This window comes from Acidovorax sp. SUPP3334 (assembly GCF_030159055.1).
Taxonomy (GTDB): Bacteria; Pseudomonadota; Gammaproteobacteria; order Burkholderiales; family Burkholderiaceae_C; genus Paracidovorax.
Window position 1 is genome coordinate 1 of the sequence record NZ_BQXQ01000029.1, and the last position, 54,456, is coordinate 54,456.

General features: G+C 68.4%; 53 protein-coding genes and 6 pseudogenes (1 of these 59 only partly in view). 29 read left to right on the forward strand and 30 right to left on the reverse strand.

Annotated features, from left to right (window positions below):
- Positions 1–94 precede the first annotated feature (94 nt).
- Positions 95–553, reverse strand: a complete 459-nt coding sequence (locus tag AVHM3334_RS23925; RefSeq protein WP_349816626.1) for an Arm DNA-binding domain-containing protein — start codon at positions 551–553, stop codon at positions 95–97.
- A gap of 550 nt (positions 554–1,103) precedes the next feature.
- On the opposite strand from AVHM3334_RS23925, the gene AVHM3334_RS16145 reads away from it, so the two are divergent.
- The gene (locus AVHM3334_RS16145) at positions 1,104–2,285 is read left to right on the forward strand and encodes an acetyltransferase domain-containing protein (RefSeq protein ID WP_284413928.1); all 1,182 of its coding nucleotides are present in this window, start codon (positions 1,104–1,106) and stop codon (positions 2,283–2,285) included.
- Between the two features lie 33 nt (positions 2,286–2,318).
- Here the strand turns inward: AVHM3334_RS16145 and dmeF are convergent.
- A pseudogene (gene dmeF / locus AVHM3334_RS16150) lies at positions 2,319–3,347 on the reverse strand (CDF family Co(II)/Ni(II) efflux transporter DmeF).
- 62 nt (positions 3,348–3,409) lie between these two features.
- On the opposite strand from dmeF, the gene AVHM3334_RS16155 reads away from it, so the two are divergent.
- The 3 genes from AVHM3334_RS16155 (at position 3,410) to AVHM3334_RS16165 (ending at position 6,445) form a co-directional block, all read left to right on the forward strand.
- Positions 3,410–3,685: a metal/formaldehyde-sensitive transcriptional repressor gene (locus AVHM3334_RS16155; RefSeq protein WP_284413930.1), complete on the forward strand. Its 276-nt coding sequence runs from the start codon at positions 3,410–3,412 to the stop codon at positions 3,683–3,685.
- Positions 3,686–3,776: 91 nt separating this feature from the next.
- The gene (locus AVHM3334_RS16160) at positions 3,777–4,988 is read left to right on the forward strand and encodes a multidrug effflux MFS transporter (protein ID WP_284413932.1); all 1,212 of its coding nucleotides are present in this window, start codon (positions 3,777–3,779) and stop codon (positions 4,986–4,988) included.
- Positions 4,989–5,092: 104 nt separating this feature from the next.
- Positions 5,093–6,445, forward strand: coding sequence for an MFS transporter (locus tag AVHM3334_RS16165; protein WP_284414037.1), 1,353 nt, complete (start codon positions 5,093–5,095; stop codon positions 6,443–6,445).
- An 88-nt stretch (positions 6,446–6,533) separates the two neighbouring features.
- Here AVHM3334_RS16165 and AVHM3334_RS16170 read toward each other — a convergent pair whose 3' ends face one another.
- The 8 genes from AVHM3334_RS16170 to AVHM3334_RS16205 form a co-directional block, all read right to left on the reverse strand.
- The gene (locus tag AVHM3334_RS16170; RefSeq protein WP_284413934.1) at positions 6,534–7,679 is read right to left on the reverse strand and encodes a DUF72 domain-containing protein; all 1,146 of its coding nucleotides are present in this window, start codon (positions 7,677–7,679) and stop codon (positions 6,534–6,536) included.
- 20 nt (positions 7,680–7,699) lie between these two features.
- On the reverse strand, positions 7,700–8,104 hold the full coding sequence (locus tag AVHM3334_RS16175; protein ID WP_284413936.1) for a hypothetical protein: 405 nt from the start codon (positions 8,102–8,104) through the stop codon (positions 7,700–7,702).
- A gap of 110 nt (positions 8,105–8,214) precedes the next feature.
- Positions 8,215–9,393 (reverse strand): hypothetical protein, encoded by a 1,179-nt coding sequence (locus AVHM3334_RS16180; protein ID WP_284413938.1) that lies wholly within the window; start codon positions 9,391–9,393, stop codon positions 8,215–8,217.
- 48 nt (positions 9,394–9,441) lie between these two features.
- Positions 9,442–10,179, reverse strand: coding sequence for an ABC transporter ATP-binding protein (locus tag AVHM3334_RS16185; protein WP_284413940.1), 738 nt, complete (start codon positions 10,177–10,179; stop codon positions 9,442–9,444).
- Complete coding sequence (locus tag AVHM3334_RS16190; RefSeq protein WP_284413942.1) at positions 10,176–10,949, reverse strand: ABC transporter ATP-binding protein; 774 nt, start codon at positions 10,947–10,949, stop codon at positions 10,176–10,178. Before AVHM3334_RS16190 ends, AVHM3334_RS16185 begins: the two co-directional genes overlap by 4 nt.
- Positions 10,946–11,938 (reverse strand): branched-chain amino acid ABC transporter permease, encoded by a 993-nt coding sequence (locus AVHM3334_RS16195; protein WP_284413944.1) that lies wholly within the window; start codon positions 11,936–11,938, stop codon positions 10,946–10,948. Before AVHM3334_RS16195 ends, AVHM3334_RS16190 begins: the two co-directional genes overlap by 4 nt.
- 5 nt (positions 11,939–11,943) lie before the next feature.
- Positions 11,944–12,864: a branched-chain amino acid ABC transporter permease gene (locus AVHM3334_RS16200; RefSeq protein WP_284413946.1), complete on the reverse strand. Its 921-nt coding sequence runs from the start codon at positions 12,862–12,864 to the stop codon at positions 11,944–11,946.
- Between the two features lie 235 nt (positions 12,865–13,099).
- Complete coding sequence (locus tag AVHM3334_RS16205; protein ID WP_284413948.1) at positions 13,100–14,305, reverse strand: ABC transporter substrate-binding protein; 1,206 nt, start codon at positions 14,303–14,305, stop codon at positions 13,100–13,102.
- Between the two features lie 442 nt (positions 14,306–14,747).
- Between AVHM3334_RS16205 and AVHM3334_RS16210 the strand changes: the two genes are divergently transcribed.
- The 3 genes from AVHM3334_RS16210 (at position 14,748) to AVHM3334_RS16220 (ending at position 19,237) form a co-directional block, all read left to right on the forward strand.
- Positions 14,748–17,114, forward strand: coding sequence for a Tex family protein (locus AVHM3334_RS16210; protein ID WP_284413950.1), 2,367 nt, complete (start codon positions 14,748–14,750; stop codon positions 17,112–17,114).
- A gap of 43 nt (positions 17,115–17,157) precedes the next feature.
- The gene (locus AVHM3334_RS16215; RefSeq protein WP_284413952.1) at positions 17,158–17,982 is read left to right on the forward strand and encodes an HDOD domain-containing protein; all 825 of its coding nucleotides are present in this window, start codon (positions 17,158–17,160) and stop codon (positions 17,980–17,982) included.
- 67 nt (positions 17,983–18,049) lie between these two features.
- On the forward strand, positions 18,050–19,237 hold the full coding sequence (locus tag AVHM3334_RS16220; protein ID WP_502869924.1) for a patatin-like phospholipase family protein: 1,188 nt from the start codon (positions 18,050–18,052) through the stop codon (positions 19,235–19,237).
- 9 nt (positions 19,238–19,246) lie between these two features.
- Here the strand turns inward: AVHM3334_RS16220 and gbd are convergent, their stop codons facing one another.
- Positions 19,247–20,383 carry a 4-hydroxybutyrate dehydrogenase gene (gene gbd, locus AVHM3334_RS16225; RefSeq protein WP_284413954.1) on the reverse strand — a complete coding sequence of 379 codons (1,137 nt, stop codon included), beginning with the start codon at positions 20,381–20,383 and terminating at the stop codon, positions 19,247–19,249.
- 77 nt (positions 20,384–20,460) lie between these two features.
- Between gbd and AVHM3334_RS16230 the strand changes: the two are divergent.
- Together AVHM3334_RS16230 and AVHM3334_RS16235 are read left to right on the forward strand one after the other, a co-directional pair.
- Positions 20,461–21,110, forward strand: a pseudogene (locus AVHM3334_RS16230) (hypothetical protein).
- Between the two features lie 194 nt (positions 21,111–21,304).
- Positions 21,305–22,225, forward strand: a complete 921-nt coding sequence (locus AVHM3334_RS16235) for an alpha/beta hydrolase (protein WP_284414040.1) — start codon at positions 21,305–21,307, stop codon at positions 22,223–22,225.
- Between the two features lie 60 nt (positions 22,226–22,285).
- Here AVHM3334_RS16235 and AVHM3334_RS16240 read toward each other — a convergent pair whose 3' ends face one another.
- Positions 22,286–22,711 carry a surface-adhesin E family protein gene (locus tag AVHM3334_RS16240; protein WP_284413956.1) on the reverse strand — a complete coding sequence of 142 codons (426 nt, stop codon included), beginning with the start codon at positions 22,709–22,711 and terminating at the stop codon, positions 22,286–22,288.
- Between the two features lie 197 nt (positions 22,712–22,908).
- Here AVHM3334_RS16240 and phaR point away from each other — a divergent pair, with 197 nt between their 5' ends.
- Positions 22,909–23,448 (forward strand): polyhydroxyalkanoate synthesis repressor PhaR, encoded by a 540-nt coding sequence (phaR, locus tag AVHM3334_RS16245; RefSeq protein WP_284413958.1) that lies wholly within the window; start codon positions 22,909–22,911, stop codon positions 23,446–23,448.
- 247 nt (positions 23,449–23,695) lie between these two features.
- Here the strand turns inward: phaR and AVHM3334_RS16250 are convergent, their stop codons facing one another.
- The 6 genes and pseudogenes from AVHM3334_RS16250 to AVHM3334_RS16275 all read right to left on the reverse strand — a co-directional run bounded on the left by AVHM3334_RS16250 (position 23,696) and on the right by AVHM3334_RS16275 (position 29,340).
- On the reverse strand, positions 23,696–24,703 hold the full coding sequence (locus AVHM3334_RS16250; RefSeq protein WP_284413960.1) for an NADP-dependent oxidoreductase: 1,008 nt from the start codon (positions 24,701–24,703) through the stop codon (positions 23,696–23,698).
- A 70-nt stretch (positions 24,704–24,773) separates the two neighbouring features.
- Positions 24,774–25,643, reverse strand: a pseudogene (locus AVHM3334_RS16255) (alpha/beta fold hydrolase); the annotation flags it as partial.
- On the reverse strand, positions 25,640–26,626 hold the full coding sequence (acuI, locus tag AVHM3334_RS16260; protein ID WP_284413962.1) for an acrylyl-CoA reductase (NADPH): 987 nt from the start codon (positions 26,624–26,626) through the stop codon (positions 25,640–25,642). The gene acuI and the pseudogene AVHM3334_RS16255, both read right to left, overlap by 4 nt.
- Positions 26,627–26,677: 51 nt before the next feature.
- Positions 26,678–27,658, reverse strand: coding sequence for a quinone oxidoreductase family protein (locus AVHM3334_RS16265; protein ID WP_284413964.1), 981 nt, complete (start codon positions 27,656–27,658; stop codon positions 26,678–26,680).
- Positions 27,659–27,716: 58 nt separating this feature from the next.
- Positions 27,717–28,535, reverse strand: a complete 819-nt coding sequence (locus AVHM3334_RS16270; protein ID WP_284413966.1) for an oxidoreductase — start codon at positions 28,533–28,535, stop codon at positions 27,717–27,719.
- A 16-nt stretch (positions 28,536–28,551) separates the two neighbouring features.
- Positions 28,552–29,340, reverse strand: coding sequence for an SDR family NAD(P)-dependent oxidoreductase (locus tag AVHM3334_RS16275; RefSeq protein ID WP_284413968.1), 789 nt, complete (start codon positions 29,338–29,340; stop codon positions 28,552–28,554).
- A 124-nt stretch (positions 29,341–29,464) separates the two neighbouring features.
- Here AVHM3334_RS16275 and AVHM3334_RS16280 point away from each other — a divergent pair, with 124 nt between their 5' ends.
- The 3 genes and pseudogenes from AVHM3334_RS16280 to AVHM3334_RS16290 all read left to right on the forward strand — a co-directional run.
- Complete coding sequence (locus tag AVHM3334_RS16280) at positions 29,465–30,043, forward strand: TetR/AcrR family transcriptional regulator (RefSeq protein ID WP_284413970.1); 579 nt, start codon at positions 29,465–29,467, stop codon at positions 30,041–30,043.
- A gap of 23 nt (positions 30,044–30,066) precedes the next feature.
- Positions 30,067–31,071, forward strand: coding sequence for an aldo/keto reductase (locus tag AVHM3334_RS16285; RefSeq protein WP_284413972.1), 1,005 nt, complete (start codon positions 30,067–30,069; stop codon positions 31,069–31,071).
- Between the two features lie 309 nt (positions 31,072–31,380).
- Positions 31,381–31,750 (forward strand): annotated as a pseudogene (locus AVHM3334_RS16290) (transposase); the annotation flags it as partial.
- 12 nt (positions 31,751–31,762) lie between these two features.
- Here AVHM3334_RS16290 and AVHM3334_RS16295 read toward each other — a convergent pair.
- Both AVHM3334_RS16295 and AVHM3334_RS16300 read right to left on the reverse strand, forming a co-directional pair.
- Positions 31,763–31,888 (reverse strand): hypothetical protein, encoded by a 126-nt coding sequence (locus AVHM3334_RS16295; protein WP_284413974.1) that lies wholly within the window; start codon positions 31,886–31,888, stop codon positions 31,763–31,765.
- A 58-nt stretch (positions 31,889–31,946) separates the two neighbouring features.
- Positions 31,947–32,147: a hypothetical protein gene (locus tag AVHM3334_RS16300; RefSeq protein WP_284414046.1), complete on the reverse strand. Its 201-nt coding sequence runs from the start codon at positions 32,145–32,147 to the stop codon at positions 31,947–31,949.
- Between AVHM3334_RS16300 and AVHM3334_RS16305 the strand changes: the two are divergent.
- The 5 genes and pseudogenes from AVHM3334_RS16305 to AVHM3334_RS16325 all read left to right on the forward strand — a co-directional run.
- Positions 32,080–32,316: pseudogene (locus AVHM3334_RS16305) on the forward strand (ABC transporter permease); the annotation flags it as partial. The gene AVHM3334_RS16300 and the pseudogene AVHM3334_RS16305 sit on opposite strands and share 68 nt — an antisense overlap.
- A gap of 123 nt (positions 32,317–32,439) precedes the next feature.
- Positions 32,440–32,739, forward strand: a complete 300-nt coding sequence (locus tag AVHM3334_RS16310) for a (2Fe-2S)-binding protein (protein ID WP_284413976.1) — start codon at positions 32,440–32,442, stop codon at positions 32,737–32,739.
- Positions 32,736–34,169 carry an FAD/NAD(P)-dependent oxidoreductase gene (locus tag AVHM3334_RS16315; protein WP_284413978.1) on the forward strand — a complete coding sequence of 478 codons (1,434 nt, stop codon included), beginning with the start codon at positions 32,736–32,738 and terminating at the stop codon, positions 34,167–34,169. The genes AVHM3334_RS16310 and AVHM3334_RS16315 overlap by 4 nt, the downstream gene beginning before the upstream one ends.
- A pseudogene (locus tag AVHM3334_RS16320) lies at positions 34,166–35,224 on the forward strand (NAD(P)/FAD-dependent oxidoreductase); the annotation flags it as partial. The gene AVHM3334_RS16315 and the pseudogene AVHM3334_RS16320, both read left to right, overlap by 4 nt.
- Positions 35,210–36,217, forward strand: coding sequence for an ABC transporter substrate-binding protein (locus AVHM3334_RS16325; RefSeq protein WP_284414042.1), 1,008 nt, complete (start codon positions 35,210–35,212; stop codon positions 36,215–36,217). The pseudogene AVHM3334_RS16320 and the gene AVHM3334_RS16325, both read left to right, overlap by 15 nt.
- A 54-nt stretch (positions 36,218–36,271) precedes the next feature.
- Here the strand turns inward: AVHM3334_RS16325 and AVHM3334_RS16330 are convergent, their stop codons facing one another.
- Complete coding sequence (locus tag AVHM3334_RS16330) at positions 36,272–36,544, reverse strand: oxidoreductase-like domain-containing protein (protein ID WP_284413980.1); 273 nt, start codon at positions 36,542–36,544, stop codon at positions 36,272–36,274.
- Between the two features lie 18 nt (positions 36,545–36,562).
- On the reverse strand, positions 36,563–36,808 hold the full coding sequence (locus tag AVHM3334_RS16335) for a hypothetical protein (protein WP_284413982.1): 246 nt from the start codon (positions 36,806–36,808) through the stop codon (positions 36,563–36,565).
- A 79-nt stretch (positions 36,809–36,887) separates the two neighbouring features.
- Here AVHM3334_RS16335 and ylqF point away from each other — a divergent pair, with 79 nt between their 5' ends.
- On the forward strand, positions 36,888–37,901 hold the full coding sequence (gene ylqF, locus AVHM3334_RS16340) for a ribosome biogenesis GTPase YlqF (protein WP_284413984.1): 1,014 nt from the start codon (positions 36,888–36,890) through the stop codon (positions 37,899–37,901).
- Between the two features lie 285 nt (positions 37,902–38,186).
- On the opposite strand, the gene AVHM3334_RS16345 is transcribed toward ylqF, so the two are convergent.
- Complete coding sequence (locus AVHM3334_RS16345) at positions 38,187–39,869, reverse strand: hypothetical protein (RefSeq protein WP_284413986.1); 1,683 nt, start codon at positions 39,867–39,869, stop codon at positions 38,187–38,189.
- A gap of 224 nt (positions 39,870–40,093) precedes the next feature.
- Here AVHM3334_RS16345 and AVHM3334_RS16350 point away from each other — a divergent pair, with 224 nt between their 5' ends.
- Complete coding sequence (locus AVHM3334_RS16350) at positions 40,094–41,026, forward strand: M14 family metallopeptidase (protein ID WP_284413988.1); 933 nt, start codon at positions 40,094–40,096, stop codon at positions 41,024–41,026.
- A gap of 127 nt (positions 41,027–41,153) precedes the next feature.
- Here the strand turns inward: AVHM3334_RS16350 and AVHM3334_RS16355 are convergent, their stop codons facing one another.
- From AVHM3334_RS16355 to AVHM3334_RS16365, 3 genes are all read right to left on the reverse strand, one after another.
- Complete coding sequence (locus AVHM3334_RS16355) at positions 41,154–41,408, reverse strand: hypothetical protein (RefSeq protein WP_284413990.1); 255 nt, start codon at positions 41,406–41,408, stop codon at positions 41,154–41,156.
- A 266-nt stretch (positions 41,409–41,674) separates the two neighbouring features.
- Entirely contained in the window at positions 41,675–42,904 is a 1,230-nt protein-coding gene (locus tag AVHM3334_RS16360) for an MFS transporter (protein WP_284413992.1), read from the reverse strand.
- A gap of 120 nt (positions 42,905–43,024) precedes the next feature.
- Positions 43,025–43,540, reverse strand: coding sequence for a RidA family protein (locus AVHM3334_RS16365; RefSeq protein WP_502869925.1), 516 nt, complete (start codon positions 43,538–43,540; stop codon positions 43,025–43,027).
- An 88-nt stretch (positions 43,541–43,628) separates the two neighbouring features.
- Here AVHM3334_RS16365 and soxR point away from each other — a divergent pair, with 88 nt between their 5' ends.
- Positions 43,629–44,186 (forward strand): redox-sensitive transcriptional activator SoxR, encoded by a 558-nt coding sequence (gene soxR, locus AVHM3334_RS16370; protein ID WP_284413994.1) that lies wholly within the window; start codon positions 43,629–43,631, stop codon positions 44,184–44,186.
- A 47-nt stretch (positions 44,187–44,233) separates the two neighbouring features.
- Here the strand turns inward: soxR and AVHM3334_RS16375 are convergent, their stop codons facing one another.
- From AVHM3334_RS16375 to pdxR, 4 genes are all read right to left on the reverse strand, one after another.
- The gene (locus AVHM3334_RS16375) at positions 44,234–44,377 is read right to left on the reverse strand and encodes a hypothetical protein (protein WP_284413996.1); all 144 of its coding nucleotides are present in this window, start codon (positions 44,375–44,377) and stop codon (positions 44,234–44,236) included.
- 62 nt (positions 44,378–44,439) lie between these two features.
- Entirely contained in the window at positions 44,440–44,940 is a 501-nt protein-coding gene (locus AVHM3334_RS16380; protein WP_284413998.1) for an MgtC/SapB family protein, read from the reverse strand.
- 210 nt (positions 44,941–45,150) lie between these two features.
- The gene (locus tag AVHM3334_RS16385) at positions 45,151–45,933 is read right to left on the reverse strand and encodes a pseudouridine synthase (protein ID WP_284414000.1); all 783 of its coding nucleotides are present in this window, start codon (positions 45,931–45,933) and stop codon (positions 45,151–45,153) included.
- Between the two features lie 135 nt (positions 45,934–46,068).
- Positions 46,069–47,571 (reverse strand): MocR-like pyridoxine biosynthesis transcription factor PdxR, encoded by a 1,503-nt coding sequence (pdxR, locus tag AVHM3334_RS16390; protein WP_284414002.1) that lies wholly within the window; start codon positions 47,569–47,571, stop codon positions 46,069–46,071.
- Positions 47,572–47,655: 84 nt separating this feature from the next.
- Here pdxR and AVHM3334_RS16395 point away from each other — a divergent pair, with 84 nt between their 5' ends.
- From AVHM3334_RS16395 to AVHM3334_RS16430, 8 genes are all read left to right on the forward strand, one after another.
- Positions 47,656–48,279, forward strand: a complete 624-nt coding sequence (locus tag AVHM3334_RS16395) for an FMN-binding negative transcriptional regulator (RefSeq protein ID WP_284414004.1) — start codon at positions 47,656–47,658, stop codon at positions 48,277–48,279.
- Between the two features lie 310 nt (positions 48,280–48,589).
- Positions 48,590–48,949, forward strand: a complete 360-nt coding sequence (locus AVHM3334_RS16400) for a DUF2946 family protein (protein ID WP_284414006.1) — start codon at positions 48,590–48,592, stop codon at positions 48,947–48,949.
- Positions 48,950–49,211: 262 nt separating this feature from the next.
- A complete protein-coding gene (locus tag AVHM3334_RS16405; RefSeq protein ID WP_284414008.1) occupies positions 49,212–51,146 on the forward strand; it encodes a TonB-dependent receptor in 1,935 nt (644 codons plus the stop codon).
- Between the two features lie 50 nt (positions 51,147–51,196).
- The gene (locus AVHM3334_RS16410) at positions 51,197–51,697 is read left to right on the forward strand and encodes a copper uptake system-associated protein (RefSeq protein WP_284414010.1); all 501 of its coding nucleotides are present in this window, start codon (positions 51,197–51,199) and stop codon (positions 51,695–51,697) included.
- The gene (gene moeB, locus AVHM3334_RS16415) at positions 51,694–52,857 is read left to right on the forward strand and encodes a molybdopterin-synthase adenylyltransferase MoeB (RefSeq protein WP_284414012.1); all 1,164 of its coding nucleotides are present in this window, start codon (positions 51,694–51,696) and stop codon (positions 52,855–52,857) included. The genes AVHM3334_RS16410 and moeB overlap by 4 nt, the downstream gene beginning before the upstream one ends.
- Before the next feature lie 7 nt (positions 52,858–52,864).
- A complete protein-coding gene (locus AVHM3334_RS16420) occupies positions 52,865–53,281 on the forward strand; it encodes a M67 family metallopeptidase (RefSeq protein ID WP_284414014.1) in 417 nt (138 codons plus the stop codon).
- 14 nt (positions 53,282–53,295) lie between these two features.
- Entirely contained in the window at positions 53,296–53,586 is a 291-nt protein-coding gene (locus AVHM3334_RS16425) for a MoaD/ThiS family protein (RefSeq protein WP_284414016.1), read from the forward strand.
- Between the two features lie 80 nt (positions 53,587–53,666).
- On the forward strand, positions 53,667–54,456 hold the 5' portion of the coding sequence (locus AVHM3334_RS16430; RefSeq protein ID WP_284414018.1) for a CoA transferase. 1,019 nt of this gene lie beyond the right edge of the window; the window shows 790 of its 1,809 coding nt (coding positions 1–790); it begins with the start codon at positions 53,667–53,669; its stop codon lies beyond the right edge, outside the window.

The following is a 54,456-nucleotide window of genomic DNA, read 5'->3' on the forward strand; positions in this document are numbered from 1 at the left end:
ATCGCTCCTCGTCAGAGAGCGCCAACTCGACCTTCGGTCTGCCCATTCTCATCGCGGTATCTCCGGTTCCAAGATACCTCAATGGCATGCACGATTAATGCCAGAAAATAACGGGACGGGACACTAGGCTGTACCTGAATATCCACGATTTCACGCCGGTGGGAGTGATCTGTAGGTAAAGGCCGCCACCGTCGCTGTAAAGCGTGGGGGCCTTCGGATGTTTGGCGGTAGCGTCGCGCACGACCGCATTGGTTAAAGCTGAGTATTTGCGTGCCATGGGTATAGTGCAATTCAATATGCGACTCACACCAAAGCACGGCGCAGTTGGGACGTTCGCGAACGCTAGCGATTCGCTAGTTTTCTCGGCTACTACGTGGCGAACCAAAGCGGCCAATCGCGCACCTTCCTCGCCCCGTCGTCCACTCCGCCATATCGAAGCCTTCGCAAGTTCTTCTTGCGAAGGCTTTTTGCTTTGCGCGAGCGCCGCATGGCTCGGGCATGCCGTTTGCCAATTCGATGCAGCAGGGGAGCGAAAGGGTTTTCGCAGACTCATTGGCACCTCTCCACTGTCCCGAAAACTGCAAACAAGGAGCGAAACGATGGCCTCCCAGTCGCCCACCTCACCTACCTTGGCCAACAGTGACGATGGCGTGTCTTTTTCGCGGTCCGCTGTGGGAGAAGAAGATCCGGGCGCTTCGCTCGATGCCGGGCATCCATTGCCAGGCAGTTCCGATCAGCCTGCAGGAAGTCATGGGGCTACGGGCGCTTTGCCACCGTTGGCGCCTGGAGACGAAGCAGCGCCCGGGACACCGGGTGCCGGCGAAAACCTTTGTCCGGCTTGCGGCGGCACGGGGAGAAACGGCACCGTTCCTTGTAGTAACTGCGAGGGGACAGGTCGAGTCACTGTCGGAATTGGCGGGGCGTGATAGCCCTCAGTACGTAGCACCATGTTGACTGGTCATGCCGGGCCGGCAGCAGGGGCAAAGTGCCCAGACGGGTAGAGCGCCAGCGGGCACAATCGCGGCTTTTCGCCCGCCTTCACCTTTAACCCGACCGAGCGAGCCGACCATTGGCACTCGCCATTCCGCGCACCTGCCCCTGCAATGCCATCTGCCCCAACGCTGCCCCTTCCGCCCGCCAGCCCTGTATCTGCCCGGCTGCAATCCATCGACGCGCTGCGCGGGCTCGTGATCCTGTTCATGCTGCTGGACCATGTGCGGGAAACGTTCTTCCTGCATTACCAGGTCGGCGACCCCATGGCCGTGGCCACCACCTCGCCCGAACTGTTCGCCAGCCGCTTGCTGGCCCATGTCTGCGCGCCGGTGTTCGTCTTTCTGACGGGCCTGTCCGCCTGCCTGTATGGCGCACGGCAGGGCGGCGGCCGGGCTTCGGCCTCGGTGTTCCTGCTGCAGCGCGGGCTGTTTCTGGTCGTACTGGAACTCACGCTGGTGAACTTCGCCTGGACCTTCCAATGGCCACCCAAGGTGGTGTATTTGCAGGTCATCTGGGTGATCGGGTTGAGCATGCTGGCCTTGGCGGGGCTGCTGTGGCTGCCGCGAAAAGCGCTGATCGCGCTGGGCGTGGTGCTCGTGGCGGGGCACAACCTGCTGGACGGCCTGCATTTTCCCGTTGGCCATGCGCTGCACATTCCCTGGGCGGTGCTCCACGACCGTGGCTGGATCGAGCTGGGCGAATCGCTGCGCCTGCGGACCTCATACCCGCTGCTGCCGTGGATCGGCGTGATCGCACTGGGCTACGCCGCAGGCCCGTGGTTTCTGGCCTCGGCCGATGCGCATGGCCGGCAGCGCCGCCTGCTTGTCTGGGGCGCAGGCCTGCTGGCAGGCTTCGCCGTGGTGCGAGCCTGGAACGTGTACGGCGACCGACCCTGGGTGCATGCAGAGACTGCTTTGGTCACGGCCATGTCGTTCTTCAACGTGACCAAGTACCCTCCATCGCTGCTGTTCATCGCGCTGACTCTGGGCATCGGCCTGCTGGTGCTGCGCGCGTTCGAGCGATTGCCGGCCGGCACCGGTCTTCGGGTGCTGGCGGTGTTCGGCGCGGCGCCCATGTTCTTTTACCTGCTGCACCTCTATGTGCTCAAGGCGCTGTACCTGGGCGCTCTGGCGTCGTGGGGCCCCAACCAGGGGCGGTATTTCGGTTTCGACGCCATGTGGGGCATCTGGCTGTGCACGGTGGTGCTGGCCGCAGCGCTCTACCCGGCGGTAAAGGCCTTCGGGGCCTTCAAGGCGCGGCGGCGCGACATCGCCTGGCTCAAATACCTGTAGCGCTGGATACGCGCATCACAGCGCGCGAATGCGTCATAAGGGCAGGGGCGAGCCTTCGTACCGATTCACTTCGATGGAGATGTGCACCAGTTCCTCATGCACGCTCAGCAGGTGTTTGAAGAAGTCGGGCGCCACGGACGCGTGGGTCGTAGACAGCGAGACGATGCAGGCATACACGCCTGTGCCTACGCGCCAGACGTGAAGGTCGCACACCGTAGCTGGTATGGGGCTCGCGGCAATGGCCTGTCGGATTTCGGCCACCACAGGCGCATCCATTTCGGCATCGAGCAGCACTTTGCCGGTGTCTCTCAGCAATCCCCAGGCCCAGCGGGCCACCAGCGCTGCGCCGAGCAGGCCCACGGCGGGGTCGAGCCAGTCGGCACCCCACAGCAGCCCACCGCCAAGCGCTGCGATGGCGAGCACAGAGGTTGCCGCGTCGGCCACCACGTGCAGGTAGGCGGATCGCAGGTTGAGGTCTGCTGGCGCTGCGCCGTGAGCATGGCCATGGCTGTGGCCGACGCGGGCATCATGCCCGTGATGCCCGTGGGGTTCGTGATGCCCGTGGGGTTCGTCGTGGGCATGGTGCGCATGCCCGCCGCGCAGCAACCAGGCGCAGGCCAGGTTGACCACCAAGCCCAGCGCGGCCGTGAAAATCGCTTGCTCGTAGTGAATGGGCGTTGGTGCCACCAGCCTTTGCAACGACTGGAGCACCATGAGGCCTGCCACGAGCAGCAAAAGAATGGCGCTGGTATAGCCCCCCAGCACTTCGATCTTCCAGGTGCCGAATGCGAAACGGCCATCGTTGGCATGGCGCCGGGCAGCGGCATATGCCACCGCGGAAAGACCCAGTGCCAGGGCGTGCGAACTCATGTGTCAGCCGTCCGCCAGCAACGCCATCGACCCGAAAGCCCAGCCCCCAGCGATCTCCGCCACCATCATGGCGGCAGTCAACACCACCGCCCACCGCGTGTTGCGCTCTGCCATCGGATTGCCTTGGCTGAAGACGTGGGGATGCTGCCAGCCTGCAGCGAGCGAGACGTCGGGGTGGTGGGTTTCGATCATGGTCTGCACCTTTTGAATACTGGCCCCCAGTATATTGAAAGCCGCTTCATACAATGCCCGCCATGGCCCATACCATCCATGGAAAAAAGAAACTTCTCGCCCGCGTGCGCCGCATCCAGGGCCAAGCTGCGGCCCTGGAGAGGGCGCTGGAACAAGACGCCGACTGTACGGCGGTGCTTCAGCAGATCGCAGCCGTTCGCGGTGCCGTGAACGGCCTGATGGCGCAGGTGCTGGAAGGCCACATCCTTCAGCACCTGGGCGATCCCGACACTCCCGCGCCGCAACGCGAGCGTGACGTGGCGACCGTGGCATCGGCTCTGCGCTCCTACCTCAAGTAAGCGATCGCGGGCATCGGCGGCGCAAACCGGGCCTGTCCGGGCTTGTAGCGCCCGCGAGCGGCGGATGCCGACCTTGGCGACAATCGGGCCCATGTTTCCTTCCGCTTTCCTTCGCATCGCCCTCGTTCTGGGCCTTCTCTCGGCCATCGGCCCTTTTGCCATCGACATGTACCTGCCAGCGCTGCCCGACATCGGGCGCAGCCTGGGCGCCCCGGTCGGCGCGGTGCAATGGAGCCTGACGGCGTTCTTTCTCTCGCTGGGGGCCGGGCAGTTGCTCTACGGACCGGTCTCCGACATGGTAGGGCGCAAGCCACCGCTGTACTTCGGGCTGCTGCTCTTCACCGTGGCCAGCGTGGGCTGCGCGCTGGCGACCGAGATCGAGATGCTGGTGGCCCTGCGCTTTCTGCAGGGCCTGGGGGCGGCGGCCGGCATGGCCATCCCGCGTGCGGTGGTGCGCGACCTGCACACCGGCACCGATGCCGCACGGCTGATGTCGCTGTTGATGCTGGTGTTCAGCGTGTCGCCCATTCTTGCGCCGCTGGCGGGCAGCGGGGTCATCGCGCTGACGGGCTGGCGCGGCGTTTTCTGGGCCGTCGCCGTCGCGGCCATCGCGGGGCTGGCGCTGGTCTACGGCGCGCTGCGTGAGACGCGCCCCGCCGCCGACCGGGTCGAAAGCAGCGTGGGCAGTGCCGTTCGCGCCTATGGCCTGCTGCTGCGGGACCGCCACTACCTGGGCCTCGTCTTCATCGGCGGCTGTGCCATGTCGGGGTTCTTCGTCTATCTGGCGGGTTCTCCGTTTGTGCTCATCAACCATTACGGGCTCACACCCACGCAGTACAGCCTGGCCTTTTCGCTCAACGCTGCGGCGTTCATCGGCTCGTCTCAGTTCACCGGCATGTTGGGCGAGCGCTTCGGCCTGGTGCCGCTGGTGAAAGCGGCCGTCAGCGCGTCCGGCGTGGTCATGGTGGCGCTGCTGGCCTATTACCTGATGGGCGGCGACCAGCTGCCTGTGCTGATCGCGCTGTATTTCGTCTCCAGTGCATTCATGGGACTGGTGATTCCCACCACTTCGGTGCTGGCGCTGGAAAAGCACGGCGCGATCGCCGGCACCGCTTCGGCGTTGCTGGGCACGCTGCAGATGCTGTCGGGGGCTGCCGCCATGGGCATCGTCGGCCTGTTCGCCAACGGCGAGCCGCTGCCCATGGTGATCGGCATGGCGGCGGGCGCGCTGGTGGCCGTGGCACTCACCTGGATCACGCTGGCCGGACTGCCCACCCACCGGGCGCGAGGGGCGCAGGCTTGAACGCCGATTCCGCCGCAGGCGACCGGTCCCGCCGGGCCGCCGCGCGGGCCGCGGCCACGCCAGCGTCGCCGGACGGCCTGCCGCCGCGCGAGCGGGCCTGGGCCATGCTGGTCATCGTCCTCGGGCTCACGGTGGCGGTGCTGGACGGCAGCATCGTCAACCTGGCGCTGCCCGGCATCGCGCGTGAGCTGAACGCCGGTGCGTCCCAGGCCATCTGGGTGGTCAACGCCTACCAGATCGCCACGCTCGTCATGCTGCTGCCGCTGGCCTCGCTGGGCGAGCGGTTCGGCTACCGGCGCGTTTACCTGCTCGGCATGGCGCTGTTCGCCGTGTCGTCCCTGGGCGCCATGCTGGCCACCTCGCTGCCCACGCTGATCGTGGCGCGCGCCGTGCAGGGCCTGGGGGCGGCCGGCATCATGAGCGTGAACGCCGCGCTGGTGCGGCTGGTCTACCCGCGCGCGCAGCTCGGCCAGGGCATGGCCATCAACTCGTTGGTCGTCGCCACCTCCTCGATGGCGGGGCCTTCGGTGGCAGCGGGCATCCTGTCGGTGGCGTCCTGGCCCTGGCTCTTCGCGCTGAATTTGCCGCTGGGCCTGTTCACCCTGTGGCTGGGGCGGCGCGCGCTGCCGTCCAACCCGCCCACCACGCACAAGGGCGCGCGCCTGACGGTGCTGGACGTCACGCTCAACATCCTCATGTTCGCGCTCATCTTCATCGGCGGCGAGCAATTGGGCGTGCGCGGAGAAGCGGCCGGAACGGCTTCGCCCCTGGGCTGGGCGTTGCTGCTGGCTGGCGTGGCGGTGGGGTGGGTGTACCTGCGGCGCCAGATGCGCCTGGCCGTGCCGCTCTTTCCGGTGGACCTGCTTCGCATTCCCGTCTTCGCACTGTCGATGGGCGCCTCGGTGAGTGCATTCTGTGCGCAGATGCTGGCCTTCCTGTCGCTGCCTTTTCTGCTGCTGGAGGCCCAGGGGCGCTCGCACCTTGAGGCCGGTCTGCTCATCACCGCCTGGCCCCTTGCGATCGTGCTGATCGCACCGCTGGCAGGGCGGCTCATCGGCCGTTTCGCAGACGGCTTGCTGGGTGGCATCGGCATGGCGGTGTTCGCGTGCGGGCTGCTCGCGCTGGCCGCCCTGCCGCCGCAGCCCGGCGTGTTCGACGTGGCGTGGCGCATGCTGCTGTGCGGTGCGGGCTTCGGGCTTTTTCAGTCGCCCAACAACCACACCATCGTGACCTCGGCCCCGCTGCACCGCTCAGGCGCGGCCAGCGGCATGCTGGGCACTGCGCGCCTTACCGGGCAGACGCTCGGCGCGGTGGTGCTGGCGGGCATCTTCGCCGTCTGGGGCCTGCACGACGGGCGGGGCGAGGCCGTCGCGCTGACGGTGGCGGCCGGCTGTGCCGCCGTGGCGGCCGTGTGCAGCGTGATGCGGTTGCGGCAGGCGCCACGGGCGCATCCCTGAAAGCACTATGGGTGTTTCAGGCCTCCAGCACAATCAATACCACGGCATGTTGCTATTAAAATAATAGCAATCGTTTCCAGGAAGGCTTTCAGGGGCCGTGGGGCTCGGGGGTGGCTGGCGGCAACTCCGGTCGGGGTGCCACCTGCTCCGCGAGGGTGTGCAAGGTCAGCGGCGCGCAGCCTTCGGCATGGTTGCTCACGGTGATGAAGGCGTTCTGTCCTGCCCCGGTGATGCCGGCGATGGTGCGCGCCAGCAGCTCGTGCACTTCCGGTGCCGGATGCACGATCCGGTCGTAGGGGGAATAAAGCGTTTCTGCGTCTTCGTAGCCGTAAGCGCCGTGCACGGGGTTCAGGTTCCACCGGCACACCAGCGGGCCGGGCCACAGCCGGCGCAGCACATGCAGTTGTTCCTGCAGCGAAGGCATCTTGGCTTGCAACCCCACGCAATACGTGGCGCCGGCCTCGCGCAAGACTTCGGCGAAGCGGGGCATGAACTCGGGCGACAGCCACTCGGGGTCGCGCACTTCCACGGCCAGCACGCCGTCCGGTGCCGTGGGCGCGAGCGGCGGCTGCGCCAGCAGCAGGGTGCGCAGACGATCCAGCACCTGCGGCAAGCGGTCCAGCTGCGCCAGGGGCAACGGGCTCAACTGAAACACCAGTGCGCCCACCTTGCGGCCCAGCCCTTCGAGCGCTGGCGCCACGAATTCCTGCGTGGCGAGCGCAGCATCCAGAAACGCCGGGTTGGCCTGCCGCCCGCGCCCGTCTTCGCCGCGCACCAGCGCATCGGTCACCAGGCTGGGCGCCTTCACCACGAAGCGAAAATCGTCCGGCACCTGCGCCGCATAGCGCTCGTACTGGCTCACGGTGAGCGGCCGGTAGAAGCTGCGGTCGATGCTGACCGTGCGCATGAGCGGGTGCTGGGCATAGACCGGCAATCCGTTCTTGGAGAGTACCTGCTCGGAATGCTCGCCCTCCCACAGCAGACCCTTCCAGCCGGGATACGTCCAGGACGACGTGCCCATGCGCAGGCGGGGCGGCAGCCGCGCCGCGAGTTGGCGCAGTTCTTCGTCCCACTGCGCCGGGTGCACGGTACCGCTGCGGCGCACGGCGGGCGCCTTCGCAGGCTGGGCGGCCCCCTTCGGCCGAGCCGCATCTGTTGCAGCGGGCTCTGCAGGCGCTGTGGGGGGCTCGGGCGGCGCAGGCAGATCGCCGAAAAGATCGTCTTGGTCTTGCATGGGTCGAATCGATGGGTCTTTCAATCCCCTGAAAACAGCCCGCCTTCATTGAGCAATTCGTAGGCAATGTCCGGGTGCCGGTCCATGCTCTTCTTGATCGCGGCGGGAATCGCCTGCCGCGTCTTGCGGCACAGCCCGCGTTGCTCCAGGACCAGGATCGCGATGCCGCGCAGGCTGCGCACTTCGTTGGGGCTGGTGGTGATGCTCAGGCGAATGCCCAGTTGCTCGTCCAGCCGGGCCTGCATGCGGCGCAAATCGGCCAGGCTGCCCAGGTTTTCCAGCCGCTCGATGAGCCGCTTTTCTTCATCGCGGGTGAGGCGCAGCACCCGCAGATCGCCGCTCGGTGCCTGCAGCAGCGCATCCCGATCGCACACGCACGCGCCCGGCGGGCATTCGGTGCGGATGGCGAAAGGCAAGGGCGTCATGGATGGATGAATGGATGGGCGATGGCGTGGCGTGGGCCGCCGTGGCGGCCTGTGCATTTTAGGGAAGCACCATGGCCCCCGTGGCGACACGGGTAGGGGTGTCAGCGTCTTCAATGCGCGCTGTACACCAGCCCTGGCCGGGTGCCATCCAGATCGTCGGTTTCGGAATCTTCCACGGGTTCGTTGCCGAACGTGCGGCCCAGCGCCACGAAGCGGTAGGCACCCTTGCGGTCGGTGTAAACGGCCCAGCCGGTCGGGGTGATGGCAATGCAGTGCCAGGGGCCGGCAACGCGCGCATCCACCACGGTGGCCACCGGTTGTCCATCGGCTGTGCGGTAGATGCGCAGCTCGCCGGTGCCTCGTGGGAGAGCGGCCTCTGCAGCAGATGCCTTGTCGGGCAAGGCGGTTGCTTGATCAGGGCGCTGTACCTCGCGCATGGCAAACAGCCCTCCCGGCGCCAGGCGCAAGGGCCCGTTGACCGCGTCTGCAACTGCCGCCAGCCGAACAAAGCGCCGCGTTGCGCGATCGGCAAAGCCTGCGCCGGCCCGAGGCTGAGCTTGGGGCTTGTCCGCGGCAGCGAATTCGACCAGGGACACATTGCCAGACCATTGCGTGGGTCGTGCAAAGGCAATCCCTTGGCCGCCCGCATATCCCGCTATTTCTGCCGTGGCGTCAGGCTCTGCCTCGGGCGCTCGTGGCACCCATTGGCCGGTGCGTGGGCCGGGAACCATGCGTGGCGGTGCGCCATTGAGGACGTCGAACCTTCCCAGGTCCGCCTGTTGTTGCAGCGCCCAGTCGGGCAGCGAGAAGGTCAGCAGGCGATACGCCTTCTTTCCGTCGTCATTGCCGCGATAGAACTGGGCCGATGCCACCACTTGCACGGCGTGCTGGCCCGGGCTGCCCGCCGCGCGGGCCGCGGGGACCGGCCGTGCCAGGCAACTGTCGGGCCGGGCGCCCGGCGACGGCGCAGCCGCCACGGCGGCCGGTGTGCCGCTGCGATCGCTGAGCTGAAACGAGGCGACCTTGGCTGGCTGGGCCAGATCGAGCTTGTCCACCGTTCCACTGCAATACACCACGTAGAGAAATGCCGGCGGCGTTGGACCGACGCTGCCGGAATCCCTTGCGGCCACGCCAGGCCGGGTTGAGGCGGCGTGCGCCAGGTCGAGGTCTTTGCCGGGGCAGGTGCCTGGCAGCAGACCTGCGGCGATGGCGACCACGGCCGTGGCATGGCGGATGGTCGGCCTGTTGGTGGTCGGGAACAGTGAGAGAGCGATCTGGAGCGGCGTCATGAAAGAAGGCGTGCCCGCACCAGCGGTGCGAGCGGTTTTTCCGCCAGCCTACACGGTCAGGTACCGCGCCCAGAGACTCCGGTCCGCGTTCAGCGCGGCCGAATCCCCTTGCCACACCACGCGCCCGCGCTCCAGGATCACGTGGCGGTCGGCCAGGTCCACGAGGCGGTGCACGTATTTGTCCACCACCAGAATGGTTTGTCCGGCGGCCTTGAGGGCGGCCAGGCAGCGCCAGATCTCTTCGCGGATCACCGGCGCCAGGCCTTCGGTGGCTTCGTCCAGGATGAGCAGGCGCGGGTTGGTGGACAGGGCGCGGCCGATGGCCAGCATTTGCTGTTCGCCGCCCGATAGCTGGTTGCCCAGGTGGTGCTCGCGCTCCTTCAAGCGTGGAAACACGCCGTAGATGCGTTGCAGATCCCAGGGGTCGCCCAGGCCGTTGCGGCGGTCGGCGAAGGCCAGCAGGTGCTCGCGCACGCTGAGATTGGGGAACACGTGGCGCCCCTCGGGCACGATCGCCAGGCCCAGGCGGGCGATGGCATCGCTTTTCATCGCGCCGATGGCCTGGCCCGCAAAGCGGATGCTGCCCGCCGTGGGGCGCAGGGCGCCGACCAGTGTCTTGATGGTGGTGCTCTTTCCCATGCCGTTGCGCCCCAGCAGCGACACCACCTCGCCCGCGGCGATGTCGAGGTGGATGCCGAACAGCACCTGGCTCACGCCGTAGCCGGCCTCCACGGCCTGGCAGCTCAGCAGGGGCGCTTCTTCGCGGACGGTTTCGGGCGAGTTCATGCGGCGGTCTCCAGCGCGTCGTTGCCGATGGTTTCGGTGCCCAGGTACACCGCCTGCACTTCGGGGTGGTTGCGGATCTCGTCGGGCGTTCCGGCGGTGAGCACGCGGCCATACACCAGCACCGAGATGCGGTCGGCCAGGCGGAACACGGCCTCCATGTCGTGCTCGATCAGCAGCACGGCCATGTCCTGGCGCAGGGTTTCGATGAGTTGCACCATCTGCAGCGACTCGTCGGGCCCCATGCCCGCCATGGGTTCGTCGAGCAGCAGCAGTTTCGGGGCAGAGGCCAGCGCCAGGGCCACGTCGAGCGTGCGCTGTGCGCCGTGCGGCAGCGCGCCGGCGATGGCGTCCATGCCGTGCTGCAGCCCCACGCGCTCGGCCAGCCGGTCCGCGCCCTCGTAAAGGCTCCGGGCGTGCGACCTCGGCTGCAGGAACCGAAAGCTCGATCCGCTGTGCGCCTGCACCGCCAGCAGCAGGTTGTCGCGCACGGTCTGGCGGGGAAAGATGCGCGTCACCTGGAAGCAGCGCGACAGGCCCGCGCCCACGCGGCGGTGCATGGGCAGGGCGGTGATGTCGGCGCCATCCAGCAGCACGCGCCCAGCGTCGGGTGCCAGCAGCCCCGAGATCTGGTTGACCAGCGTGGTCTTGCCCGCGCCGTTGGGGCCGATGAGGGCGTGCACCTCGCCGTGCGCCACCGTCAGGCTCACATGGTCGGTGGCGAGCAGACCGCCGAAGCGCTTGACCAGGCCATCCACTTGAAAGAGGCTCATCGCGAACTCCTTGCGCGCAGGTCGGCCAGCGCGGCGAGGCCCTTGGGTGCGTAGAGTGCGGTGGCGATCAGCAAGATGCCCAGCGGCATGTGCCAGTGGTCGGTGTTGAGCTTGAGCACTTCTTCCAGCGTGAGCCAGACGGCCGCGCCCAGCGGCCCGCCCCAGCGCCGGCCCAGGCCGCCGATCACCACCATCACGATCAGCGTCGCCGACTGCGTCCAATGCATGGTCGATGGGCTCACGAAACTGTTGCCGGTGGCCAGCAGCGCGCCCGCCAGGCCCGCCACGGCGCCGGCCAGCGTGAAGGCCGTGAGCTGCAGCAGATACACCGGATAGCCCAGGGCCCGCATGCGGGTTTCGTTGTCGCGAATGCCGGCCAGCGCCATGCCGAAGCGCGAGGCCGTGGCCCGGTCGAGCCACCACAGCACCAGCGCGACCAGGGCCAGCACCACCCAGTACAGCGTGGGCTCGTGCATCGTGTCCAGCCCCAAGCCCAGCACCGGCCGCATGGGCAGGCCGTAGCCGTCGTCGCCGCCGTAGCTGCGCAGCGAGACGAAGACGAAGTACAGCATCTGCGCAAACGCCAGCGTGATCATGATGAAGTACACGCCCTTGGTGCGCAGCGAGATCGCCCCGATCAGCGCCGCAGCCAGTGCGGCCAGCACCATCGCCGCGCCCCACACGAACCAGGCCGATGTGGCGCCCGCATCGGTCAGCACCACCACCGCATAGGCGCCGACGCCCACGAAGCCCGCATGGCCCAGCGCCACCATGCCGCCGAACCCCATGATGAAGTTCAGGCTGGCGGCCGCCAGCGCCACCACCAGCACCCGGCGCACGAAGCCGATGTAGAAGTCGAGCCCCATGGCCGACGCCGCGAGCGGAAACAGCGCCAGCGCCACCAGGAGGACCAGCGGCAGCAGCGCACCGCGCCAGCGCGGTGCCGAAGGGCGCGCCGGCAGGGCAGAAGAAGTCGAGAGGGCAGACATGTCGCTCAGGCCTTGGCAGAAAACAGCCCCGCGGGGCGAAAGCTCAAGCACGCGGCCATCAGGGCGTACATGGCCACTTCGGCGAACAGCGGGCCCAGGTCGGCTGCCACGGCGGGCGGCAGCGTGGCGCGCAGCAGCATGGGCAGGAAGGCGCGGCCGATGGTGTCCACCAGCCCGACCAGCAGCGCCGCCACGAAGGCGCCGCGCACCGATCCGATGCCCCCGATCACGATCACCACCAGCGCCGGAATCAGGATGGCCTCGCCCATGCCCACCTGCACGGCCACCAGCGGGCCCATCAGCGCGCCGGCCAGCGCCGCCAGTGCGGCGCCCAGCACGAACACGCCGAAGAACACCCGCTTGACGCGCACGCCCATCAGCTCGGCCATCCAGCGGTCCGAGGCGCCGGCCCGCACCAGCATGCCCACGCGGCTGTGGTTGACCAGCAGGTACAGCAGCACGGCCACGAGCACGCCCGCGCCCAGCACCACCAGCCGGTAGGAGGGGTAGGGCAGGCCGGCGAACAGTTCCACCGGCCCCGAGAGCCAGCCCGGCGTAGGCGCCATCACGGGCGACGGACCCCACAGCATCTTCACGGCATCGTCCGCCACGAGGATCACGCCGAAGGTGGCCAGCACCTGGGCCAGGTGGTCGCGCCCGTAGAGGCGGCGCATCAGCGTGGCCTCCAGCAGCGCGGCCACCAGCACCGTGACCGCGATGGCCGCCAGCACCGCGATGGCGAACGAGCCGCTCTGCACATGCACCGTGGCCGCCACGTAGGCGCCCACCATGAAGAGCGAGCCGTGCGAGAGATTCATCACGTCCATGATCCCGAAGACCAGGGTGAGGCCCGCTGCGATCAGAAAGAGCATGAGCCCGTAGCCCGCACCGTTGAGCAACTGTTCGAAGACGAGAATCCAGTTCATGGCGTGGCGGCAGTGCGCGGGAAGGTGGTCGATGTCATCGGGGAAATTTCATGGCGGCACGCCCCCGCGCAGCCTTTGAAAGCAGCGCTTGGGGCAACGGGCAGTCCTGGCCGGCAGGTGGGGGGCGGGGGCGGCCGTTTTCTTGAAAGCGGCGCCTCAGCCACTGGCGAAGTCTCCGGGTCGCGTCGGGGTCGCGTCCGGCTCGCGGGGCGTGCGGCGATTCGGAAAGACCCGGCTATTTCAGCTTGCACTGGTCGGCGAACGAGTCGCCGTAGTTCTCCAGCACCGTCTTGATGGTCTTGTTGGTGATGCGGCCCTCGGCGTTCTTGCCGATGGTGCGCAGGTAGAAGTTCTGCACCGGGTAGTGGTTGTTGGCGTAGCGGAAGCTGCCGCGCACCGACGGGAACTGCGCCTTGGCCAGCGCCTTGATCAGTGCCTCGCGGTCGGCCACCTTGCCGCCCACGGCCTTCACGGCCGAGTCCATGGCGATGATCACGTCGAAGGCCTGCGCGGCGTAGATGGACGGATAGCGCCCGCCGTATTCCTTGCGGAACGCAGCCACGAAAGCCTTGTTGGCCGGATTGTCCAGGTCATGCGCCCAGTGCGAGGTGTTGAACATGCCCAGCATCGGATCGCCCACGGCGCCGATCACGTCTTCGTCGGCCGAGAAGCCGCTGGTCACCAGCGTGATGTCCTTGGACAGCCCCGCGCCCACGAACTGCTTGATGAAGTTGATGCCCATGGCCCCGGGCAGGAAGAAGTACACGGCCTCCGGCTTGGTGGCACGCAGTTGCGCCAGCTCGGTCGCGTAGTCGATCTGGCCGAGCTTGGTGTACATCTCGTCCGCCACCGCGCCCTTGTACTTGCGCTTGAAGCCGTTCAAGCCGTCCTTGCCGGCCGGGTAGTTGGGCGCGATCAGCACCATGCGCTTGAAGCCGCGATCGGCCGCGAACTGGCCGGCGGCTTCGTGGTACTGGTCGTTTTGGTAGGCGGTGCCGAAGAAATAGGCGTTGCACTGGGCGCCCGCCAGCTGGCTCGGGCCTGCGTTGTTCGACAGGTAAGGCACCTTGGCCGCGAACAGCGTGGGCGCGACGGCCAGCGCCACGTTGGACGGAATCGGGCCGGTGAACAGGTCGATCTTCTCGCGCTGGACGAAGCGGTCCACCAGTTGCTTGGCCTGCTCGGGGTTGCCGCCCATGTCGGTCTGCAAGAACTGCGCGGGCTGGCCGCCCAGCTTGCCGTCCAGCTGCTTGATGGCCAGCGCGAAGCCGTCCCGTGCCTCGGCGCCCAGGCCGGCGAACGGGCCGGAGATGTCCAGCGCGATGCCCACCTTGATGGGGGCCTGCTGGGCCAGCACCGGCAGGCTGGCGCATGCGGCCAGCGCGAAGAGGGCCACTGCCCCGAGGCGGGGGCGCAGTGAGATGCGGGAGAGTTGTGCCATTCGTCAGTCCTTATCCATCAAACCAAGGAAAACAAACCAGGATCGCTGCAGGGGCGGCGGCAGGACCGCTGCGGTGCCGGAAGGCCCCACTTCGGCCCGCTCCGTACCCGCGTTGTGCCCGCGCTGTACCCGACCTTTGCCCGCGATGCCGCCATGTGCACCGGGAACGTGCGCAACACCGGGCAGGTCGCCTGAAGCGGGGGCTTCGCGCCGGTGCTGCGGGGTTCCTATGCAAGGGGCATTCCATGCAGCGTGTCTTTTCCATCGCCGCCTTCATCGGGCCGCCATGGGAGTGCTCGGAATCGTACACGCGCGTGGGGCGTTCGGGCCTACAGGTCTTCCCTGCCACCGAATGTCGCCTGGAGGTGATCCCAGCCACCAGGAACGCCTGTGGCACACTCGCCCGCTTTTCCAAAGCCGAGCCATCGGGAGCGTTTTCAGCATGCAGAAAATCATCCGGCAGATTGCCGCAGAAATCCGGGTCACCGAGCAGCAGGTGGCCTCCGCCGTCGAGTTGCTGGACGGGGGCGCCACGGTGCCCTTCATCGCGCGTTACCGCAAGGAAGTGACGGGCGGGCTGGACGACATCCAGTTGCGCGAACTGGAGGCGCGCCTGTCGTATCTGCGCGAACTGGAAGACCGCCGCGCCGCAGTGCTCAAGGCCATCGACGAGCAGGGCAAGCTGACCGATGCGCTGCGCGCCGCCATCGCAGGCGCGCCGACCAAGCAGGAGCTGGAAGACCTCTACCTGCCCTTCAAGCAAAAGCGCCGCACCAAGGGCCAGATCGCGCGCGAGTTCGGCATCGAGCCCCTGGCCGACAAACTGTTCGCCGATCCCACGCTGGACCCCGCCGCAGAGGCGGCCGCCTTCACCAAGCCCCCGGAAGTGCTGGACGATGGCAAGCCCGGCGCCGATTTTTCCACCGTGCCGGCCGTGCTCGACGGCGTGCGTGACATCCTCTCCGAGCGCTGGGCCGAAGACGCCGTACTGGTGCAGTCGCTGCGCGAGTGGCTGTGGGCCGAGGGCCTGTTGCGCAGCAAGAAGGTCGAGGGCAAGAACGAGAACGACCCCGAGGTGTCGAAATTCCGCGACTACTTCGAGTACGACGAGCCCATCGGCCGCGTGCCTTCGCACCGCGCGCTGGCCGTGTTCCGCGGCCGGGCGCTCGAAATTCTGGAGGCCAAGCTGGTTTTGCCGGTGGAGCCCGAGCCGGGCAAGCCCAGCATCGCCGAAGGCAAGATCGCACTGCACCTGGGCTGGAGCCACGCGGGCCGCCCGGCCGACGACCTGCTGCGCAAGTGCGTGGGCTGGGTCTGGCGCGTGAAGCTCTCCCTCTCCACCGAGCGCGACCTGTTCGCCCGCCTGCGCGACGACGCCGAAAAGGTCGCCATCAAGGTCTTCGCCGACAACCTGCGCGACCTGCTGCTGGCCGCCCCTGCCGGCCCGCGCGTGGTGATGGGACTGGACCCGGGCATCCGCACCGGCGTGAAGGTGGCCGTGGTCGATGCGACGGGCAAGCTGGTGGAAACCGCCACCGTGTTCCCGCACGAGCCGCGCCGCGACTGGGAAGGCTCGCTGCACACCTTGGCCAAGCTGGTCGAAAAGCACGGCGTGAACCTGATCGCCATCGGCAACGGCACCGCCAGCCGCGAGACCGACAAGCTGGCGGCCGACCTGATCAAGCTGGCCGCCAAGGCCGAGCGCGCCATCGAGAAGGTGGTGGTGAGCGAAGCCGGCGCGTCGGTCTATTCCGCCAGCGAATACGCATCGCAGGAAATGCCCGATGTGGACGTGAGCCTGCGCGGCGCCGCCAGCATTGCGCGGCGCCTGCAGGACCCGCTGGCCGAGCTGGTCAAGATCGACCCCAAGAGCATCGGCGTGGGCCAGTACCAGCACGACGTGAACCAGAGCGAGCTGGCCCGCACCCTGGGCACGGTGGTGGAAGACTGCGTGAACTCGGTGGGCGTGGACCTGAACACGGCCAGCGTGCCGCTGCTCAGCCGCGTGTCGGGCCTGTCGGGCAGCGTCGCCAAGGCCGTGGTGCGCTGGCGCGAGGCCAACGGCGCCTTCAAGAGCCGCCGCCAGCTCATGGAGGTGTCGGGCCTGGGCGCCAAGACCTTCGAGCAGAGCGCGGGCTTCCTGCGCATCCGCGGCGGCGACAACCCGCTGGACATGACGGGCGTGCACCCCGAGACGTATCCCGTGGTCGAGCAGATCATGCAAAAGACCGGCAAGCCCGTGGCCGAGATCATGGGCCGGGCCGACATGCTCAAGACGCTCAAGCCCGAACTGTTCGCCAACGAGAAGTTCGGCGTCATCACGGTCAAGGACATCCTGGGCGAGCTGGAAAAGCCCGGCCGCGATCCGCGTCCCGACTTCAAGGTGGCCCGCTTCAACGACGGCGTGGAAGACATCAAGGACCTGAAGGAAGGCATGGTGCTGGAGGGCACGGTCAGCAACGTGGCCCAGTTCGGAGCCTTCATCGACCTGGGGGTCCACCAGGATGGCCTGGTGCATGTGAGCCAGCTCAGCCACAAGTTCGTGACCGACGCGCGCGAGATCGTCAAGACCGGCGACATCGTCAAGGTGAAGGTCATGGAAGTGGACGTGGAGCGCAAGCGCATCGGCCTGTCGATGAAGCTCGACGCGGCGCCTCCGCGCAGCGGGGGCGACCGGGGTGCGCCCCGCGACAACCGGTTCGAAGGGGCAGGGCGGGGCCAGCAGCAGGCGCCGCGCCGTCACAACGACCCGGCGCCCCAATCGGCGATGGCGTCGGCCTTTGCCAAGCTGCAGGGTAATAAGCGGTAAAAGTTGCGTGGATAATCGCCGGAACCTCACTTCCGGCCGTTCCATGGACCTCATCGCCCTGCTGGGGATTCCCGTTGCGCTGCCGAGCGTTCCGCGCGCCGTGGCGCTGCTGATGAACGAGCTGGCCACTCCGGAGCCCAACCTGCGCCGGGTAACCCAGTTGTTCGGCACCGACCCTGCCATGGCCGCCCGGTTGCTGGAAGAGGCCAATTCCCCCGCCTTCCAAGCCCAGCAGCAGATCAGCGGCATTCCCGAAGCGCTGTCGCTTCTCGGGGTGCAGCAGCTGCGCACGCTGGTCGCCTCCGCGCCGCTGGGCACCACGTCGCGGTCGGTGCCGGGTGTCAATCTGCAGCAGTTCTGGCGATACAGCCTGCACACCGCCAAGCTCGCGCGGTCGCTGGCGGGCAGCGTGCACCAGAACCAGATCGCCGCGTACACCGCCGGCCTGCTGCACGGGGTGGGCGAACTGCTGCTGCACCTGGGCAACCCGGAGCGCGTGCAATCGATGAACCGGCTGGTGACGCCGTTCGACCCCCGCCGGGCCAAGCTGGAGCAGCGGCTGCTGGGCTACTCGTATTCGCAGGTGAGCGCCGGCATGGCGAGCCGCTGGCAACTGCCGCAGGTGGTGGTCGATGCCTTGCAGTACCAGAGCGCACCGTTCGAGAACAGCGTGTACGAGCCGCTGGCCGGCGTGCTGCACCTGGCCGCATGGCGCGTGCGGGCGCGCGAAGCGGCGCTGGGCGAGAAGGAGCTTGCCGTGTCGTTCCCCGGCGAGGTCGGTCTGGCGCTGGGCCTGGACATCGACATGGTGCTGCAGCAAGACCCCATCGACTGGACCGTGCGCCCCGACCCGGGCGATTACGTGTGAGCGCCGCCGTGGGTTACCAGCCTGTGCGGCGGCCCGCGCGCTGCAAATCGATGCGGTGAAGGCTGCGATGACGGCTGTGGTGAAGGCGCTGCGCATCCATGCCGGGCCGCTGGCGCGCGAACACATCGTGCGGCACGGGCTTCGGCCGGCCGACATCGGCGTGGTCCCGGCGGCGGCGGGTGGCCCCAAGGGGCTCATCCTCGGGCCGCTCGACCGCTTCGTGTTCGGGCAATGGCTGCAGGGCTCGCAGCAGCCGGTGCACCTGGTGGGCGCCTCCATCGGCGCCTGGCGCATGGCCACCGCATGCCTCGACACGCCCGTGGCCGCACTGGAGCGGCTGGAGCATGCCTACATCCACCAGAACTACGCCCCGCCGCCCGGCCGCAAGCGCCCCTCGGCCGCCCAGGTGAGCGAACAGTTCGGCCAGGGTCTGCGCGACTTCTTCGGCGCGCAGGTGCCGCAGTTGCTGTCGCACCCGCGCTGGCGGCTGCACATCGTGGCTTCGCGCGGGCGGCACTTGCTGTCGCGCGAGCACCGCTGGGCGACGCCGCTCGGCTACCTGGTGGCTTTCGCCGCGAACGCGGTGCGCCGCCGCGCGCTGGGCCTGTGGCTGGAGCGGGTGGTGTTCTCGGGCCCAGCCTCCGCTTTCGCCAGCGCCGGGGTTCCAGCGCCGGCGCCGCTGCCTTTCACCACGGACGACTTTCCCACCCGGCAGGTGGCGCTGACCGAGGCGAACTTCATGCCCGCGCTGCAGGCGAGCTGCTCCATCCCGTTCGTGCTCCAGGCCGTGCACGACATTCCCGGCGCACCGCCCGGTGCGTACTGGGACGGCGGGCTGACCGACTACCACCTGCACCTGCGGTATCGAACGCTGGATGCTATAGAAAATATAGCAATACCCCCTAGTGTTGATTGCGCTGGAGGCCAAAATCATTCAAACGCCCCAGGGGCCCTGGTGCTGTACCCGCACTTTCAGCAGAACGTGGTGCCGGGCTGGCTGGACAAGGGGCTGCGGTGGCGGCATGGCCCCACCTCCGCGCTGGATCGGATGGTGGTGCTGTCGCCCCATCCCGACTGGGTGCGCACCTTGCCGAACGCCAAGTTGCCGGACCGCAACGATTTCATGCACTACGGCACCGACCTGGCCGCGCGAGTGCGCGCCTGGAGCACCGCCACGGCGGCCGCCCGCCAGCTTGCCGACGAATTCGCCGAATGGCTGCATCGCCCCGATCCGGGGGCCGTGCAGCCTTTGTGATGGTGGCGGTCAGAGCGATTGCGTGAGCATCGCCCGGTAGTCGTCCACGCTGGCTTCGCGTGGGTTGGTCTTGTGGCAGTGGTCGGCCATGGCGCCACCAATCACGTCGCTGAACATCGCCTCGGTCACGCCCATCGCCGCCAAACCCGTGGGCAGCCCCAGCCGCGCGCTCATGTCGCGGATCGCCTCGGGAATGTCGCCGGCCGAGGCCAGGCCCATGGCATGCGCCATGCGTTCCAGGCGCCGGTCTTTCTGCACGGCGGGGTCTTGCGCGTTGAAGCGCACCACGGCGGGCAGGAACACCGCGTTGAGCGTGCCGTGGTGCAGCCGCGGGTTCACGCCGCCCAGGCTGTGGCTGAGCGAATGCACGCAGCCCAGACCTTTCTGGAACGCCATGGCGCCCTGCATGCTGGCGCTCATCATGTTCAGGCGTGCCTCCCGGTCGCTGCCGTCTCGCGTGGCGCGTTCGATATGGGCCCAGCCGCGCGTGAGCCCGTCCAGCGCGATGCCGTCGGCCGGGGGGTTGAAGGCCGACGACATGAAGGTTTCCATGCAGTGCGCGATCGCATCCATGCCGGTGGCGGCCGTCAGTGCCGGTGGCAGCCCCAGCGTCAGGCCCGGGTCGCAGATGGCGGTCTTGGGCACCAGGTGCCACGAGTGAAAGCCCAGCTTGCGGTGGTCGTCCACGATGATGATCGCGCCGCGCGCCACTTCGCTGCCGGTGCCGGCGGTGGTGGGCACGGCGATCAGCGGCACGGCCCGTTCGGTGATGCGCGGCGAGCCGCCTTCGATGGTGGCGTAGTGGGTGAGCGGGCCTTCGTGCGTGGCGGCGATGGCGATGCCCTTCGCGCAGTCGATGGCCGATCCGCCGCCCACGGCCACCAGGCCGTCGCAGCCTTGCGCGCGGTACACCTGCACGGCGGCGCGCACCGCGGCCTCGGTGGGGTTGGACGGTGTCCCGTCGAACACGGCGGCCGGCATGCCGTCCAGCGCGTCCAGGGCTTTTTGCAGCACGCCGGCGGCTTTCACGCCCGGGTCGGTCACCACGAGCGGGCGCGTGATGCCCACGCGGCTGCACTCCTGTTTCAGGAGCTGTATCGCACCGAATTCGAACTGGATCTGGGTGACGTAGTAGATGAATGCCATGGTGGATTGCGAGGATGCGCGCAGGGCGCTGTCGTGGTTAGCATGCCGGCCAGCCAATCTACAACCGGAGCCCCTCCATGGCCATGCAGCAAACCCTCATCGCCACCGTGCTGGCGGTCGCCTGCGTGACAAGCGCACAGGCCGAATGCCTCACCGATGCCCAGGCGGCCGAGCTGGCGGCCCATTACTCGGGCAAGACGCCCGCCACCAACCCGCAGGGCCTGAGCGATTGGTGCGGGTGAAGAGCGCCGCCATCAACCACGCACGCGCTCCCATGGAGGTGCTGGAGCACATCGATCAGGTCGTTCCCTTCATCGAACTGCCCGACCTGCTGGTGCAGTCGCCGGGCCAGTGGAACGGCCCCGGCGTGGCGGCCATCAACGTCGGGGCACGGCTGGGCGTGGCCGGTGCGCCCATCGCCGTGCCGCGCCTGCGGGCCGAGCGGTACGCCATGGTGGACGCGCTGCAGAACATGACGGTCACGCTCACCGACGGGCAGGGCGCCAGGCTGGGCGGCGGGCGGGGCAGCGACATCCTGGGCCATCCGCTCAACGCCGTCGTGTGGCTGGCCGAGGCGCTGTCCAAGGAAGACATCACGCTGCAGCCGGGCGACTGGGTGAGCCTGGGGTCGTTCTCCGCGCTGCTGCCCCCGCAGCCGGGCTTGGCCGTCACCGCGACCTTCGACGGACTGCCGGGCGCGGCGCCCGTGCACGTGACCTTTCGCTGAGGGTGGCCGCGGGCCTGCGGGCCTGGTAGAGCGGCCCGGGGCCGAATGCACCGGCCTTCATCGAGCGGGCTACAGTTGCGGGATGATCGGGCGTTTTGCTTCGTGCCCTACCGTTCAATCCCCTTTGCCGCTCCCGCTTGCGGCCCACCTCCGTGACATCCTCCGTTCCCTCCAACGCCCGGCTCAACGCGCAGATGCGCAGCGTCATCGACCGCATGGAGCGCGCCAATCGGCCGCCGCTGCACACCCTGCCACCCACCGAAGCGCGCGCCGCGTATGAAGCCGGCGCGGGCGTGCTGGAGGTGCCCAAGGCCATGCTCGAGCGGGTCGAAGACCTGCAGATTCCCGCGCGGGACGGCCAGGCGCTGCACGCGCGGCTGTATGCCCCGACCCGCGGTGTACGGCTACCCGTGCTGCTGTACCTGCACGGCGGCGGCTTCACCATCGGCAGCGTGGCAACGCACGACGTACTCTGCCGCGAACTGGCACGCCTGGCGGGCTGCATGGTGGTTTCGCTGGACTACCGGCTCGCGCCCGAACACCGCTTTCCCACAGCCTGCGACGATGCGTGGGATGCGCTGGCCTGGCTGGCGGTGCAGGCTGCTGTCCTGGGCGCCGATCCGGCACGCATCGCCGTGGGTGGCGATAGCGCTGGCGGTACGCTGGCCGCCGTCAACGCGATCCTGGCGCGCGATGCCGGGCTGCCGCTGGCGCTGCAATTGCTGTTCTATCCTGGCTGCGCGGCGCACCAGGACACGCCTTCGCACGCGGCCTTCGCGCACGGCCTCGTGCTGGAAGAGGCTTCCATCACCTGGTTCTTCGACAACTACGTGCGCGAACCGGCCGACCGTGACGACTGGCGTTTTGCCCCGCTCAATGCGCCCGACGTGGACGGTGTGGCGCCGGCCTGGATCGGGCTGGCCGAATGCGACCCGCTGGTGGACGAAGGCGTGGACTACGCGGACAAGCTGCGCAGTGCCGGCGTGGCGGTCGATCTGGAGATCTACCGCGGCGTCACGCACGAGTTCATCAAGATGGGCCGGGCCATTCCCGAAGCAAGGCAGGCCCATGCGGATGCCGCAGCGGCATTGCGCATGGCTTTCGGCCTGGGGTGAAAGGGCAGGGCGCCGCCCCTGCGGGCATCGGCACAGCGGCGCCGGGGCCCGGCGGCTGTCTCAGCGCTTCTTGCAGGAGGCCGTGATCAGCTTTCGGGCCGGCTCGCCGGGCATGCCGAGAAAGGTCACCGGTGCCTCGTTCTCCTTGTATTCCTCGCGCGCGACGACCGTTCCTTGCCAGGCGGGTTCGGCGTAGTAGTTCAGCGAGAGATACCAGCCTTTTTGCGTGGCGCAGTCGATCACGGCCACGCCCTTGAAGGAGCGGTAGGGCTGCTTGCGATAGCTCGAGCGTGGGGTGCTGCGCGACACCCGCACCTCCATGGTGAACTGGTTCTGCCAGGGGATCTGCGTGGGGTTGATCTGCACCACGTCGCCTGCCTTGTCCTCGGGAAAGCCGTGGATCGTGAGCCATTCTTCGTCGGTTTGAGCGTGGACCTGGGTTGCCATGAGCAGGGCCACCAACAGGGCGTTTCGAAGGGGGGACACGGTGGCCTCCAAGGGTGTGTGCAAAAGTTGCAGCGCCGCATCTTATGCGATCCGCGCGGGCTGGCTCTGACCTGGATCAAGCCCATAAAGCCGCATCAGGGTAATCCTGCGAAGGGGCGGTGCGCCGCCCTCCCTAAAATCTGTTGCGCTGCAACCATCAAACACCGGGTGCGTCCCCGCACCCCCAGGAGCCCGCTGTGCCAGATTCAACGTCCCCCCCATCCACCTCGACTGCACAGCAGAGGATCATCAAGAAGTATCCCAACCGCCGGCTGTACGACACCTCCACCTCCACCTACATCACGCTGGCCGAAGTCAAGCAGCTCGTCATGGCCGGCGAGCACGTGGTGGTGCGCGACGCCAAGAGCAGCGAAGACCTCACGCGCAGCATCCTGCTGCAGATCATTCTGGAAGAAGAGGCCGGCGGTGCGCCCATGTTCACCGAGGCCGTGCTGGCCAACATCATCCGTTTCTACGGCCACGCCATGCAAGGCTTCATGGGCGCGTACCTCGAAAAGAACGTGCAGGTCTTCACCGACATCCAGACCAAGATGGCCGAGCAGTCCAAGGGCATCACGCCCGAGATGTGGTCGCAGTTCATGAACCTGCAATCGCCCATGTTCAAGGGCGTCATGGGCAGCTACGTGGACCAGTCGCAGGCCATCTTCACGCAGATGCAGGAGCAGATGCAAAAGCAGACCGAGCAGATGCTCGGCGCCTTCGGCATCAAGCGCTGACGGGGTGCGTCAAGGCCCCGATTCGGGCCCGGCGGCCAGAACTGGGGCAATGCGAGGATGAGCGAAGTACTCTCCCCCACGAAAACCCCCAAACTCGGATTCGTCAGCCTCTGGTGCCCGAAGGCGTGTCGATATATGCCTTTTTGAGCCAGCCCACTCATCGGGGATGAATTGCAGGGGCCAACAAACCCGTTGACTGATCGCACGGGTTCATCGCGCCAAGCTGTTGACAAGGTTTTGCCGTTGCTCAGTCAGGTTTGATTTGCACGACAACTTTGCCCTTGGCACGCCCTTGAGCCAAGTATTCGAGGGCCTCGCACGCCTTCTGGAACGGGAACACCTGATCGATTACCGGGCGCACTTGCCCCGCCTGCAGCAGTTCGCCGATCTCGGAGAGTTGCCCGCCGTCAGGACGTACAAAAAGAAATGAAAAGCTGACGTTTTGCTTGGCCGCAAGCTGCCTGATCTTGCGGCTCATCAGCCCGAAGACGAACTTCAGGATGAAGTTCAGCCGGCGCGCGGTGGCAAACGCCGCGTCCAGCGGCCCGACCAGGGACACAATCTTGCCGCCGGCCCGCAGGATGCCGATGGACTTCTCGATCTCGTCGCCCTTGAGCGTGCCCAGTGCCATGTCATAGCCCGACAGCTGCTTCTCGAAGGCCTGCTTCTTGTAGTCGATGACTTCGTCCGCGCCCAGGCCGCGCACCAACTCGACATTGGCGGTGCTGGTGGTCGTACCGACCTTGGCGCCGAAATGCTTGGCAAGCTGGATGGCCATCGTGCCGATGCCGCCCGACCCCGCCGGGATGAACACCTTCTGCCCCGGCCGCACGCCCGCGCGCTCCTTCATGGCTTGCCAGGACGTGAGGGCCACCATGGGCACGGAGGCCGCCTGCACGAAATCGAGATTGGCCGGCTTGAACGCCGCCACCCGCTCGGGCACCACGGCGTACTCGGCCAGTGAGCCCGTGCCCAGGTCGAACAGGCTGGCGAAGACGGCATCGCCCGGCTTGAAGCGCTTGACGCGGCTGCCGACCTCTTTCACCACGCCGGCCAGGTCGCTGCCCATCGTGGCGGGCAGCTGGAACTTCAGCACCGGCTTGAACATGCCCGTGGTGATCATGTTGTCGATGGGGTTCAGGCCCACTGCATGCACCTCCACCAGCATCTCGTCGGGCTGCAGCGTGGGGCGGGGCAGGTCGGTGAAGCCGATTTCGGGCGACTTGCCGTAGCGCTTGAAGGTGAGTGCTTTCATGGGGTTCTCTTGTTCTCTGGTGCGGTGGTGGTGAGGGTTGCAGTGCAGGTGCCGACGGCGGCGTGGCGCTTCGCGCTAGGAAGGCCAGCGCCCGGGGTACGAAGGCGGCGTGGTGCTGGAAGATGCCGCCGTGGCCGGCGTCGTCGTAGATGACGAGCTGCGCCTGCGGGATGCGGCGCGCCATGTCGTGGCTGAGCGCGGTGGGCACCATGATGTCGTTGTCGCCGTTGGCGATCAGCACCGGGATGGCGATGCGGTCCAGCGCTTGCGGCGCCTGCCGGCCCCAGGCTTCGATGGCCTTGAGCTGGCGCCAGAAGGCGCGCGGCGTCGGCCCCGGGTCGCGGTCGGCGGTGCGTTGCTTGAGCCGCTCGATGAACGCCCCTGCTGCGCGCTGGCCGTTCGGGGTGCGCGTGAAGAACAGGTAGTGCTTGGGATCGCACAGCGTCAGCAGGCCCTTGAGCATCAGCGGCCAGGAGACGGTGCCGACCCGGTCGATCCCGGCGCCGCCGGCAGGGCCGGTGCCGGTGAGGATGAGCCGCCGCACGAGGCCGTGCGCGCGCTGCACGAGGTCCTGCGCCACGAAACCGCCCAGCGAGAAGCCCAGCAGGTCGATGGTGCTGAAGCCAAGCGCGCGGACCAGCGCGATGCCGTCCTGCGCCATCTCGCCGATGGTTCGTGGCGCGGTGCCACCCGAGCCGCCGATGCCGCGGTAGTCGATGGCGACGATGCGGTGCCGGCTGGCCAGGCCATCGACGATGGCCGGGTCGAAGTTGTCCAGCACGGCGCCCCAGTGGTTCAGCAGCACCAGCGGCACGCCGCCGCGCGGGCCGAGGTCGCGGTAGGCGAACGTCGTGCCGTTGACCTCATCAATGCGCTGGGTGGGCGCATCGCTGCAGCGCTGGCCCTGCTGGCCGGCTTGCTCAGGCGCGGGCGTCTTCATGCGTTGACATCCACCACGGTGCGGCCCCGCACCTGGCCCTGCAGCACCGGGCCGGCGAGGCCGGGCACGGCCCCGAGGCCGACGGTCTGCGTCGTGCTGGCGAGCTTGGCGAGGTCCAGGTCGCTGGCCAGGCGAGCCCAGGCCGTGCGACGCGCGTTTTGCGGCGCGTTGACCGAGTCGATGCCGGCGAGCGTGACGTTGCGCAGGATGAAGGGCAGCACCGAGCCGGGCAGGTCGGCGCCTTGCGCCAGGCCGAACGCGGCGACGGCGCCGCGGTAGCGCGTCTGCGCCAGCACGTTGACCAGCGTGTGGCTGCCGACCGAGTCGATGGCGCCGGCCCAGCGCTCCTTGGCGATGGGGCTGCCTGCTGCGGACAGCGTGCTGCGGTCGATCACCTCGGCGGCACCGAGGGCGCGCAGGTAGTCCGTTTCCTCCAGCCGCCCGGTGGACGCGACGACCCGGTAGCCCAGGCCCGACAGCAGCGCGATGGCCACCGAGCCGGCGCCGCCGCTGGCGCCCGTCACGAGCACGTCGCCACGCTCGGGCGTCAGCCCGGCATGCTCCAGCGCCAGCACCGACAGCATCGCGGTGTAGCCGGCCGTGCCGATGGCCATGGCGTCGAAGGTGGAGATGCGCGGGTCCAGCTTGACCAGCCATTCGCCGGGGACGCGCGCCTTTTGCGCGAAGCCGCCGTGGTGCGTCTGGCTCAGGCCCCAGCCGTTGGCCACCACGCGCTCGCCGACCTGGAAGCCGGCATGCGTCGAGGCCGTCACCGTGCCGGCGAAGTCGATGCCGGCGATCAGCGGGAACTTCTGGATGACCGGCGCGCGGCCGCTCAGGGCCATCGCGTCCTTGTAGTTCACGGTCGAGTAGTCGATGGCGACCTCGACGTCACCGGGCATCAGGTCGGCGTCGTTGAAATCGACCACTGTGGCCGAGATCGCATCGCCGGTCTTGGTCGCGAGCAGTGCCTTGAATGTCATCGTCTTGCCTTTCGGTCAGGGGTCGGCGCGGCGGTGCGCGCCGGATGGGCATCACGCCCAGGGTTGCAGCACGACTTTGCCCGTGGTCTTGCGGCTTTCGAGCAGGCGGTGCGCCTCGGCAGCTTGCGACAGCGGGAGCACCGTGTCGATCTGCAGTTGCAGCTTGCCGGAAAGAATCAGCCCGATGATCTCGCCCAGCGTCGACTGGATGAGTGCCGGGTTGGCCATGTAGCCCATGACGTAGAAGCAGGTGACCGTGTGGTTGGCCACGGTCAGGTCCCACGGCTCGATGTGGGTGGTTTGGCCGCCGGACTGGCCGATGAAGACCAGCCGGCCGAAGGGCGCCAGCGCCTTCAGCGCTTCGTGGATGTTGTCGCCGCCCACGGTTTCCAGCACGACGTCCACACCGCGGCCGTCCGTCAGCGCCAGCACCTGCTCGTGCCAGTTGGGGGCCGTGTAGTCCACCGTCGCATCGGCACCCAGGCGCAGCGCGAGCGCGCGCTTCTCGGGCGTGCTGGCGGCGGCGATGACCTTGGCGCCGTAGTGCTTGGCCAGTTGCACCGCGAACTGCCCCAGCCCGCCGGCGGCGGCTTCGATCAGCACGGTTTCGCCCGGGGCCAGCCGCGCCGCCTGGCTCAGCGCCAGCGCGGCGCTGAGCCCGTGCGCCACCACGGCTGCAGCCTGCATGGCGCTGACGCCTTCGGGCAGCGGCACCACGATGGCGGCCGGCACGCACAGGTACTGCGCATAGCCGCCAGCGCCTGGCGTGGCCAGCACCGGGGTGCCGACCTTCAGGTGCGTCACGTCTTTGCCGACGGCGGCAATGGTGCCGGCCACTTCGATGCCCAGCGTGAAGGGCGTGGGTGAAGCCTCGGGGTAGGGGTCGCCACGGCGGCGCATGACGTCCGCGAAGTTCAGGCCGGCGGCTTCGACGCGGATCAGTACCTCATGGTCCTGCGGCACGGGATCGGGCACGTCTTCGTAAACGAGCACGTCGGCAGCGCCGGTCTGGTGGAATCGAACAGCTTTCATGGGGGCAACTTTCTGTGGGCGGGGGTGGGAAGGGGTGGCGCGGCGGCGGGTCAGCGGATCAGGCCAGGCCGAATTGCTTGTGCAGCACCTTGTCGAACAGCGAACGTGGCAGGAAGCGGCGCGCGAAGGCGCCTTGCCGTGCGGATTTGCCGGAGGGGTAGCGCAGTTGCGGCTGCGTGTCCTGCGCCGCGCGCACGATGGTCTCGGCGACGCTTTCGGGCGTGTCGGCGTCGGCCATGGTGCGCTCGTAGGCGGCCAGGTAACTCGTGCGCAGCGCGTCGTAGGCGGCCAGCGGCCTGTCGGACGCGGTGGTCGCCGACTCGAACGAGGTCTTCGTGGCGCCGGGCTCGATCACCGCCACGCGGATGCCGAAGCCGCGCACCTCGTGGTCCAGCGATTCGGAGTAGCCCTCCAGCGCATGCTTGGTGGCCGAGTAGTAGGCGCTGAACGGCGCGGGGATGAAGCCCAGGCCTGAGCCGACATTCAGGATGCGCCCGCTGCCCTGGCGGCGCATCAGCGGCAGCACCGCGTTGGTCACGCGCACGACGCCGTGGAAGTTGGTGTCGAAGAGCGTGCGCACCTGCTCGATGGAGCTCTCCTCGGCCGCGCCGGTGACGCCGATGCCAGCGTTGTTGACCAGCAGGTCGATGCGCCCCTCGCGGCGCTCCAGGTCGGCGATGGCGGCCTTGACGGAGGCGTCGCCCGTCACGTCCAGCGCCAGCAGCGGGAAGGCGCGCTGGCCGCCCTCGGCGCCGCGGCGGCTGGTGCCATAGACGGTGAAGCCGGCGGCCAACAGTTGCTTGGCAGTGGCCTCGCCGATGCCGGATGACGCGCCCGTCACGAGGGCCACGCGTTGCTGTGTTTGCTTGATGCTCATGCGATGTCCTCTGCGCTTACTTCGCGCCGTGATAGCGCTCGGCGGCGTGGGCCTGCCGGAGGTCCGAGAGCAGGCCCTGGCGTGCGCCGTCCAGCGCGTCCCAGCGCTCGGCGACATGCAGCGGCGGAATCGTGACTGCCTCCCGGCGGTCGAAACCGACCAGGGCCGCATCGACCAATTCGCCGACGTCCATCAGGTCGGTCATCGTGCTGCTGTCGATGCCGGCGCGCTCCCAGATTTCTGTGCGCGTGCCGGCCGGCAGCACGGCTTGCACGTAGATGCCTTTGGCCGACAGCTCCACGCCCAGGCCCTGCGACAGGAACAGCACGTAGGCCTTGGTCGCGCCGTAGATCGACATGCCGAACTCGGGCGCGAAGCCGACGGCCGACCCGATGTTGACGATGGCGCCGGTGCCCGCCTCTGCAAAGCGCGGGGCGACGGCTGCGGCCAGCCGCGTCAGCGAGGTCGTGTTGAGGGCGATCAGCCGCTCGATGCTGTCGGGGGTCTGCTGCAGGATGCCGCCCGACTGGGCCGCGCCGGCGTTGTTGATGAGGATGCCGATGCGGGCGTCGTCACGCAGGCGGGCCTCGACGGTGGCCACGTCGGTCGGGTTCGTCAGGTCTGCGGGCAGCACGTCGACGGCGACCTTGAAGTCGGCGCGCAGGCGTGCGGCGAGCGTCTCCAAGCGGGCCTGGTCCCGCGCGACCAGCACGAGGTCATGGCCCCGTTGGGCGAAGCGTTCGGCATAGGTGGCGCCGATGCCGGAAGATGCCCCGGTGATGAGGACGGCGGAGGCTTGTGTCATGTCTTGACTTTCTGTGGGATGAGTTGGGATCAATGATGTCATTCGCAATCAAAAAGGTCAAGCATTTTGATTGCGAATGACATCAATGTATAGTCGAGGCCTGTTTTTCAAGGCGAGAGACGAGATGAAGATCACCAAGGCCCAGTCGCAGGAGAACCGGGCGCGCATCGTCAAGACGGCGTCTGCGCTGTTTCGCGAGCGGGGCTACGACGGCGTGAGCGTGGCCGACCTGATGGCCGCCGCTGGCCTCACCCATGGCGGCTTCTACAAGCACTTCGGCTCAAAGGCCGAGCTGATGGCCGAAGCGGCGGAGCAGGGTCTGGCCAGCAAGATGAGCGAGTACCAAGGCTGTGAAATGGCCGACTTGGTGAAGAGCTACCTGTCGAAGGAGCACCGTGACGGCCGTTCAGACGGCTGCACCATGGCCGCCCTGTGCGGCGATGCGGCGCGCCAGCATGCGGCCGTGCAGGCCACCTTCGCGGCCGGCATCGCCCGCATGCTCGACGCGGTGGAGGGCGCCGGTGTGGCCGCGGGTGCTGATCGCGAAGCCGCACGTGCCTGGGCGATCGGCTTGTTCTCGCAGATGGTCGGCGCGCTGGTGTTGTCGCGGGCCTGCCCGGGCGACTCACCCCTGGCGGACGAAATCTTGCAGGTTTGTCGCGATCTGGTGCTGGGCTTGCTCGCACCGGTGAATGAGGTTTGAAGTTCAACTCAAAGAGGACACCCATGAAATACACCACGTTTGGCAGTACCGGCATGCAGGTCTCGCAGGTCGCCCTGGGCACCGGCAACTTCGGCACGGGCTGGGGTCACGGGGCTGACCCCGACGTCGCCGAGGCTGTGTTCAACGCCTATACCGAGGCCGGCGGCAACTTCATCGACTCGGCGGATGCCTACCAGTTCGGCCAGTCCGAGGATCTGCTCGGCAATCTGCTGCAGGGGCGGCGCGACGACTTCGTGCTGGCGACCAAGTTCACGCGGGGCGCCACGCCCAACGCGAACCGCCTGGTCACCGGCAACAGCCGCCGGGCGATGGCCGCTTCGGTGGAAGCCAGCCTCAAGCGTCTGGGCACGGACCGCATCGATCTCTACTGGGCGCACTGGCCTGACACCGTGACCCCCATCGAGGAGATCGTGCGCGGCTTCGAAGACCTGGCCCGTGCCGGCAAGATACTCTACGCCGGCCTGTCGAACTTTCCGGCATGGCGCCTGGCCCGCGCGGTCACGCTGGCGGAGCTGACGCATGCGGTGCCCATCGCCGCCGCGCAGTTCGAGCACAGCCTGGTGCATCGTGAGCCCGAAGCCGACCTGTTCCCGGCGGCGCAGGCCCTGGGGCTGGGCGTCACGACCTGGTCGCCCCTGGGCGGCGGCATGCTCACGGGCAAGTACCGCCAGGGCGAAAGGGGCCGTGCCGAAGGTTTCGGCGGCAAGGTCTTCCAGGCCGAGAACTCCGCACAGCGAACCCAGGTTCTCGACACCGTGCTGGCGGTCGCCGGCGAACTGGGCGTGAACGCGGGCCAGGTCGCCCTGGCCTGGGCGGGCACGCATGGCGCCGTCCCCATCCTGGGGCCGCGCACGCTGGCTCAGTTGAGCGACAACCTGGGGTCGCTGGCGGTCGAACTGTCGGCCGAGCAGATTATCCGACTCGACGCCGTGAGCAATCTGGCGTCTGCAGCTGCGGAGCGAACGCCGCAGCGCTGGGGCGAGCAGCCCGTTCGAGTGGTGGCCTGAGCCGGCTCGGCGCCCGAATTCTTGTCATTCGGCATTTCGGAGGCCGGGCGGCATGCAGCCATGACGCGCCGGCCTAAAATGCGCGCCTCTGTCGTCTACGTGGTTGTGCTGCGAAAACAAAATGAATTCAGCTACTGACGAGGCCGTCGCAGCGCCGCAAGCAACCCGTGTCCCGAAAGTCGGATTCGTATCACTCGGGTGTCCTAAGAACGTGTTCACGATCTTTGTCTGATCACTGACAATGACGCGGTGCGAACCAAGAAATATCCCAGCGATACGAGCCGCGAGCAATTCGAGATCATCAAGCCGATGCTGGAGAGTGCGCGCAAGAAAACCAAACCACGCACCGTTGACTTGTACGAGGTGTGGTGCGCGGTGCTGTATCTGCTGCGCACAGGGTGCCAATGCAGGGCACTGCCCAGCGATCTTCCCAAGTGGCGCACCGTGCATTCGTACTTCGCCAAGTGGAGCCTGCCCGATGATCAGGGCGTTAGCCTGCTTGAGCAGGCTTTAAAAAAATCAGGTTGGCGCGGCCCGTGGGAGACTGGGGCGAAACGCCTCAAGCGCGTTCTTGATCATCGACGCGCAGAGTGTGAAGAACACTGACACGGCGGCCTTGAAGGGCTATGACGCAGGCAAGAAGGTCTCGGGCATCAAGCGCCACATCGCGGTGGATACATGAGCGACCTGCCTACCGCAGGGTCTGCTGCGCGTACGCGTGCATGGCATCGCCCAGAAACTCCACCATGCGGGGGTGATGCCCCTTGTAGAACGCCTTCATGCCCGCTTTGCCGGCATAAAACAGTGCGGCGCCCACAGACGCCTCGCGAGAAGGCCCGTAAAAGCGCGAGGCTCGCTCGGCCCGCCGGCGCCGTTCAATAGGGCGAGCCAGCCCCGGCCGCCCGGTCTGCGCTGGGTCTGAACTGTTGCTCGGGCGGCGAACTGGCCAGGCTTTGCGCCGGCCGCCTCAGCGTCGCGTTGAAGGGGTTGATTTTCGGGCCGATGGCGGTGGCTTCGCGCTGGCTGCTGGCGTTCATCAACAGCTTCGACGAGGTGACCATGTCGATCTTCGTCACCTCGCCCAGCACGGTCACGCTGCCGGTGCGCATGTACATGTACGCCACCGAGTCCATCGACCCGCTGATGGCCGCCGTGTCGGCGCTGATGGTCGCCCTGACGGCGTGCGCCATGGTGCTGCTGGACCGCGTGTACGGGCTGGACCGCGTGCTGGTGGGCAAGAAGTGATGCATCCCTTGAGCCGCTTTGCCGCTGCCCCTCTTCACCCCTTTCTCGCCGCGCGGGAGGGGGACGCCACCGGTGGCCTGGCGAAGCCGGTTCCACGGTGGCGCCCAACGCAGGAGCACCGACATGATTGAATCCACCGTGCTGCTGCACCGCGTGGCCGAGGCGCACCGCGCGCCCGTGCCCTTCACGCTGGACGGCGAGTCCGCCACCGCCTTGCAGGGCGACACGGTGCTGACCGCCATCCTGACCCACCGCGCCCGGCTGCGCCGCAACGAGTTCAGCCACGAGCCGCGCGCGGGCTTTTGCCTCATGGGCGCCTGCCAGGACTGCTGGGTGCAGGCGGCCAGCGGCGAGCGCCTGCGCGCCTGCTCCACGTTCGTGGTGGCGGGCATGGCCTTTGTCACCGGCGAGGGCGCGGCATGAGCGCGGGCGCCAGCAACCCGTTGCCACCCGTGGTCGTGGGCGCCGGCCCCGCCGGCATCCGCGCCGCGCAGACCCTGGCCGCGCACGGCCTGCGGCCCGTGCTGATCGACGAGGCCGCGCGCGGCGGCGGGCAGATCTACCGCCGACCGCCCGCGCATTTCGAGCGCAGTGCGCAGACGCTGTACGGCACCGAAGCAGCCCGCGCTACGGCGCTGCACGGCACGCTCGATGCGTTGCAAGGCCGTATCGATTACCAGCCCGACAGCCTGGTGTGGAACGCGCAGGGCGGCCTGCTGGATGTTCTGCACGGCCCCACGCAGACCACGCGCACGGTGGCGCATGGCCCGCTCATCGTGGCCAGCGGCGCCACCGACCGGGTGCTTCCGCTGCCGGGCTGGACCTTGCCGGGCGTGTACACGCTGGGCGGCGCGCAGGTGGCGCTCAAGTTCCAGGGCTGCACCATCGGGCGCAATGTGGTGCTGATGGGCACCGGGCCGCTGCTGTACCTGGTGGCTTACCAGTATGCGAAGGCCGGTGCCGGCGCGGGCGTGAAGGTGGCCGCCGTGCTGGACACCGCCCGTTTCGCCGACCAGTGGGCCGCGGTGCCCGGCATGCTGGCGCAGCCGGCCGTGCTGGCGAAGGGCCTGTATTGCGTGGGCTGGCTGCGCGCCCATGGCGTGCCGATGCACACCGGCATCCGCCCCGTGCGCGTGCTGGGCAACGGCCGGGTGGCGGGCGTGGCCTGGAACGATGGCCGGCAAGAGCGGGTGCTGCCGTGCGATGCCGTGGGCCTGGGCTACGCCCTGCGGTCCGAGACGCAGCTGGCCGACCTGCTGGGCTGCCGCTTCGCCTGGGCGCCCCTGCAGCGCGCCCACCTGCCCGAGCGCGACGGCGCGGGCCGCTCCAGCGTGCCCGGTGTGTACCTGGCGGGCGACGGCGCCGGCATCATGGGGGCGGACGCGGCCGAATGGGCCGGCGAGCGCGCCGCGCTGGCGCTGCTGGCCGACCAGGGCGTGGGGGTGGACGCGGCCCGCGCTGCCGCCCTGGAGCGCCGGCTGGCGGGCCTGGTGCGGTTCCGGCGGGGGCTGGAGCGGGCGTTTCCGTTCCCGGACGGCTGGGCGGCCCAGGCGCCCGATGCGCTGGTGGTGTGCCGCTGCGAGAACGTCACGGCGGGCGAACTGCGGGCCTGCGCCCGCGATGCGGGGGCCGACGAGATGAACCGCCTGAAGGCGCTGACCCGCGTGGGCATGGGCCGCTGCCAGGGCCGCATGTGCGGGGTGGCCGCCGCCGAAATCCTCGCGCAGGCCAGGGGCCTGCCGGTGGAGCAGGTGGGCCGCCTGCGCGGCCAGGCGCCGATCAAGCCCGTACCGATTCACTGGCAAGCGCGCGCTGCCGAGCCGCAGGGCGCCGCCATGGAGCCAGGCGCATGACCGCCCCCCGCACCATCGACACCGACGTGGCCATCGTGGGCGGCGGCATCGTGGGCGCGTCGGCCGCGCTCGCGCTGTGCCGCAAGGGCGTGGCCGTGGTGCTGCTGGAGCGCGACCTGTGCGGCTCGCGCTCCAGCGGCGTGAACTACGGCGGCGTGCGCCGCCAGGGCCGGCCCTTGAGCCAGTTGCCGCTGGCCCAGCGCGCCCACGAGATCTGGGCGTGCCTGCCCGAGCTGGTCGGCACCGACGGCGAATACCTGCGCAGCGGGCATTTCAAGATCGGGCGCAGCGAGGCGGACATGGCGGCGCTGGAGCGTTACGCCGACCTGAGCCGCGACTTCGGCCTGGGCATCGAGCTGGTCTCGGGCGCCACGCTGCGCGAGCGCTGCCCCTGGCTGGGCGGGCGCGCCGTGGGCGGGTCGCTGTGCCCGGACGACGGCCAGGCCAACCCGCGCCTGGTGTCACCCGCCTTCGCGCTGGCCGCCCGGCGCGCGGGCGCGCAGATCTTCGAGCGCACGCCGCTGACCGAAGTGGCGCACGACGGCCAGGGGTTCACGCTGCGCTCGGGCACCGCGCTGCAGGTGCGTGCGCCGGTGCTGCTCAACTGCGCGGGGGCCTGGGCCGGCCCGCTGGCCGCGCAGTTCGGCGAAGCCGTGCCGCTGCATTCCGGCCACCCGGCCATGGCGGTGACCGAGCCGCTGCCGTTCTTCATGCACTGGAGCCTGGGCGTGGAGGGCGGCGGCATTTACTGCCGCCAGGTGGCGCGCGGCAATCTGGTGCTGGGCGGCGGATCGGGGCTGGCGCTGGATGCCGACCGCGCCCGCTCCGAGCGCAGCGCCCTGGCCGCGCTGTCGGCGCAGGCGGTGGAGCTGCTGCCGGCGCTGAAGCACGCGCACTTCATTCGCACCTGGAGCGGCACCGAGGGCTACCTGCCCGACCGCCAGCCGGTGCTGTCTTCGAGCCGCACCACGCCCGGCCTGGTGCACGGTTTCGGCTTCGCCGGCGCGGGCTTTCAGATCGGCCCTGCCGCGGGCGAGGCGCTGGCCGCCCTGGCGACGGTCGCCACCGGCGCCGCCGCGCAGACCAAGACGCTGTACATCGGCATGAACGGCGGCACCATGGAGAAGACGTACACGCAGTACGTGTTCCCGGCCTTCGAGAAGCTGCACGGCGTGAAGGTGGTGGTGCCGGGCACGTCGTCCGACATCCTGGCCAAGGCGCAGGCCAACAAGGACAGTCCGCAGATGCACGTGATGTTCCTGGACGACGGCATCATGGTGCGCGCCATGGGCATGGGCCTGTGCGAGAAGCAAAAGCCCAACCCGCACCTGGCCGACCTGTACCCCGCCGCCCGCTTCAAGGACGACCTGGCCACCGGCGTGAGCGTGGGCATGACCGGCATCGCCTACAACGCCAAGATGTTCGCCGACAAGGGCTGGGCGGCGCCCACGTCGTGGATGGATTTCGCCGACCCCAAATACAAGGGCAAGGTGGTGTTCCAGTCGATGCCGTCGTCGTTCGGGCTGCACGGGTTTTTGATGTTCAACCGCATCCAGGGCGGCAACGACAAGAACGTGGAGCCGGGCTTCAACAACTGGGCCAAGACCATCGGGCCGAACGTGCTGGAGTACATCCCCAGTTCGGCCAAGATTTCCGAGATGGTGCAGACGGGCGAGGCCGCGATCTTCCCGCTCACCCCCACGGCGGTGGAGGCGCTCAAGACCAAGGGCATTCCGGTGGAATACGCACAGCCTAAAGAAGGCTCGGTGGTGCTGCTGACGGCGCAGTGCGTGATCGCCAGGAACAGCGAGCCCGAGCTGGCGCAAAAGCTCGCCGAGTTTCTGCTGAGCCCGCTGGCGCAGGCCAACGTGCTGCAGTTCGGCGCGCAGATCCCCACCAACCCCAAGGCCCCCGCCGTGGGCGAAGGCGCCGAGCAGGTGGCCAAGATCAATCAGTGGATGAAGAACGCGGTGACGCTGGACTGGGACAGCGTGAATGCCAGCCGACCCGCCTGGAACGCGCGCTGGAACAAGACGATCGAGCGCTGAAGCGGAAAGAGCGCGGGGCGCTGGCGCCGAAGCGCGAGCCGGCCGGGCGCGCCGTCAGCCCGGTTGCACCACGGCGGCGGGGGCCGCGGCGGGCGGGCCCTCCAACGCATCCTCCAACGCATCGAGCATCTCCAGCGCATCCTGCCGCCACCATTCGGCGGCGGCATAGAAGCCTTCCCACACGCAGCCGTTGCAGCCTCGGCCGCAGCAGGTGGTGGGCTCCGCCGGCGGCTGCCGCAGCGCGACCGCATGGGCCTTTGCGCGGGCCTGCAGCGCGGCGAACAGGGCGCGTGCGCCGGGCAGGTCGGTGGCGATTTCGTCGGTCATCGCATCGGGCCCGGGCCGTCAGTAGCGGCGGCGGCCCCCGTAGCGGCGCATGGCGTAGCGCACGAGGAAGGCAAGGCCCAGCACGAGGGCGAACCAGCCCACCAGGTAGGCCTGCCGCATCATGTCCGCCACGCTGGACGACCGCGCCACGTAAGGGGCCAGCAGCACGATGAGGCCGATGAGCGCGCAGGTCACGCCCTTGAAAAGCAGCTCTTTGTCGTGCTTGCTGTCGGGACGGTGAACGGGGGGTGGGGGAAGGGGCATGAAGGCCAGGGCCGGGAGTGAAAGCAGGGCCGATTATCCTTGTCGCCCTCGAACCCCCTCAAAAAGCGAAAGACTCTCCATGGCCATCCAGTGGTTTCCCGGTCACATGCACCTCACGCGCAAGGCGATCGGCGAGCGCATCAAGGACATCGACGTGGTGATCGAACTGCTGGACGCGCGCCTGCCCGGCTCCAGCAGCAACCCGTTGCTGGCCGAGCTGACCGGGCACAAGCCCGCCGTGAAAGTGCTCAACAAGCAGGACGTGGCCGACCCCGCGCGCACGCCGCTGTGGCTCGACTGGTACAACGCCCGGTCGGAAACGCGCGCTATCGCGCTCGATGCCTCCGAGCCCGCGCCGGCCCGGCGCCTCATCGACGCCTGCCACCAGCTGGCCCCGCAGCGCGGCGGCATGGCCAAGCCCATGCGCGTGCTGATCTGCGGCATTCCCAACGTGGGCAAGTCCACGCTCATCAACACGCTCAGCAAGAAGAGCCAGGCCAAGACGGGCGACGAAGCCGGCATCACCAAGCTGGAGCAGCGCATCACGCTGGCGGACGACTTCTACCTGTGGGACACGCCCGGCATGCTGTGGCCGCGCATCACCGTGCCGCAAAGCGGCTTCAAGCTGGCCGCCAGCGGCGCCATCGGCCGCAACGCCTACGACGAGGAAGAGGTGGCGCTGGAGCTGATCGGCTACCTCAAGCAGCACTACGTGCCGCTGATGGAGGCGCGCTACAAGCTGGGCCTGCCCGCGGGCGCCGTGGGCGACATGCAGGACGAAGAGATCCTGGAGGCCGTGGCCCGCAAGCGCGGGGCCATCATGGCTGGCGGGCGCGTCAACCTGCAAAAGGCGGCCGAACTGGTGATGACCGACTTTCGCACCGCCATCCTGGGCCGCATCACGCTGGAAACGCCTGCCGAGTTCGAGGTCTGGCAGGCCGAAGGCGCCCGCCAGGAAGCGCTGCGCGCCGCCAAGAAGGAGGCCAAAGGCCGCAAGCGCGGCAGCCGCGGACCGGAAGGGGGCGCCGCCGACGGTGGCGAGTCGCCGCCAGGCGAAGGCGGCGCGGACGCGGGCGACGGCTCGGGGGACTGACGCCTCGCGATGCCGGCGGGCCGGCGTGCGCTGGTGGGTGCTGGTGGGTGCTGGTGGGCGATGTTTTGCGCGGGCCGGGGCGTTGCAGGGCCCGGTTCGGTGATTTGATGTCAAATCGTGCTCCCGCCCTAGATAATCATGCGGTGACAGCTATGAAAGTAATAGCAATTGGCCGCTCTGGCCGCTCTGGCCGCTCTGGCCGTTTTGGCTGGCGGGCGGCTGGACACGCGGCGTTAACGGGCGCTAACAGGAGCTCACAGACGCTACCGGGCGCTGCAGCGTGCTTCAGCCGCGATCCGGCGCAGCGTGCTCCTGCCCCGTGTCCTCGGCCGGCGCCTGCATGCCATGGGTCGCATGCAGGCGGTCTTCCAGCGCCAGAAACCAGCGCAGCAGCCGCGCGGCGTGGTCCACGGCGTGGTGCGGCAGCAGGCGGCGCGGCTCCGACTGGCGCTGGGCGCAGGCGATGCGCACGGCCGGCGGCGTGCCCGGGGCCGAGGCTTCGATGTCGATCTGGTAGGCCGCATGGGCATCGTCGGGCGGGTCGCCGGGGGCTTCCTCTGCGTTGCGCCAACTGAGCTTGAGGGCCAGGCCCCAGGGCTCGCCCTGGTGCATGCAGGGCTGGCGCACGCCCACCCACACATCGCCCTCCCACCAGCCGTTGCGCTCGTCGTCCCACCAGTCGTTGTACCGCTCGGTGAACACGGGCAGCTGCGACAGCGCCTCGATGCGCTCGGCCGACAGCGCGGCCACCAGCCGCCGCCACACCGGCTCGCCCGCCCGCGCATGGGCGACGGCCTTGCGGGCGTAGTCGAGCACGCCTTGCCAAGCCTGTTCACAGGCCTGCGCAGCGGCGGGGTCGGCGCCGTCTTCAAGCAATGGCTCCCACGGTCCCGGCACGCCTGCGGCATACCGCCGGTGCATGACGGTCAACCCGTCGCTGCGGGGCTCGGGCGTCGGCCGCCAGCGGGCCGCCAGCCGGCGCCACCAGCCTTGCCGCGCGGTGCCGTCGTCGATGGACAGGTGAAAGTCCCAGGTCTTCCAGACCGTCATGAACAGGCCGTCGGTGTAGGTGTCGCCGTCCTCGTCCACATGTTGGCGGCACAGCATGAAGTCGGTGGCGCCGAACCAGCCCACGGCCTTCTTGTGCGCCGCATCGAGCAGCCGCGACCGCAGCAACTGCCGCAGGTGGGCCGCGTGCATCGCGCCGCCGGGGCACAGGGCCGTGTCGTGCGCCAGATCGGCGGCCAGTTGCTCGGGGCTGCGCAGCACGGCTTGCCCAGCGTGCAGCGCGGCCAGCAGGGCGGGGCGGTCGGGCAGCATGTCCAGGCGGCCCGGCTCGCCCACTGCCAGGCGGTGGATCAGCGAGGGTTCGAAAACGGCGGCCAGCGGTTCTGCGGAAAAAGCGGCCCGGTCGTGATCGCCGTGCGCCGCACCGAAGCGGTAGGGCACCGACACGTCGCCGCCGGCCTGCAGGCCATGGCGGCCGGTGAACAGCGCCACCTGCGCGCTGAGCGGGCCGCCGATGCGCAGCGCGAAAGGCGCCGGACCGCCGGGCGCGTCGTTCGCTGCGCCCTCGCCGCCGCACCACAGCAGGCCATCGACCTGCAGGGCGCCGGTGATCGTGGCGGCCGTGCTGCCCAGCACCGCATGGCCCCAGTGCGCATCGCCGCACACCAGCAATGGCATGGCCGGGCCGACCGGCGCCGTGACCGCACCGGCCACGCGAAGGGTGCCTTGCACGATCAGCAGGGCGGGCGCAACGGGCAGGCTCTGCGCCGCCGTGCCCAGCGCTTGCGTTGCGAGCGGAGCGCCCAGGTCCAGGGCCGGCAGCGAAACGTCGCCCTGCACGCACACGGCGCCCGTGGCCGCGACGGCCTGTGCCAGCGCCTCGGGGAACTCGCCCAAGCCTTCGGGCCAGAGGCGACGGGCTTCTTCCAGTGAAATCGGCTGGGCGGTGGGCGGGTTCATGGTCGAAGGTCGGGGCAGGGCGCCCAGGCCCCGTGGCGTGGGTGGGCGTGGGTGGGCGTGATTTTCGGGGTCGGCACCCCTGCGGGCGATCCTACAAGAGGGCGCCCGGGCGAAGGCCATTGCAGGCGATGCAACTTTGCGCCGAAGCCGCTACGATGGCCGGCTTCCCCATCTTCCCACCGGACGGGCGGCCCCAAGCCGGACACGCCCTCCGCCGCACTGCGATGAGCCTCTCTCCTCCCTTGTTCGAAGTCCTGCCGCGCGATCTGTCCGCTTACCGCGAGGGCAACACCGGCATTCCCTACGTGCACCGTTTCGCCTCGGGCCAGCCCGGCCCGCATGTGCTGATCAACGCGCTCACGCACGGCAACGAGATCTGCGGCATGGTGGCCGCCACGCACCTGCTGGACAGCGGCGTGCGGCCTTTGAAAGGCACGCTCACCATCAGCTTCGCCAACGTGCAGGCGTACGAGTCGTTCGACCGGGGCCGGCCTTTCGACAGCCGCCAGATCGACCACAACCTCAACCGCGTTTGGTCGGCCGCCGAGCTGGAAGGCAGCCTGGATAGCATCGAGATGCGCCGCGCGCGAGAACTGCGCCCGGTGGTGGCCGCGGCCGATCACGTGCTGGACATTCATTCCACGAGCCAAGACGTCGAGCCGTTTTGGGTGTACCCCGCGTATGCCCGCAATGCCGAGGTGGCGTGCGCCATCGGCCGGCCCGCCGTGCACCTGCTGATGCCGAGCGGGCTGGGTTCCGGAACCCCGCTGATCCAGCACGGGCGCCTGGGCGAGGCGGCGGGCGCGGGCACGGGCCTGGTGGTGGAATGCGGGCAGCACTTTCTGCGCTCGGCGGGCGAGGTGGCCACCACGGCGGCACTCGATTTTCTGGGCTACTTCGGGCTGATCGAACGTGACCGCCCCGCGCCCGGGCCGCAGCGCCGCTACGAGCTGCTGCAGACCTGCATGGTGAAGACGCCGGAGTTCCGCTTCACGCGGCCATTGGTCGGTTTCGAGGTGTTTGCCGATGGTGAGCTGATCGCCACCGACGGGGAGGATGAGATCCGCGCCCTGTGCGACGGCTGCACGGTGATGATGCCGACCCGTGCGCCCATCGTGGGCCGCGAGGCGGTGTACCTCACCCGCCCGGTGCCCTGAGCCTTCGGGGAACTGATCGAGCGGTTGTGCGTGGTGCGTTGTGCCGGAGGGCCTTGCACCGCATCGCGGGGTGCGGCGCGGCGCCTGCCGGGCGGCGCGATGCAGGCCGCCGGCAGGCCTTTGCGAATCAGGCGCTGGCGGGGGCGACGTGGCCTTCTTCGGCGTGGCCTTCCTGCGGCAGGATCTTGCCGGCATTCACATACAGCTCGTACTGATCGCGGGGCATGGCGGCGAGGCCTGCCGCGTCGTTGTCCGCCGTCCAGCTCAAGGTCACGCTGTCGGGGGCGTGGACCAGCTCGACCGGGCCCTCGGGAATGGCGATCGGCATGCCGTCGCCTTCGCGGTAAGTGACTTCTCCGCGAATGGTGGCGTGTTGCTTCATGGGATGGTCCTCCTCGGGTGGTTGCTATAGGCCGCGCCGGTAGCCGGGCGGCTGAAGCCATTACATGGCAGCCCGGGCAGCGGGCGTGTCGGACCCGTTCCCGAATTGTTGCGCTGCAAGAATTGCCCCTGCTTCGCTCCTGCCGTGCTCCTGCAGCGTCCTTGCCGCGCCCTTGCAGCACTCTTCTGACGACTCACCTTCCGCCGGTCAAGGCCCGTCACACGCCCGATGAAGCCGATGCGCGCGCCCCCAAGCCGCATCGCCCATCAGCGCACAGGGGCCGGCGCGCGCCGCGCCAGCCGCGCGTCGTACACCATCGCCAGGGCGTTGAGCACCGCCACGCCCAGCCCGGCAAGGCAGGCCGCGCCCCAGCCGCCGCGCTGCCACGCGGCCGACCCCACCGCCGAGCCGAGCGCGGCGCCGGTGAAGTACGTGGTCATGTACACCGCGTTCAGGCGCGAGCGCGCGTCGGGCGCCAGCTGGTAGATCACGTTCTGGTTGCTGATGTGCACGCCCTGCAGCGCCAGGTCGATCACCAGCATGCCGACCAGGAACCACACGATGGACGTGCCACCCAGCCACAGGGCCGCCCAGCTGGCCAGCACCAGCAATACCGACACCCGGGTGGTGAGCTGCTCGCGCCCCTGGTCGGCCAGGCGGCCGGCCACATTGGCCATCAGCGCGCCGGCCACGCCGGCCAGCCCGACGAGGCCGATGTGCGCATCGCTCATGCGGTGGGCGGGGCCGGCCAGCATCAGTGCCATGGTGGAAAACAGCACGCTCACCGAGGCGAACGACAGCCCGCCCAGCAGCGCGCGGCTGCGCAGCCGCGGATGGCGCATCGCCAGCGTGCCGAGCGAACGCAGCACCTGTCCGTAGCTGGGAGGGTTGGGGCTGCGCAGCGCGGGCAGCGCGAACCACAGCGCCACCGCCACCAGCAGCATGGCCACGCCGCCCACGCGGTACACGAGGTTCCACCCGCCCAGGCCCGACAGCACGCCGGCCACGCTGCGCGCCGCCAGAATGCCGGTGAGCAGGCCGCTCATCACCAGCCCCACCGCCTGCCCGCTGCGCCCCGGCGCGGCCAGCGCCGCTGCCATGGGCACCAGCACCTGCGCCGCCACCGAGAACAGCCCCGTCATCAGCGTGCCCAGCGCCAGCAGCGCGAAGCTGTCGGCAAATCCGCTCATGAACAGGCCGATGGCCGCCAGCACCATGAGCGTGGCGATCAGCCGGCGCCGCTCCAGCTTGTCGCCCAGCGGCACGAGCAGCAGCAGCCCGAAGGCATAGGCCACCTGCGCGATGGTGACGGTGAGCGCCGCCGTGCCCTCGGACACGTCGAGGTGCACGGCGATGGAATGCAGCAGCGGCTGGTTGAAATAATTGGCCCCGGCGCACAGGCCGCAGGCCACGGCCATGAGCAGCAGTACGGGCGTGGACAGGCCCGCTCTGGCGGGAAGGCGGGACGATGAGGCGGGCAGGGCGTTGGGTGGCATGCGCAAAAAGAGGGTCGAGCTGAGCAATGGTGAAACGGCGGGCGGCGGGATCTTGGAACCTTCGTAGCTCGGTACCGGCCGCCCCGGCGGCGAAAGAGTGCGGACCGATCGGCGGACCGATCAGCGGGCCGGCACGTAGGCGAGCGCGTCTATTTCGAACAGCATGCCGTCCAGCGCCAGACGCGGCACGGGGATGAGGGTGCATGCAGGTGTCGGAGCGCCGGCCCATCCGGCCATGAGCGCCTGGCTGAAGGTGCGCAGGCGACCTTCGTCATGGTCCACGATCAGCACGGTGAGCTTGGCCACATCTTTCAATCCGGCCCCTGCTGCGCCGAGCGCGGTACGCAGATTGGCCAGCGCCAGGTCCACCTGGCCCGCGAAGCCTTCCGCCAGGCGGCCCTGGGCGTCCTCCCCGCCCTGGCCCGCCACATGCACCGTGCGCGCCGCGCCTTGCACCACCGCCAAGTGCGAATAGCCGTTGGGCTGCGGGTCGTACAGGCCCGGCGGGTTCAGCAGCGACAACGCCATGGCCGGGGCGCCACGGGTGCCCAGGGGGGCGATGTAAGCCGCTGCAGCGGGGCCGGGAGAGCGGCTGGAATGGGCGGTGGAAGCAGTGGCGGGGTTCGGGCTGGACATGGGGCAACAGGGCTTTGGAGTGAAGAGGCCTGCAGTATCAAACCTCAATTAGACTTGAGGTCAACCCTTTCCAACGCCTTCCGTTTCCATGCCCGCAGACGACCCCTCCGGCTCCGCCAAAACCAACCCTGAACTGACCGTGGGCGAGGTGGCCGCGCGCAGCGGCCTCGCCGTATCGGCGCTGCACTTCTATGAGGCCAAGGGGCTGATCGGCAGCGTGCGCAGCGCGGGCAACCAGCGGCGCTACCCGCGTTCGGTGCTGCGGCGCGTGGCGGTGATCAAGGTGGCGCAGCGCATGGGCGTGCCGCTGTCGGACATTGCCGAGGCGCTGCAGGCGCTGCCCCAGGGCCGTACGCCCACCGCGGCCGACTGGCGGCGCATGTCGGCGGCCTGGAAGAACGGGCTGGATGACCGCATCCGCATGCTGACGCAGTTGCGCGATCAGCTCGACGGGTGCATCGGCTGCGGCTGCCTGTCGCTCAAGGACTGCCCGCTGCGCAATGCCCAGGACCAACTGGCCCAGGCCGGGCCGGGGCCGCATTTCGAAGCAGCGGCCGCGCCGGTCGCTGCTGCCGAACCTGCCGTGCCTGCCATGCCCCAGTGGATCTGGCCGGCGCCCAAGAAAAAACGGCGGCCTGCGCTGTAAGCCAGCGCAGGCCGCCATCGGTGGGCAGGGCGGACGAGCCGGCCCGTTTACTTGTTCTTCAACTTGCCGCGGGGGGCCACGGCGGTGATGGGTGCCATGGGGCGGTCGGAACCGCCGCTTTCTTTCGGGGGCGAAGTGTCCTTCTTGGGTTTCTTCGCCATCTTGTTGCTGCGCTGTTCGCCTTTGGCCATAGGGTGCTCCGTATCAGGTCGCCGGATGGGACCGTGGCGCGATGGTACGCCACAAATCCTCGCTATTTCCGATCCGAATCGCCGTGCCGCATGGTCATGCGCTGTACCAGCGGAACGGCATTGAAGATGGCCAGCGCCAGCAGCGTGCTGAGCACCGCCGTCGCCTCCAGCCCCAGCCCGGCGGCCACCCCGATGGCCGCGGTGAGCCAGATGCCGGCGGCCGTGGTCAGCCCCTTGACCTGTCCCTCGCCGTCGCCCTTGAGGATCGTTCCCGCGCCGAGGAAGCCCACGCCCGCCACGATGCCCTGCAGCACGCGGCTGTTGTCCCCCGCGCTGATGCCGGCCTGCTGCGCCACCAGCACGAACATCGCCGCGCCCATCGACACCAGCATGTGCGTGCGCAAGCCGGCCGCCTTGCCCTTGTTCTCGCGCTCCCAGCCCAGCAGGCCGCCCAGCAGCCCGGCGATGCCCAGGCGCACCACGATGCGCGTGGCCTGGCCCAGGTCGGTCAGGTCGGAGAACTCCATGGCCACGGTGGTGGCGATCTGGTCCCACCAGCCCATCACGAGCGCGCCCCGCGCAGGGAGTTGAGAAGAAGCAATGTCTTGGTCATCCGCGAATACCTCATGAAAAATGAATCGGTGCTGCCGTCGTTACGGGCCTGGAGCGGGCCGCCCTGGAAAGCCGCCAGCCAATGTCGGCCCCGTGTGCGGACTTTGCCAGCAGCCTCCAGCGACAGCGCAGGTAGGACGCGGCTGGCGCCAGGGCCGACGTTACAGCGGTTGCCAGGGCAATGCCAACACGCGCTGCTGCCAGTCCAGCGCATCGCTGGCGACGGCGATGGCCGGCGTGGCGGCGAGCTGTAGCCAGGTGACCGGCCCCGCCGCAGTCCACGGGGGCAGCCCGCTTTCCAGCGCCAGCCACTCGCCGGTAACGGGGTGCGGCAGGCCCAGGTGCCAGGCGTGCAGCCACAGGCGCTGTCGCCCCAGCCGCTCGGCCCACCAGCGGTTGAGCGGGCCTTTGCCATGCGTGGCATCGCCCAGGATGGGGTGGGCCAGGTGCTTGAGGTGGCGGCGGATCTGGTGGCGCCGGCCGGTCGTGGGCTCGGCTTGCACCAGCGAAGCGCGCGTGCCGGGAAAGCGCGGGTCGGCCGCCTCGGGCAGCTCCAGCCGGGCCAGGCAACGCAGCGAGGTGTGGGCGCTCTGCACGGGCGCATCGGGCGGGGCATCGTCGGGGCGCAGGGCGTGGTCCACCTCGGCCGCCGGGGGCATCCAGCCGCGCACCAGCGCCAGGTAGCGCTTGCGCACCGTGTGGTGTTCGAACGCCTGCGACAGCGCGCGCGCCGCAGCCGGGTGCAGCGCCATCACCAGCACGCCGCAGGTGCCCTTGTCGAGCCGGTGCACCGGGTACACGTGTTGCCCGATCTGATCGCGCAGCACCCGCATGACGAAGCGCGTCTCGCCCGCGTCCAGCCCGGTGCGGTGCACCAGCCAGCCGGCGGGCTTATAGACGGCGACGAGGTGTTCGTCGCGCCAGAGAAGGTGCAGGGGCTGCATGCGATGAGGGAGAGAAAGGGCAAGAAAAGGAGGCTGGTGAGGGTGCGGCGGGCGCGGCAGGCGCACCACGCTCTGCCGGGGACGGCGGGCAGGATAACCGGGCCTTGCCTGGGGGGCCTCGCTGGGGCGCTCGGGTCACCGCCGCCGCGCCGCTTGCGGGCGGGCCGCGGCCCATGGCGCGATCACCCCGGCCAGTACCTTCACACCCTGTTCGATCTGCTCCACCGTCAAGCTGGCATAGCCCAGCATCAGCCCGCCCGGCCGCTTCGGCTGCCCGCGCTGCGGTGGGGCGAAGAGCGGCGACAACGGGTACACCCCCACGCCCTGTTCGCGCGCGGCGGCCACCACGGCGGTTTCGTCCCGCGGGCGCAGAAACGGCAGCCACAGCACCGCGTGCAGCCCTGCCGCCGTGCCGGCCAGCCACGCATCGGCTGGAAGATGGCGCCCGATGGCCTTCAGCAGCGTGGTGCGGCGGCGTTCGTGCTCGCGCCGGGTGCGCCGCACGTGGCGCTCGTACGCGCCGGTTTCGATCAGCGCCGCCAGCGTGCGCTGCTCCAGCACCGGCGCGTGCCGGTCGGCCATGCGCTTGGCCTGGCGGAACACCCCAACCAGTTCGGCGGGCAGCACGAGGTAGCCCAGGCGAAGCTGCGGCGACAGCGCCTTGGAGAACGTGCCCATGTAGATCACGCGGCCATCGGTGTCGATGGCCTGCAGCGCGTCGATCGGGCGCTGGCCGTAGCGGAATTCGCCGTCGTAGTCGTCCTCCACGATCCAGGCGCGGCGGCGCTGTGCCCATTGCAGCAGCTCCATGCGCCGCCCGATGGGCAGGACGCCGCCGAGCGGAAACTGGTGCGATGGCGTCACATAGGCCAGGCGCACCCGGCCGTCCTGCGGCAGGCGGGCGGTGTCCAGCCCCTGTGCATCGACCGGCACGGCGCGCAGTTGCGCGCCCGTGGCTTCGAAGCACCGGCGCGCCATCAGGTAGCCGGGCTCCTCGAAGACGAACGCATCGCCCGCGTCCAGCAGCAGCCGGGCACACAGGTCGATGCCCTGCTGCGAGCCATGCACCACCACGATCTTCTCCGCATCGCAGGCCAGCCCGCGGGCGCGCCGCAGATAGCCCTGGATCGCGCGGCGCAGTGCGGCATCGCCTTCGGGCGGGATGTAGCGCAGGCTGTGCTGGTGGCGCAGCAGTTCGGCCTGGTAGGCGCGGCGCCAGGCCAGCGCGGGAAAGTCGCGCGAGGCCACGGCACCGTACAGAAAATCGATGCGCGCCGGCGCTTCGTGCGGCAGCGCCGGCATCTCCATGCCCGCCAGGCGCTGGCCGAAGGCAGACAGCCCCAGGGCCGCCTTGCCGCGACGCCCTGGCGTTGCGGCGGGCCGGCTTGGCCCGGCCGGAGGAATGGCAACGCGCGCGGCGCGCCCCATTGCGGTGACCAGAAAACCTTCGGCCGCCAATTGTTCGTACGCCGCCGTGACGGTGGTGCGCGACACGCCCAGGTCGGCCGCCAGGGCCCGGGTGGACGGTGCCCGTGCGCCGGCCGCCAGCGTGCCGTCTGCGATCTGCGCGCGCAGCCGGTCGTAGATGCGGCGGCCGGTGCCCGGGGCCGAAGGGTTTTGGGGGTGCAACTGGCCCATTGAAAATGCCTGAAACTGGTTATTCGGATTGTGCCGGTTCTGCGCGACAGTCCGGTTGAATCATTTCTGCACGAGCCACGCCCCATGTACATCCCCCCGCACTTCGCCGAATCCCGACCCGAGCCGCTGCACCGCCTGCTGCGCGAATACCCGCTGGGCACCCTGGTCACGCATGGCCCGGCCGGCCTGGATGCCGACCATCTTCCGTTCGAGTTCGATCCCGCGGTGGGCGAACATGGCCAGCTCTCGGCGCACGTGGCCCGCGCCAACCCGCTGTGGCAGCGCTGCCCCACGGGCACGCCGGTCATGGTGGTGTTCCAGGGCCCGCAGGCCTACATTTCGCCCAACTGGTATCCCAGCAAGCATGAGTCGCACCGCATGGTGCCCACCTGGAACTACGAGGTCGTGCACGCGCACGGCGTGCTGACGGTGCATGACGACGAGCGCTTCGTGCGCCGCCTGCTGGCCCGGCTGACCCGCCAGCACGAAGCGGCGGAGCCCCGGCCGTGGAAGATGGGCGACTCGGCGCCCGACTTCATCAACGGGCTGCTGCAGCACATCGTGGGCATCGAGATCGCCGTCACCTCGCTGGTGGGAAAGTCCAAGCTCAGCCAGAACCGCGAGCCGCGCGACCTCGCAGGCGCCGCCGACACGCTGCAGGCGCGCGGCCATGGCGACCTGGCCGAACGGATGCGGCCCGCTTCCTGACGCCGCCATCCCGTCTTGCATGATCGAGTCTCCGGTCCAGCGCTGTAAGAATCTGCGGAACAGCATGCACGCCCGGATCGAGCCCGCCTGCCCCGTGCATCAAGTGCGGTGTTGGCACACGAAAGATCAGAAGGCGCTGCATGGGTGAACTCGCAGGGCTCGCAAAGGCATGGACCCATGCGCTGATTGCGGCATCGGGGAGCGCATCCTTCGCGCGGACATCTGCGTGCAACGCTTGTTCTGCCAGATTGACGCCGAACAAGCAATTTTCTCTGTCAGTCCTGCCGCGACTCAAGGATAATGATCCGCCATGCATACTCTACGCACCTCATCAATGCTTGCACGCCTGATCCTGGCGTGGCTCGTATTGACGCTGGGTATCGCCGTGGCTTCGCCCCTGGTCCAGCCCAAGGCGATGGAACTGATCTGCTCCGATGGCGGGAGCGCGAAGCTCGTTTTCGTCGATGACAGTGGCGAAGCCGAACAGGGCGCACACCATGGGCTGGATTGTTCCCTGTGCCTGCCAGCTGCACTGCCCTTGACGCTGGGCCACTACGAGTTGGTGTTGCCCCAGCCTTCTGTCAATGCACGGTACCCTTTTGTGTCGGCGCACATCACGGCGCTTCTGGGCGCGCCGCTGCCGCCTCGCGGCCCTCCAATCCTTTCTTGATCTTCGGCAACTAAAGCGGCATTGGCTTTGGCGTGGTTTTCGCCAGCCATTCGCCTCCTGACAGTGCCCTCAGCGCCATTCAGCGCTGAACCATTCCTCTTTGCTCGCCTTTTCTGGCCAGTCCGTTTCGCGCGTTGCTGCGCAGAAACGCCCGGCCCATTGCCGGCGGTCGTCCGGATGGGCACGAAGCCCGGCCCGTCATGGTCACCGGCACTGCGAAACGCGAAGGCAACCCGTACACCTGTTCACCTTCCACCAAGCCATGGAAAAAATACGCTCCTTACTGCGTCCTCACGTGATCTCGCTGTCGGCGTCGCTAGCCTGCTGTGGTGCGGCTTTCGCACATACCGACAACGACACCTCAACATTACCGGCCGTGGTGGTCGTTGGCAGCCCTGTCATCGAGGACAACCGCACAGATGCCTTCGGCAGCCTGAGTACCGAAGTCAAGGCCGCGCAGATCCGCGACCTGAACGCTCTGGACTTGTCCTCTGTCTTGCGGCGTACGCCGGGCGTGTCCGTGTCCCGATTCAACCCGGTGGGATCATTCGGCGGCGACGAAGGGGGCGCTGTCTTCGTGCGTGGGCTCGGGGCCAGCCGTCCAGGCAGCGAGATCAAGACCTACATAGACGGTATTCCTTTCTATATGGGCGTCTGGAACCATCCGCTGCTGGACCTGATTCCGGTGAACGGCATCGACCGCATCACGGTCTACAAGGGGCCTCAGCCACAGACCTTCGGCAATACCTTTGCTGCGATCGACGTAAGTCCCAAGCGCGCCATGCGCGAAGGCGTTTCCGCGGATGCTCGCCTGAGCGCAGGCAGTTTTTCCACCATCGTCGAACAGGCCAGCTTGCAGGTGCGGCAAGGGGATTTGGGTGTGTCCCTGACCCAGGGCGAGGCGCGATCCAACGGCAGTCGCCCGGACGGTGATGGCAGGCTGTCCAACGTGATGGGTCGGATCGACTACCGGTTGACACCACAGTGGTCAGCGGGACTGAGCCTGCTTTATGCCGACAACAAGGTGTCCGATCCTGGGCAGGAGGGATTGCCCGCCACGAAGACTGGAAAATTCGATACGCGTGGTGGCTTTGCGGCCTTCTCGGTAGCCCACGAGCATGAGCATGCCCGCGGAACGCTGCAGATCTACGACAACAGCGGCCAGAGCAACTGGCGCGACAACCCGGCCCAAGCCGATACCCTCAGTAAGTTTCGCCTCAGCGGACTGCGATGGATGGAAACCCTCCAGCCGTGGACGGGTGGCGAGATCGTCGCAGGGGTCGATCTTGACCGCATGAGCGGTAGTCTTGCGTTCGGTGGCTTCACCGCGTTCGATGGCGTTTCGCTGCGCCTGACATCCCCGCATGTGGCGGTCAGCCAGTCGGTGATGTTGGGCAACGACTGGAAGGCAACCCCTTCGATCGGCGTGCGCCTTTATGACCACAGCGTCTATGGGCACTCCAGTGCCCCCCATGCGGGATTGGTGCTCGACCGGGGTGATTCGCTGTCTTTTCGCGCTAACGCCTCTCGCGGGCTGAACCATCCCGGTCTCGATGCCGCATTGCTCAATGCCATCGTGCCGCCACTGGCCAGTGCGCCGACCAGTTGGCGCGGGCTGCGGCCCGAGCGCATGAACCACATGGAGGTGGGCGTGCGTTGGTCGCCCCGTCCGGGAAGCAGCGTTGATCTGGCGGTGTTTGAGGACCGCCTGAGCCAGCGCTACGTTTTCGCTTTTCCACCGGCCGTGGCTGTGCCTGGCCTCACTAACCTGGGCTACTACCGCATCAAGGGCGTTGAACTGGCGGCGCAATATTCGATGGACAAATTCTGGTCGTTGTTCGCTGGGCTGACGCTGCTCAATCCGAGCCGCAGCGATCTTCCCTATGCACCGCGCCGCGTACTTTCCCTGGGAACGAAATGGCAGAAAGGCGCATGGCGCGCCAGCGTGGATGCGCAGACCCAGAGCGGGATGTTCACGCTCAACCGCGATCGATCCGATGGATCGAGCAGCACTTCCCGCGTCGGCGGCTTCGCCGTCGTCAACCTGCGCGTGGCCTACGCCCTGCCGAGTTTGCTGGGGCCTCGGGGCGAGGTCTTCATCGCGCTGGAGAACCTCGCTGATCGCAGGTACGCGTACCGCAGCGGTTATCCCATGCCCGGCCGATCCGCCCAACTGGGTGTGACCCTGAGCTTGTGATCGATGTCACCCACTCAGTCCATTCAACTTACTACACAAGGAATTCCATCATGACAACCATCCGTCTCTGGCCTGGCAGGATCGCCATGTCCCTCGGTTTTTTTCTGAGTGCCTTGACGTGCAGGGCCGGCGAATCACCGGACGAAGCCGCCATTCGCCAGGTCATTCTCTCGACCTGGAACAAGCCGAACGCACCTGTGGAGGTGGGGCCCGTGGTCGTGGCGGGTGTGAACGCCATCGCAGGATGGACGCAAGGCACGCGCGGCGGGCGCGCCCTGATGACGCGTGACCAGTCCGGCCGGTGGTCGGTCGCGGCCTGTGGCGGCGACGGCCTGAAAGACGCGAAATCGCTTGAATCCACCGGAATGGGGGCGGCCAGGGCAAAACAGCTCAGTGCTGCTCTGGCCCAGGCCGAAAGCGCCATACCCGCAGCACGAAAGGCGCAGTTTTCCACCTTCGACGGTCTTGTTCGCATGGACGCGGGGGGGCAGCATTTCGGGCATGAAACCTCTTCCCATATTGGCTTAGACGTTCCGGGTGCCAAGCCATGATGCTGCCTCCCTTGGTCGCGCCGCAGGCGGAACTGACACCGGAAGAGATCGGCCGTTACAGCCGCCATCTCCTGCTGCCGGACGTTGGACTGAACGGGCAACGACGCTTGAAGTCCGCCCGGGTGCTCGTGATCGGCGCAGGGGGACTGGGCTCGCCGGTGCTGCTGTACCTGGCTGCAGCCGGCGTCGGCCGCATCGGCATCGTGGAATTCGATTCGGTGGAGGTGTCGAACCTGCAGCGCCAGGTGATCCACGGCATGTCCGACCTCGGGCAGCCGAAGGCGCAAAGCGCCGCGCGAGCGCTTCGGGCACTCAACCCGTTGGTGGACATAAAGTTGCATGTCCAACGGCTGGAGGCGCACAACGCGCTGGAGATCCTCGATGGTTACGACCTGGTGATCGACGGCACCGACAACTTCGCCACGCGCTACCTGGTCAACGATGCCTGCGTATTGGCTGGCAAGCCTTACGTCTGGGGCTCGATCTACCGATTCGAGGGCCAAGCATCGGTGTTCTGGGAGGACGCCCCCGGCGGTTCCGGCCTGAACTACCGCGACCTGTATCCCGAGCCGCCGCCCCCCGAACTTGCACCTTCGTGCGCCGAAGGGGGCGTGCTGGGCGTGCTGTGCGCATCCATCGGATCGGTCATGGCCACCGAGGCCATCAAGCTCATCACCGGGCTGGGCGAGTCCCTGCTCGGCCGCCTGATGGTGTATGACGCGCTGGACATGGCCTGGCGCAGCATGCCGATACGCCGTGATCCGCAGAGAACGCGCATCACGCGTCTCATCGACTATCCGGCGTTCTGCGGCTTTGGCACTGCGCCATCCGGCGAGGTTCCCGGCATCACGGCTGTTGAACTCAAGGCGCTGCTGGAGGGCAACTCGCCTCCTGTGCTGATCGACGTGCGCGAGGCTGCGGAGCGCCACATCGTCAACATTCCCGGATCGGTGCATGTGCCCAAAGGGTCGCTCACGGTGGATGCGTGGCTGGCTGCGTTGCCCCCGCAGACGCCCATCGTGCTGCACTGCAAGTCCGGCGTGCGATCGCGCCAGGCGCTGCTTGCCTTGAGCGAGCGTGGATATGCCCGCGTGCGCCATCTCGAAGGCGGCATCCTGGCGTGGGTCGATCAGGTGGACCCGTCGCTGCCCAGGTACTGAGCGCCCGATGTTGCTGCTGAGCCATGAACTGGCCGATGCCATGGTGCGCCATGCGCTGGCCCACCATCCGGTCGAAGCCTGCGGGCTGATCGCCGGCCCGCCCGGTGGGGCGCCCGTGCGACTGGTGCCGTTGCGCAATGCATCGAACGCCACTGATGCATTTCGCTTCGATTCGCGCGAGCAACTCTCCGTCTGGCGCGAACTGGACGAGCGCGGCGAGATGCCGCATGTGCTTTATCACTCGCACACCGCGTCGCGCGCCTACCCGAGCCGCGACGACGTGGCCTTTGCCGCAGACCCGGCCACCCACTACCTCATTGTTTCCACTGTGGACCCACAAAGCCCGGAGATGCGCAGTTTTCGCATCGTCTCGGGCCGGATCACGGAGGAAGCGCTTGTCATTTCCGACTGTCCAACTCGTTGAAGGAGCCCATTTTCATGACTGTCACTGTCCACATTCCCACTCTGCTGCGTGCCCTCACCCAGGACCACAAGCGCGTTGATTGCTCAGGCCGGAGCGTGATGGAGGTCATCGACTCGATCAACCACCTTTATCCCGGAATCAAGGATCGCCTGGTTGCCAACGGACGGGTGCATCGCTTCATGAACATCTATGTGAACGATGAGGACATCCGCTTCGCGGCAGATCTGTCAACGCCTGTCAGTCCCGGCGACTCGGTGACCATCCTTCCGGCCGTCGCGGGCGGCAGCGGGGCACGCCCATGTTGAAAGCTGCGACCACGCCATGGCTGGCCGGCTGTGGCTTGAGCCGGATGGCCGCGCGCACGCCAGGCGGCTGGAGTCCGTTCATGCGCTCTCTCCGGTTCCAGGCCGATCGGCTGGGTATCGCGTGCGATGGGGCGCTTGCCGCTTCGCCAGAGCGTGACCATGCCTTGCGATTCGATCTCGTGGCACCCGGTGCGCGGGCCGTGACTGCCACCGTCCACGCCTGGGCCGACGGCAGCCACGCCATCGACGGCAGCGAATTCCTGGCACAGGCGGGCAGCGGCTTGATGGCGGTGCATGGCCGCTCCAGCGGCGGCAGCCGCGCACTCGGCCTGGACTGCGTCGGCACCGCGACCTCCGTGCTCGCCTTGCAAGGGGCGATGGCGGCCGCGCTGGGGCAATTGCGCGGCGCCTCCAGCACGCGGGTGGAGGTGTCGCTGGCCGGTACGGCGCTGCTGTGCATCGGGCAATACCTTGCCGGAGCCACTGCGTCCGATGCGCCGGAGCGGTTGTCGCCAGGCAGCCATTCGCCGCAGGATCGGCCGCCTTTCCTGTCGGCCGATGGGGTGGTGTTCGAAATCGAAACGCTGTATGCGGAGCCTTGGCGCAATTTCTGGGGAGCGCTGGGCATCGAGCCCGCCGTGGCTGCTCAGGGTTGGAAGGGCTTCCTGCTGCGCTATGCCAAGGCCGTGTCGCCGATGCCGGCAAGCATGATGCAGCTACTGGCCGGCTTGCCCTACGCGGAAATCGCGGCGCGTTGCGCGCAGGCCGGCATGGCGGTCTGTCCGGTCAGGCCAGTGGCCGCACGTGCGCAGGACCCCGGGGCCCGCGACCTCTGGATGCAAGGGCCGTGGCGATTTTCCACGAACCCTG

Bases quoted from the DNA above. Each gene is read 5' to 3' on its own strand.
- AVHM3334_RS16355 (WP_284413990.1), bottom strand. From the start codon at position 41,408: ATGAAGCAACACGCCACCATTCGCGGAGAAGTCACTTACCGCGAAGGC.
- AVHM3334_RS16270 (WP_284413966.1), bottom strand. From the start codon at position 28,535: ATGAGCATCAAGCAAACACAGCAACGCGTGGCCCTCGTGACGGGCGCG.
- AVHM3334_RS16175 (WP_284413936.1), bottom strand. From the start codon at position 8,104: ATGACGCCCTTGCCTTTCGCCATCCGCACCGAATGCCCGCCGGGCGCG.
- AVHM3334_RS16205 (WP_284413948.1), bottom strand. From the start codon at position 14,305: ATGGCACAACTCTCCCGCATCTCACTGCGCCCCCGCCTCGGGGCAGTG.
- AVHM3334_RS23925 (WP_349816626.1), bottom strand. From the start codon at position 553: ATGAGTCTGCGAAAACCCTTTCGCTCCCCTGCTGCATCGAATTGGCAA.
- soxR (WP_284413994.1), top strand. From the start codon at position 43,629: ATGCCCGCAGACGACCCCTCCGGCTCCGCCAAAACCAACCCTGAACTG.
- acuI (WP_284413962.1), bottom strand. From the start codon at position 26,626: ATGACATTCAAGGCACTGCTCGCGACCAAGACCGGCGATGCGATCTCG.
- AVHM3334_RS16200 (WP_284413946.1), bottom strand. From the start codon at position 12,864: ATGAACTGGATTCTCGTCTTCGAACAGTTGCTCAACGGTGCGGGCTAC.
- AVHM3334_RS16335 (WP_284413982.1), bottom strand. From the start codon at position 36,808: ATGCCCCTTCCCCCACCCCCCGTTCACCGTCCCGACAGCAAGCACGAC.
- AVHM3334_RS16160 (WP_284413932.1), top strand. From the start codon at position 3,777: ATGTTTCCTTCCGCTTTCCTTCGCATCGCCCTCGTTCTGGGCCTTCTC.
- AVHM3334_RS16405 (WP_284414008.1), top strand. From the start codon at position 49,212: ATGGAAAAAATACGCTCCTTACTGCGTCCTCACGTGATCTCGCTGTCG.
- AVHM3334_RS16385 (WP_284414000.1), bottom strand. From the start codon at position 45,933: ATGCAGCCCCTGCACCTTCTCTGGCGCGACGAACACCTCGTCGCCGTC.
- gbd (WP_284413954.1), bottom strand. From the start codon at position 20,383: ATGGCATTCATCTACTACGTCACCCAGATCCAGTTCGAATTCGGTGCG.
- AVHM3334_RS16190 (WP_284413942.1), bottom strand. From the start codon at position 10,949: ATGAGCCTCTTTCAAGTGGATGGCCTGGTCAAGCGCTTCGGCGGTCTG.
- AVHM3334_RS16250 (WP_284413960.1), bottom strand. From the start codon at position 24,703: ATGAAAGCACTCACCTTCAAGCGCTACGGCAAGTCGCCCGAAATCGGC.
- AVHM3334_RS16425 (WP_284414016.1), top strand. From the start codon at position 53,296: ATGACTGTCACTGTCCACATTCCCACTCTGCTGCGTGCCCTCACCCAG.
- AVHM3334_RS16215 (WP_284413952.1), top strand. From the start codon at position 17,158: ATGGACCTCATCGCCCTGCTGGGGATTCCCGTTGCGCTGCCGAGCGTT.
- AVHM3334_RS16315 (WP_284413978.1), top strand. From the start codon at position 32,736: ATGAGCGCGGGCGCCAGCAACCCGTTGCCACCCGTGGTCGTGGGCGCC.
- AVHM3334_RS16275 (WP_284413968.1), bottom strand. From the start codon at position 29,340: ATGACACAAGCCTCCGCCGTCCTCATCACCGGGGCATCTTCCGGCATC.
- AVHM3334_RS16195 (WP_284413944.1), bottom strand. From the start codon at position 11,938: ATGTCTGCCCTCTCGACTTCTTCTGCCCTGCCGGCGCGCCCTTCGGCA.
- AVHM3334_RS16420 (WP_284414014.1), top strand. From the start codon at position 52,865: ATGTTGCTGCTGAGCCATGAACTGGCCGATGCCATGGTGCGCCATGCG.
- AVHM3334_RS16350 (WP_284413988.1), top strand. From the start codon at position 40,094: ATGAGCCTCTCTCCTCCCTTGTTCGAAGTCCTGCCGCGCGATCTGTCC.
- AVHM3334_RS16410 (WP_284414010.1), top strand. From the start codon at position 51,197: ATGACAACCATCCGTCTCTGGCCTGGCAGGATCGCCATGTCCCTCGGT.
- pdxR (WP_284414002.1), bottom strand. From the start codon at position 47,571: ATGGGCCAGTTGCACCCCCAAAACCCTTCGGCCCCGGGCACCGGCCGC.
- AVHM3334_RS16400 (WP_284414006.1), top strand. From the start codon at position 48,590: ATGCATACTCTACGCACCTCATCAATGCTTGCACGCCTGATCCTGGCG.
- AVHM3334_RS16185 (WP_284413940.1), bottom strand. From the start codon at position 10,179: ATGAACTCGCCCGAAACCGTCCGCGAAGAAGCGCCCCTGCTGAGCTGC.
- AVHM3334_RS16265 (WP_284413964.1), bottom strand. From the start codon at position 27,658: ATGAAAGCTGTTCGATTCCACCAGACCGGCGCTGCCGACGTGCTCGTT.
- AVHM3334_RS16210 (WP_284413950.1), top strand. From the start codon at position 14,748: ATGCAGAAAATCATCCGGCAGATTGCCGCAGAAATCCGGGTCACCGAG.
- AVHM3334_RS16365 (WP_502869925.1), bottom strand. From the start codon at position 43,540: ATGTCCAGCCCGAACCCCGCCACTGCTTCCACCGCCCATTCCAGCCGC.
- AVHM3334_RS16145 (WP_284413928.1), top strand. From the start codon at position 1,104: ATGCCATCTGCCCCAACGCTGCCCCTTCCGCCCGCCAGCCCTGTATCT.
- AVHM3334_RS16235 (WP_284414040.1), top strand. From the start codon at position 21,305: ATGCGCAGCGTCATCGACCGCATGGAGCGCGCCAATCGGCCGCCGCTG.
- ylqF (WP_284413984.1), top strand. From the start codon at position 36,888: ATGGCCATCCAGTGGTTTCCCGGTCACATGCACCTCACGCGCAAGGCG.
- AVHM3334_RS16170 (WP_284413934.1), bottom strand. From the start codon at position 7,679: ATGCAAGACCAAGACGATCTTTTCGGCGATCTGCCTGCGCCGCCCGAG.
- AVHM3334_RS16330 (WP_284413980.1), bottom strand. From the start codon at position 36,544: ATGACCGACGAAATCGCCACCGACCTGCCCGGCGCACGCGCCCTGTTC.
- AVHM3334_RS16360 (WP_284413992.1), bottom strand. From the start codon at position 42,904: ATGCCACCCAACGCCCTGCCCGCCTCATCGTCCCGCCTTCCCGCCAGA.
- AVHM3334_RS16280 (WP_284413970.1), top strand. From the start codon at position 29,465: ATGAAGATCACCAAGGCCCAGTCGCAGGAGAACCGGGCGCGCATCGTC.
- AVHM3334_RS16310 (WP_284413976.1), top strand. From the start codon at position 32,440: ATGATTGAATCCACCGTGCTGCTGCACCGCGTGGCCGAGGCGCACCGC.
- AVHM3334_RS16345 (WP_284413986.1), bottom strand. From the start codon at position 39,869: ATGAACCCGCCCACCGCCCAGCCGATTTCACTGGAAGAAGCCCGTCGC.
- AVHM3334_RS16285 (WP_284413972.1), top strand. From the start codon at position 30,067: ATGAAATACACCACGTTTGGCAGTACCGGCATGCAGGTCTCGCAGGTC.
- AVHM3334_RS16165 (WP_284414037.1), top strand. From the start codon at position 5,093: ATGCTGGTCATCGTCCTCGGGCTCACGGTGGCGGTGCTGGACGGCAGC.
- AVHM3334_RS16180 (WP_284413938.1), bottom strand. From the start codon at position 9,393: ATGACGCCGCTCCAGATCGCTCTCTCACTGTTCCCGACCACCAACAGG.
- AVHM3334_RS16380 (WP_284413998.1), bottom strand. From the start codon at position 44,940: ATGGGCTGGTGGGACCAGATCGCCACCACCGTGGCCATGGAGTTCTCC.
- moeB (WP_284414012.1), top strand. From the start codon at position 51,694: ATGATGCTGCCTCCCTTGGTCGCGCCGCAGGCGGAACTGACACCGGAA.
- AVHM3334_RS16375 (WP_284413996.1), bottom strand. From the start codon at position 44,377: ATGGCCAAAGGCGAACAGCGCAGCAACAAGATGGCGAAGAAACCCAAG.
- AVHM3334_RS16395 (WP_284414004.1), top strand. From the start codon at position 47,656: ATGTACATCCCCCCGCACTTCGCCGAATCCCGACCCGAGCCGCTGCAC.
- AVHM3334_RS16155 (WP_284413930.1), top strand. From the start codon at position 3,410: ATGGCCCATACCATCCATGGAAAAAAGAAACTTCTCGCCCGCGTGCGC.
- AVHM3334_RS16220 (WP_502869924.1), top strand. From the start codon at position 18,050: ATGACGGCTGTGGTGAAGGCGCTGCGCATCCATGCCGGGCCGCTGGCG.